At 25.9% G+C, this 57,671-nt stretch carries 46 protein-coding genes and 1 tRNA gene (1 of these 47 running past the window's edge); 34 read left to right on the forward strand and 13 right to left on the reverse strand.

Annotated elements, in window-relative coordinates; translation table 11 throughout:
* From Q1K13_RS11585 to Q1K13_RS11605, 5 genes are all read left to right on the forward strand, one after another.
* The coding region (locus Q1K13_RS11585; protein ID WP_300351031.1) for an IS30 family transposase at positions 1-515 on the forward strand (515 nt) is incomplete at its 5' end.
* Positions 516-1,114: 599 nt separating this feature from the next.
* A complete protein-coding gene (locus Q1K13_RS11590; RefSeq protein ID WP_300351033.1) occupies positions 1,115-1,384 on the forward strand; it encodes a metal-sensing transcriptional repressor in 270 nt (89 codons plus the stop codon).
* A 558-nt stretch (positions 1,385-1,942) separates the two neighbouring features.
* The gene (locus tag Q1K13_RS11595) at positions 1,943-4,603 is read left to right on the forward strand and encodes a heavy metal translocating P-type ATPase (RefSeq protein WP_300351034.1); all 2,661 of its coding nucleotides are present in this window, start codon (positions 1,943-1,945) and stop codon (positions 4,601-4,603) included.
* A 280-nt stretch (positions 4,604-4,883) separates the two neighbouring features.
* Positions 4,884-5,081 carry a heavy-metal-associated domain-containing protein gene (locus Q1K13_RS11600; protein WP_300351037.1) on the forward strand — a complete coding sequence of 66 codons (198 nt, stop codon included), beginning with the start codon at positions 4,884-4,886 and terminating at the stop codon, positions 5,079-5,081.
* Positions 5,082-5,532: 451 nt separating this feature from the next.
* Complete coding sequence (locus Q1K13_RS11605; RefSeq protein ID WP_300351040.1) at positions 5,533-6,114, forward strand: hypothetical protein; 582 nt, start codon at positions 5,533-5,535, stop codon at positions 6,112-6,114.
* Between the two features lie 813 nt (positions 6,115-6,927).
* On the opposite strand, the gene Q1K13_RS11610 is transcribed toward Q1K13_RS11605, so the two are convergent.
* Positions 6,928-9,306: a sensor histidine kinase gene (locus tag Q1K13_RS11610; RefSeq protein ID WP_300351043.1), complete on the reverse strand. Its 2,379-nt coding sequence runs from the start codon at positions 9,304-9,306 to the stop codon at positions 6,928-6,930.
* A 441-nt stretch (positions 9,307-9,747) separates the two neighbouring features.
* Between Q1K13_RS11610 and Q1K13_RS11615 the strand changes: the two genes are divergently transcribed.
* The 5 genes from Q1K13_RS11615 to Q1K13_RS11635 all read left to right on the forward strand — a co-directional run bounded on the left by Q1K13_RS11615 (position 9,748) and on the right by Q1K13_RS11635 (position 15,965).
* Positions 9,748-10,821, forward strand: coding sequence for an acyltransferase family protein (locus tag Q1K13_RS11615; RefSeq protein ID WP_300351046.1), 1,074 nt, complete (start codon positions 9,748-9,750; stop codon positions 10,819-10,821).
* Positions 10,822-11,022: 201 nt separating this feature from the next.
* The gene (locus Q1K13_RS11620) at positions 11,023-11,904 is read left to right on the forward strand and encodes a hypothetical protein (protein ID WP_300351049.1); all 882 of its coding nucleotides are present in this window, start codon (positions 11,023-11,025) and stop codon (positions 11,902-11,904) included.
* Between the two features lie 22 nt (positions 11,905-11,926).
* Positions 11,927-14,134 carry a hypothetical protein gene (locus Q1K13_RS11625; RefSeq protein WP_300351052.1) on the forward strand — a complete coding sequence of 736 codons (2,208 nt, stop codon included), beginning with the start codon at positions 11,927-11,929 and terminating at the stop codon, positions 14,132-14,134.
* A gap of 246 nt (positions 14,135-14,380) precedes the next feature.
* Positions 14,381-15,184 (forward strand): YARHG domain-containing protein, encoded by an 804-nt coding sequence (locus Q1K13_RS11630; RefSeq protein WP_300351055.1) that lies wholly within the window; start codon positions 14,381-14,383, stop codon positions 15,182-15,184.
* A 22-nt stretch (positions 15,185-15,206) separates the two neighbouring features.
* Positions 15,207-15,965: a hypothetical protein gene (locus Q1K13_RS11635; RefSeq protein ID WP_300351058.1), complete on the forward strand. Its 759-nt coding sequence runs from the start codon at positions 15,207-15,209 to the stop codon at positions 15,963-15,965.
* A gap of 245 nt (positions 15,966-16,210) precedes the next feature.
* Here the strand turns inward: Q1K13_RS11635 and Q1K13_RS11640 are convergent, their stop codons facing one another.
* From Q1K13_RS11640 to Q1K13_RS11660, 5 genes are all read right to left on the reverse strand, one after another.
* Complete coding sequence (locus tag Q1K13_RS11640) at positions 16,211-17,026, reverse strand: mechanosensitive ion channel family protein (protein WP_300351061.1); 816 nt, start codon at positions 17,024-17,026, stop codon at positions 16,211-16,213.
* A gap of 422 nt (positions 17,027-17,448) precedes the next feature.
* Positions 17,449-18,411, reverse strand: coding sequence for an AEC family transporter (locus tag Q1K13_RS11645; protein WP_300351064.1), 963 nt, complete (start codon positions 18,409-18,411; stop codon positions 17,449-17,451).
* 31 nt (positions 18,412-18,442) lie between these two features.
* Positions 18,443-19,615 (reverse strand): NAD(P)-dependent malic enzyme, encoded by a 1,173-nt coding sequence (locus tag Q1K13_RS11650; protein WP_300351066.1) that lies wholly within the window; start codon positions 19,613-19,615, stop codon positions 18,443-18,445.
* A gap of 146 nt (positions 19,616-19,761) precedes the next feature.
* Positions 19,762-20,661: a LysR family transcriptional regulator gene (locus Q1K13_RS11655; RefSeq protein WP_300351069.1), complete on the reverse strand. Its 900-nt coding sequence runs from the start codon at positions 20,659-20,661 to the stop codon at positions 19,762-19,764.
* Between the two features lie 292 nt (positions 20,662-20,953).
* The gene (locus Q1K13_RS11660) at positions 20,954-21,631 is read right to left on the reverse strand and encodes a biliverdin-producing heme oxygenase (protein WP_300351072.1); all 678 of its coding nucleotides are present in this window, start codon (positions 21,629-21,631) and stop codon (positions 20,954-20,956) included.
* A 356-nt stretch (positions 21,632-21,987) separates the two neighbouring features.
* On the opposite strand from Q1K13_RS11660, the gene Q1K13_RS11665 reads away from it, so the two are divergent.
* The 3 genes from Q1K13_RS11665 to Q1K13_RS11675 all read left to right on the forward strand — a co-directional run bounded on the left by Q1K13_RS11665 (position 21,988) and on the right by Q1K13_RS11675 (position 28,250).
* Positions 21,988-23,211, forward strand: a complete 1,224-nt coding sequence (locus Q1K13_RS11665; RefSeq protein WP_300351075.1) for an exonuclease SbcCD subunit D — start codon at positions 21,988-21,990, stop codon at positions 23,209-23,211.
* Positions 23,198-26,710 carry an SbcC/MukB-like Walker B domain-containing protein gene (locus tag Q1K13_RS11670; protein WP_300351078.1) on the forward strand — a complete coding sequence of 1,171 codons (3,513 nt, stop codon included), beginning with the start codon at positions 23,198-23,200 and terminating at the stop codon, positions 26,708-26,710. The genes Q1K13_RS11665 and Q1K13_RS11670 overlap by 14 nt, the downstream gene beginning before the upstream one ends.
* A gap of 346 nt (positions 26,711-27,056) precedes the next feature.
* Complete coding sequence (locus Q1K13_RS11675; protein WP_300351081.1) at positions 27,057-28,250, forward strand: acetate kinase; 1,194 nt, start codon at positions 27,057-27,059, stop codon at positions 28,248-28,250.
* 59 nt (positions 28,251-28,309) lie between these two features.
* Here the strand turns inward: Q1K13_RS11675 and Q1K13_RS11680 are convergent, their stop codons facing one another.
* Positions 28,310-29,062: a helix-turn-helix transcriptional regulator gene (locus Q1K13_RS11680; RefSeq protein WP_300351083.1), complete on the reverse strand. Its 753-nt coding sequence runs from the start codon at positions 29,060-29,062 to the stop codon at positions 28,310-28,312.
* Between the two features lie 150 nt (positions 29,063-29,212).
* Here Q1K13_RS11680 and Q1K13_RS11685 point away from each other — a divergent pair, with 150 nt between their 5' ends.
* The 12 genes from Q1K13_RS11685 to Q1K13_RS11740 all read left to right on the forward strand — a co-directional run bounded on the left by Q1K13_RS11685 (position 29,213) and on the right by Q1K13_RS11740 (position 41,473).
* Positions 29,213-31,471: an NEAT domain-containing protein gene (locus tag Q1K13_RS11685; protein WP_300351085.1), complete on the forward strand. Its 2,259-nt coding sequence runs from the start codon at positions 29,213-29,215 to the stop codon at positions 31,469-31,471.
* A gap of 66 nt (positions 31,472-31,537) precedes the next feature.
* Positions 31,538-32,203: an NEAT domain-containing protein gene (locus Q1K13_RS11690; RefSeq protein WP_300351088.1), complete on the forward strand. Its 666-nt coding sequence runs from the start codon at positions 31,538-31,540 to the stop codon at positions 32,201-32,203.
* 1 nt (position 32,204) lies between these two features.
* The gene (locus Q1K13_RS11695) at positions 32,205-32,771 is read left to right on the forward strand and encodes a class D sortase (protein WP_300351091.1); all 567 of its coding nucleotides are present in this window, start codon (positions 32,205-32,207) and stop codon (positions 32,769-32,771) included.
* A 12-nt stretch (positions 32,772-32,783) separates the two neighbouring features.
* Positions 32,784-33,680: a heme ABC transporter substrate-binding protein IsdE gene (gene isdE, locus Q1K13_RS11700; RefSeq protein ID WP_300351093.1), complete on the forward strand. Its 897-nt coding sequence runs from the start codon at positions 32,784-32,786 to the stop codon at positions 33,678-33,680.
* The gene (locus Q1K13_RS11705; protein WP_300351096.1) at positions 33,664-34,650 is read left to right on the forward strand and encodes a FecCD family ABC transporter permease; all 987 of its coding nucleotides are present in this window, start codon (positions 33,664-33,666) and stop codon (positions 34,648-34,650) included. Before isdE ends, Q1K13_RS11705 begins: the two co-directional genes overlap by 17 nt.
* Positions 34,651-35,430 carry an ABC transporter ATP-binding protein gene (locus Q1K13_RS11710; RefSeq protein ID WP_300351099.1) on the forward strand — a complete coding sequence of 260 codons (780 nt, stop codon included), beginning with the start codon at positions 34,651-34,653 and terminating at the stop codon, positions 35,428-35,430.
* A gap of 29 nt (positions 35,431-35,459) precedes the next feature.
* The gene (locus Q1K13_RS11715; protein WP_300351183.1) at positions 35,460-37,187 is read left to right on the forward strand and encodes an ABC transporter ATP-binding protein/permease; all 1,728 of its coding nucleotides are present in this window, start codon (positions 35,460-35,462) and stop codon (positions 37,185-37,187) included.
* On the forward strand, positions 37,188-38,861 hold the full coding sequence (locus Q1K13_RS11720; RefSeq protein ID WP_300351102.1) for an ABC transporter ATP-binding protein: 1,674 nt from the start codon (positions 37,188-37,190) through the stop codon (positions 38,859-38,861).
* A 1-nt stretch (position 38,862) separates the two neighbouring features.
* A complete protein-coding gene (locus Q1K13_RS11725) occupies positions 38,863-39,258 on the forward strand; it encodes a YbaN family protein (RefSeq protein ID WP_300351105.1) in 396 nt (131 codons plus the stop codon).
* Positions 39,242-39,538 carry a nitrous oxide-stimulated promoter family protein gene (locus Q1K13_RS11730; protein ID WP_300351107.1) on the forward strand — a complete coding sequence of 99 codons (297 nt, stop codon included), beginning with the start codon at positions 39,242-39,244 and terminating at the stop codon, positions 39,536-39,538. The genes Q1K13_RS11725 and Q1K13_RS11730 overlap by 17 nt, the downstream gene beginning before the upstream one ends.
* A 132-nt stretch (positions 39,539-39,670) precedes the next feature.
* Entirely contained in the window at positions 39,671-39,856 is a 186-nt protein-coding gene (locus Q1K13_RS11735) for a (2Fe-2S)-binding protein (RefSeq protein ID WP_366522631.1), read from the forward strand.
* Positions 39,857-40,027: 171 nt separating this feature from the next.
* Complete coding sequence (locus Q1K13_RS11740) at positions 40,028-41,473, forward strand: arylsulfatase (protein WP_300351110.1); 1,446 nt, start codon at positions 40,028-40,030, stop codon at positions 41,471-41,473.
* A 269-nt stretch (positions 41,474-41,742) separates the two neighbouring features.
* On the opposite strand, the gene Q1K13_RS11745 is transcribed toward Q1K13_RS11740, so the two are convergent.
* The 4 genes from Q1K13_RS11745 to Q1K13_RS11760 are packed head-to-tail and all read right to left on the reverse strand — an operon-like array spanning position 41,743 to position 45,615.
* Positions 41,743-42,774 carry an ABC transporter substrate-binding protein gene (locus Q1K13_RS11745; protein WP_300351114.1) on the reverse strand — a complete coding sequence of 344 codons (1,032 nt, stop codon included), beginning with the start codon at positions 42,772-42,774 and terminating at the stop codon, positions 41,743-41,745.
* Positions 42,755-43,543: a DUF3919 family protein gene (locus Q1K13_RS11750; RefSeq protein WP_300351116.1), complete on the reverse strand. Its 789-nt coding sequence runs from the start codon at positions 43,541-43,543 to the stop codon at positions 42,755-42,757. The genes Q1K13_RS11745 and Q1K13_RS11750 overlap by 20 nt, the downstream gene beginning before the upstream one ends.
* The gene (locus tag Q1K13_RS11755) at positions 43,536-44,948 is read right to left on the reverse strand and encodes a sensor histidine kinase (RefSeq protein ID WP_498038048.1); all 1,413 of its coding nucleotides are present in this window, start codon (positions 44,946-44,948) and stop codon (positions 43,536-43,538) included. Before Q1K13_RS11755 ends, Q1K13_RS11750 begins: the two co-directional genes overlap by 8 nt.
* Positions 44,941-45,615 carry a response regulator transcription factor gene (locus Q1K13_RS11760; RefSeq protein ID WP_300351122.1) on the reverse strand — a complete coding sequence of 225 codons (675 nt, stop codon included), beginning with the start codon at positions 45,613-45,615 and terminating at the stop codon, positions 44,941-44,943. Before Q1K13_RS11760 ends, Q1K13_RS11755 begins: the two co-directional genes overlap by 8 nt.
* Positions 45,616-45,886: 271 nt before the next feature.
* Here Q1K13_RS11760 and Q1K13_RS11765 point away from each other — a divergent pair, with 271 nt between their 5' ends.
* Positions 45,887-47,068, forward strand: a complete 1,182-nt coding sequence (locus Q1K13_RS11765; protein ID WP_300351124.1) for a cation:proton antiporter — start codon at positions 45,887-45,889, stop codon at positions 47,066-47,068.
* 333 nt (positions 47,069-47,401) lie between these two features.
* The gene (locus tag Q1K13_RS11770) at positions 47,402-47,902 is read left to right on the forward strand and encodes a hypothetical protein (RefSeq protein ID WP_300351127.1); all 501 of its coding nucleotides are present in this window, start codon (positions 47,402-47,404) and stop codon (positions 47,900-47,902) included.
* Positions 47,903-48,030: 128 nt separating this feature from the next.
* On the opposite strand, the gene Q1K13_RS11775 is transcribed toward Q1K13_RS11770, so the two are convergent.
* Positions 48,031-48,106: transfer RNA gene (locus Q1K13_RS11775), tRNA-Met, on the reverse strand.
* 167 nt (positions 48,107-48,273) lie between these two features.
* Between Q1K13_RS11775 and Q1K13_RS11780 the strand changes: the two genes are divergently transcribed.
* From Q1K13_RS11780 to Q1K13_RS11795, 4 genes are all read left to right on the forward strand, one after another.
* A complete protein-coding gene (locus tag Q1K13_RS11780) occupies positions 48,274-49,050 on the forward strand; it encodes a hypothetical protein (protein WP_300351130.1) in 777 nt (258 codons plus the stop codon).
* Positions 49,051-49,189: 139 nt separating this feature from the next.
* On the forward strand, positions 49,190-50,203 hold the full coding sequence (gene galE / locus Q1K13_RS11785) for a UDP-glucose 4-epimerase GalE (protein WP_300351132.1): 1,014 nt from the start codon (positions 49,190-49,192) through the stop codon (positions 50,201-50,203).
* A gap of 349 nt (positions 50,204-50,552) precedes the next feature.
* Positions 50,553-52,001, forward strand: a complete 1,449-nt coding sequence (locus Q1K13_RS11790) for a hypothetical protein (RefSeq protein ID WP_300351134.1) — start codon at positions 50,553-50,555, stop codon at positions 51,999-52,001.
* A gap of 3 nt (positions 52,002-52,004) precedes the next feature.
* On the forward strand, positions 52,005-52,700 hold the full coding sequence (locus Q1K13_RS11795) for an OmpA/MotB family protein (protein WP_300351137.1): 696 nt from the start codon (positions 52,005-52,007) through the stop codon (positions 52,698-52,700).
* A gap of 288 nt (positions 52,701-52,988) precedes the next feature.
* On the opposite strand, the gene Q1K13_RS11800 is transcribed toward Q1K13_RS11795, so the two are convergent.
* Positions 52,989-54,509 carry a putative bifunctional diguanylate cyclase/phosphodiesterase gene (locus tag Q1K13_RS11800; protein ID WP_300351140.1) on the reverse strand — a complete coding sequence of 507 codons (1,521 nt, stop codon included), beginning with the start codon at positions 54,507-54,509 and terminating at the stop codon, positions 52,989-52,991.
* A gap of 1,150 nt (positions 54,510-55,659) precedes the next feature.
* Here Q1K13_RS11800 and Q1K13_RS11805 point away from each other — a divergent pair.
* The 3 genes in view from Q1K13_RS11805 to Q1K13_RS11815 are tightly spaced (at most 15 nt apart) and all read left to right on the forward strand, a layout consistent with a single transcriptional unit that may run on beyond the window.
* Entirely contained in the window at positions 55,660-56,979 is a 1,320-nt protein-coding gene (locus Q1K13_RS11805; protein ID WP_300351143.1) for a J domain-containing protein, read from the forward strand.
* Positions 56,980-56,994: 15 nt separating this feature from the next.
* Positions 56,995-57,609 (forward strand): nucleotide exchange factor GrpE, encoded by a 615-nt coding sequence (gene grpE / locus Q1K13_RS11810; protein ID WP_300351146.1) that lies wholly within the window; start codon positions 56,995-56,997, stop codon positions 57,607-57,609.
* A protein-coding gene (locus tag Q1K13_RS11815) for an Hsp70 family protein (RefSeq protein ID WP_300351149.1) crosses the window boundary here: on the forward strand, positions 57,587-57,671 show its beginning. Its footprint extends 1,643 nt past the window's final position; only the first 85 of its 1,728 coding nucleotides appear in the window; the start codon lies at positions 57,587-57,589; its stop codon lies beyond the right edge, outside the window. Before grpE ends, Q1K13_RS11815 begins: the two co-directional genes overlap by 23 nt.

The following is a 57,671-nucleotide window of genomic DNA, read 5'->3' on the forward strand; positions in this document are numbered from 1 at the left end:
ATTCTATTGAAAGCCGTGAAGAGTTTGGTCATTGGGAAATAGATTGTGTATTAGGTGAAAAATCTAACATAGATAACGTTTTGCTAACACTTGTCGAGCGTAAAACTAGGTATGCTATAATATCTAAAACGCCTGCCCATTCAGCAATATCTGTTACAAATACCATTGAGAAGATTAAAGAGTTTTTTGGTAGTAAATTTAGCGAAGTATTTAAGAGTATAACTGCTGATAATGGCTCTGAATTTGCAGATTTATCAGAAATTGAACAAAAAACTGAAACTAAAACAAAAGTGTATTTCACTCATCCATATTCTTCATTTGAAAAAGGTACAAATGAGCGTCATAATGACTTAATTAGACGTTTTATCCCAAAGGGAAAACGAATTTCAGACTACTCACTTGAAACTATATCTTTCATAGAAAATTGGATGAATACTATTCTAAGAAAGTTTCTTGATTACAAGACTCCAGAAGAGTTATTAGAAATACACTTAGATAAAATATATTTATTATAATAATTAGTTTTTAAATCATAATTAAGGACTAGTTCAATTTGATATTGCAATTTAGGAAATATTTTTGATTAATAATTAAATTTTAATTATTAATCAGCAAGTAAGTCAGTAGTATATTTAAACTCTAAAAATATATTACTGACTTTATTTGCTTTTGGAAAGTTATTAATATTGATAATTTGACTGATTTATTTGCTTTTAGATTTATAAAATTATTTAAGGAATAATTTTTATAAACGGTTAATAAATTTTATTATATTTTTTATTAGAAATTTGTATATAACTAAGTATTTTTATGAATAAATATGCTATATATAAGTAAAATATAGGCTAGGTATTATTTAATAAAAATAAAAGCAACTTGCTATAAAATAAAAATTTGAACTAATGATGGATGAAATTTATTTGACTGTTGACATAATAAATTTTAAGGCGTATTATTAAAACAAACACACCCCCTCCGGGTGGTAGGGATATTCTTTGCGTTCAATTAATTGTAAAAAACATTTTATTGAGTGAAAGAATACTAAAGGAATAGGGTATTATTTGTATTTAATTGGTTATTTTATTTAAGGTTTAATATTTAGGGAGTGATATATATGAATGCAGAAAAAAAGAAAGCATTACAGTGTTTAAAAACTGCAAAAGGACAAATTGAGGGAATTATAAAAATGATTGAGGATGAAAGATATTGTATTGATATTTCTAATCAGTTGATGGCATCTCAAGCATTATTAAAGAAGGCTAATAAGTTAATTTTAGAGCAACATATGCATAATTGTGTTAAGAGTGCTTTTGATAATAATGAATCTAAAGAAGAAAAGATAGATGAAATATTAAGCATACTTAATAAATTAATAGATAAATAGGTTTATTTTATCTTAAAAATTATAGTATATAAATTTAAATCTATTTTAGTAAATTTATAATTAAAATAAATTTTTTTTAGTTTTTATATAAAATTATATGAGAGTTTATTTTTATAAATTAAAAGTAATATTTATATAGTATAAATATTAAAATTTAGGAAGGAGGTGACTGTTGTTACAAATCTATAAAAAGGTAATAATATGTATAAAATCTTAGTATAGTTAAATGTTTGTATTTAAGATAAAACAGTAGTAGCTATTGAGGATTTTATATATTGCGAAAGGAATATGTGCATAGAGTAGAATCTTGATGGTTTTAATGTTTAAAGAAATTCTAAGTGTGGACTTATAAGTGAAAATAAAGGAAATAGTAATACAAGACATATCACAAACAAGATAATTTGTATGTGTGTGATGTGTTGTATCTGAATTTAAGACTTCGGATAGTTAAATGAAAGGAAAGCAGATTGTTATTTATAGTTTTCAAAATCTGATTAGTTGAACAGTGAATTAAACAAGATTTATATATTTTTATAGATTTTTGGCAACGGAGAAAGTATGGAACGCTTACTTAAAGTTAAAGGAATGACTTGTGCATCCTGTGCTGCAGCTATTGAAAAAGGTGTAGGTAGGATGTATGGAGTTGAAAGTTCTAGTGTAAACTATGCTACAGAGGAATTAAAAGTAATTTACGATAAAGATAAGGTTAGCTTAGAACAAATAAGACAAAAAGTTCAGAAATTAGGATATTTTGTGGAGAATAATTCTAAAAAAGAAGTGTTTAAAGTTGAAGGAATGACATGTGCATCCTGTGCTGCAGCTATTGAAAAGGGAGTAGGTAGGATAGAGGGTGTTGAGAGTGCAAGTGTAAATTTTGCAACTGAAACTTTAAATGTAGAGTTTGATAAAGATAAGGTTTCTTTTGATGACATAAATAATAAAGTTAGTAAGCTTGGATATAAAATTAAAAAAGATGAAAAGCAATTAACTTATAAGGTTGAAGGAATGACATGTGCATCTTGTGCAGCAGCCATTGAAAGAGGATTAAATAAAATGGATGGTGTAGAGAGCGCAAATGTAAATTTTGCAGCTGAAACTTTGAGTCTTTCATATGATCCTGAAAAACTTAGAACAAGTGATATTAAGGCTAAAGTTGAAAAGTTAGGATATAAACTTATTGAAGATGATTCTAAGAATGAAGAGGTTGAAAATAATAAACCTAGTGAAGCTGAGATAATGAAGAAGAGGCTTATATGGTCTTTAGTATTCACAATACCAGTATTTATAGTAGGTATGGGAAGTATGATGGGAATGAAACTTCCAAATTGGTTAGAACCAAATACAAGCCCAATGAATTATGCAATTTTCTTATTAGTTTTAACTTCATTTGTATTTATTATAGGAAGACAATTTTTTATTATAGGATTTAGAAGTTTATTTGTTGGAAGTCCTAATATGGATACATTGATTGCTATTGGGGCCAGTGCTGCGTATATTTATGGAATATTTGCTATTTATAAAATTGTTATTGGTCAGTTTCACTATGTTCATGAACTTTATTTTGAATCAGCAGCAACAATTATTACATTAGTTATGCTTGGTAAATATTTAGAAGCAATAACTAAAGGTAAAACATCTCAAGCTATAAAAAAATTAATGGGATTAGCTCCTAAAACAGCTACTATTTTAGTAGATGGTAAGGAAGAAATTATTTCAATTGATGATGTTAAGGTTGGAGATTTGATTGTTGTTAAGCCAGGTGAAAAGCTTCCAGTTGATGGAGAGGTTACTGAAGGATATACATCAGTTGAAGAAAGTATGTTGACTGGAGAAAGTATTCCAGTTGAAAAGAAGATTGGAGATAAAGTTTACGGAGCAAGTATCAATAAGAATGGTAGAATAATTTATAAGGCTACTAAGGTTGGAAAAGATACTGTAATTTCTCAAATAGTAAAACTTGTTAAGGATGCACAGGGTTCTAAGGCACCTATTGCTAGAACTGCTGATATAATAGCTGGATATTTTGTGCCTGTTGTTATAATACTGGCTATATTAGCTGCATTAGCATGGCATTTCTTAGGTGGAGAAGGATTAGAATTTACATTAACAATATTTATCTCTGTACTTGTAATAGCTTGTCCGTGTGCATTGGGATTAGCTACACCAACGGCCATTATGGTTGGTACAGGAAAAGGAGCAGAAAATGGAGTTTTAATTAAAAGTGGTGAAGCCTTAGAAGGGGCAGCTACTATAAATACAGTTATTTTTGATAAAACAGGAACATTAACAGAAGGAAAGCCTAAGGTTACAGATATTTTATCTAATAAATATTCAGAAGATGAAATATTAGTATTGGCTGCTTCAGCAGAGAAAGCCTCAGAACATCCACTTGGAGAAGCTATAGTAAAATCAGCTGAAGAAAAAGGATTGAAACTTTTTGATGTTAAAGACTTTATAGCTATTCCTGGTAAAGGAATTGAAGTTAAAGTTGGTGAAAAAGATGTTCTTTTAGGAAATAAAGCTTTATTAGAAGAGAAAAATATATCTTTTGGGGATTTTGTTGAAAAAGCGCAAGATTTAGCAGGTCAAGGCAAAACACCAATGTATATAGTTATTGATGGAGTTTTAGAAGGAATAGTGGCAGTTGCAGATACTTTGAAACCAACAAGTAAGAAGGCTGTTGAAGAACTTCATAAAATGGGAATTGAAGTTGTTATGGTTACTGGTGATAATGAAAAAACAGCAAAAGCTATAGCAAAGGAAATTAATATAGATAGAGTTTTTGCTGATGTATTACCTCAACAAAAAGCTGAGAAGGTTAAAGAGCTTCAAGGTGAAGGCAAGAAAGTATTGATGGTTGGAGATGGTATTAACGATGCCCCTGCCTTAGCAAGTGCTGATATTGGAATGGCTATTGGATCAGGTACTGATATTGCCATGGAATCTGCAGACATAGTACTTATGAGAAGTGATATAATGGATGTTATAGGGGCAATTCAATTAAGTAAGAAAACTATGATAAACATAAAAGAAAATCTATTCTGGGCATTAATATACAATGGAATTGGTATTCCAGTAGCAATGGGGGTTTTACATTTATTTGGAGGACCACTATTAAATCCAATGCTTGGAGCTTTAGCCATGAGTTTTAGCTCAGTATCAGTATTATTAAATGCTTTAAGATTAAAAACTTTTAAACCTAAATATAGCGAAGTTTAAATTAAGTTTAAAAGTTTGACATGAGTTAAACTCATGTCAAATTAATATAAAAAACACTTAATCTAGAAATTTTATAGATTAATGGCGTAAAATATCGTGGATTTATGACTGAGGTGCTTCAAAGAAATGAGGGGGTAAAATCTAGTGGTTTTATGGCTAAATGATTTAAGACAATTACTTTAAATTTTGTTTTATATACATTTTTGATTATTTAAAATTTATGAAACAGGTTAATTATAAATTTCTAGGTAAGTAAAATAAAAAAATAGGAGTGAGGAAAATGAGTAGAATAATAACAATTGAAGGAATGTCATGTCAAAACTGTGTAAAACATGTTAAATCAGCTTTAGAAGACGTGAAAGGATTAACTAAAATTGATGTTGAGGTTGGTAAAGCAGTAGTAGATGGAGATGCTTCAGATCAAGAAATTAAAGATGCTATAGAAGATATGGGTTATGATGTAACTTCTATAAAATAGGAATAAATTAGCTGATGAATAAAGGGCTAATTATAGAAGTTATTATTTAACTTCTATAAAATAGTGAGTGATATGGATATTATATAAACCATAATATTAAAGGTTTATATAATATCCATATTTTTTTATAGAAAATAATTTATATTAAGGAGAATAAAGAAGTGTAGATTTATTTAAGCCTGTTTTCTTGTAATATATTAGTTTCTGGATAGAAATTTTATGAGGTAGAGGAAAGAATATTTTTTTAAATATATAATTTTTGCTAAATATTTACATTTGCATTCAAAATTGAAGAAAAAAGGATTTAGTTCTATCTAATTTGAATAAATGAGCTAAAATACGATTTTATTTTTTAGACTTTCTTATATATAATAAATATATGGTAAAAAATAACAAATAAGATTTAAAAGGTTAACATAAATTATTTTTATGAAATTGGAGGGAATTTAAAATGGAAAAGTTATTAGCTGAATATTCAAATGAAGAGGTTTTTAAAGCCCTTCAAATAGCTGCTGAATTAAAATTAGAAAGAGAATGTGGAAATTTACCAGAATTCATAAGGGGAAGAAGAAGTGAGAGTTCAGAGGGGGAGTTTAATTTAATTCAGGCTTATAATTATTATATGAGAGAGTTAAGAAGAGCCTCTGTGTTATTAAGTGAAGAGGAAACAGAAAAATGTGGATTTAAAAATAGATTAGCTATAGATGTTGAGTTGAAGGATTTAATAGTGTTTTTAAATACTCAACCTAATATAAAAACTTTATATTCTTGTTCAGGCCATCAATTTGTTAAGGGGCAAATAACTTTTAAGGGACTTTTAAAATTTCCTCAAGTTGATGATTTTTGTATTGAGTATGCAGAGGAAAGAGAGGAAACTAGAGTTAGTTTTGATATTCCTGAAAGAAGCTATGAATATTTAAATAAATTAAGAAAGTTATATAATTATTTTTATCTTATAAATTATAATAATTTAAAAGTATTAACTAGAGAAGAGGTTAGTGCAATAAACATAAAAAACAAATGTGCTGTTTAAATATGTTAATTAATTATTTAATAATTAAGGTTTATTCTAAACTTAATTTAAAACTCGCATTAAAATCAAGGTGGAGTTATTTAATAATTAAGGTTTATTCTAAACTGAGTTTTTAGCGGTTTTGATGGAGAGTTTTAAGAGTTATTTAATAATTAAGCTCTGTTCTAAACTAGTGTTGATTTTAGTTTTTTAATAATAGTTAATTTTTAACCTAAGGCAACTCTTTTTTTAAAACAGTATTGATTTTTAGTAAAAATTTAAGAATATCTTGATAATTAGGGTATAGTTTCATTTAATAGCTAAGAATAATAGCTTTAATAAGTGAAGTTGTTTGACCAAAGGGAGTTTTTTATTTTAGCTTTAGCTTATTATTCTTTAATATTCAAACATTTGAACTATAAGACACTCATTTTGATAAATGAGCCTTTAGCTTACTATTCTTTAGTATTAAAACTTAAATAGGAAGTGCCTTTTCATGTTTTTATATTAATTGATGGTTTAGTTATAAAATATTCATATGGGATAAGTTGATTTGTTTAAAGGTTTAAAATCAGTTATCTTGATAAATAAGACACTATTTATAGGAGTAGTTTATTATAATATAGATAAGAAAAGAGTGAGATTAATTAATCTCACTCTTTTTTACTTTTTAATAAAAATAACATTAAATAATGATTTAATTAAAAATCACATTATATATTAAATGAGTTTTTTATTAAATTTTCATTTTATGTAATATGGAGAGTTCTATTGAATATCTAAGTTTCACTATTTAAATTGATAGCAAAAGCATTTTTCTCTTGAATATATAGGTTAATTAACTTCATAAATATCAGATAATTCTAATTCTATATTTTTTTTATCTGTTATATAGTCAACTAAGTTATTACTATCTTCTATATAATCTAATTTTATATTAGGAAGCCATACAACAAATTGAGTTCCACAAACACCATCACTAATTAATTCAATTTTACCATCATGAAGTTCAGTTATTGATTTTGCAATACTAAGTCCAATACCACTTCCTTCATTACGTCGTTTAAGTGATTTATCAGCTTGGACAAATCTATCGAATATAGAAGCTTGCATTTCTAGTGGAATACCAATTCCGTTGTCTTTTATACTTAGTTTAACCCATTCTTCTTCAATTGCTAAATCTACAAAAATTTCTCCATTAATTGGTGTGAATTTTATTGCATTTGAAAGTAGATTTAAAATAAGCCTTTCTAATTTAGCTGGATCACATTTTATAATATTTTCTTCAAAGTTAGTATCAAAGATTATTGAAATATTTTTATTTTCTGCATGTGGTATTACTAAAGAAACTATATTTTCAACTAATGGAACAATATCTTTGTTAGTAAAATCGGCTTTTAAGAAACCAACTTCTATTTTGGTTACATCTATTAGGTTATTTATTAACCTAAGCATTCTATAACAATTAATTTTCAATCCTTTTTTATATTTCCCATAAAAATTACAGAAATTAGTTGGATTATTTAAATATTTTGAGTTTAATAATTGTATAGTAGAGTAAATTATATTAAGTGGAGTTCTAAGTTCATGAGATATATTAGCAAAGAACTCATTTTTTACTTGTTCAGAGGCTTTTGCTTCTTTAAATTTAACCGCTAAGTTTTCTAATTTTCTCTTGGAATTTAGGTTTTTAGCTACAATTACTTTTCCATAAGGAACACCAGTATCATCATTTAATGAACTGATTATTGCTTCAACATAAACTACTGCATGTTTACCTATAAGCTTGCATTTTATGCTATCATCATCTTTAGATTTTAATTGATTTAATATTTCATCATTTTTACCTAAAAGATTTCCTATAGGAAGTTTATAAATTTCATCATAAGAATAGTTTAAAGTTTTAAGAGCAGAATGATTTACATAAGTTATGTTTCCATTATTATCTACACTTATTATTAAATCCTGAATATTATTATTTATACAACTTAAAAGCTGTTCGTTTTTCTTTATGTTTTGAGAAAGAATAAATTCTTCTGTAATATCTTTTAAGTTTAGAGCATAATAATTTTTTTCTTCTACTTTTAATGTTTGCACATAAAGATTAATTATTTTTTTATTTTTAAGAAGAATTTTTCCTTCCCAATTGCCTTTTTCTAATATTTTCTTTAAGACATTTTCTTCACTAACCCCATCCATAAAAATAGCCTCATCAAAAAGTTTACTAACTTCTTTTAACTGATCTTTTAGATTTGTATTTTTACAATAATGTTCTCGTATTGTTTTATTAGTATAAATTACTTGTCCATTATCATCATATAAAATAATTGAACTACTAGTATTGAATTCAACTAGATGATAGAATACCTGAAGTTCTTTTTGAAGAAGTAAAAGCCCTTTATTTTTATTATTTATTTCAATAAATATACTACTTATAGCAAATATAAATGAAAAAATAGTAATTAAAAGAACTACGTTTTTATTAGATTCAACTGAAGATAAATTAGGAAATAATACTTCACAAATCCAGTATATACCTCTAAGTGAGATTAATAACATACTAGCGACTATAAAAGTATATATTAACTCAGCATTTTTAAAACTTTTTATTGATATAAATATACAAGCTATTATATAAAAAATTACTATAATAATCATTAATACTGCATAATGAGAAATATTATGAATAAATAGATTACTAAAGAATATCTTATGATTAATTAGAGGAATAATCATTGAAAAAATAAAAACAAATACAGATGTTATTATTTTATGTTCCATTATTAAGTTATTCACATTATCTTTTTTTAAGGCTATATAAAACAATATAAATATTCTAAATATGGAGTGAATAAATATAAATTTATCAAATATAATCAGGTTATCCCCTTTTGTAACTAACAATTCTACAAAAAGATTCATATAGATTAATGACATAAGGAAAAAATCATTATTTTTATTGTTATTATAATATAACAATGTAATTAAATATGCCATAAAACCTAGTATTAATGCCAAATTTAATGAAAATGATGGAATACTATTATTTGATATAATATTTTTAGTATTTAAGGAGTATATATTATGTAATAAATTAAGGACAAATAAGCAAAATACTGAAAAAATAATTAAGTTAGATATCTTAATTATTTTCTTTACTTCTGCTTTTCCTTTAAAATCATTAAAAATATGAAAGAATATTGGCTTATCCATTTTTAAACTTCTCCTTATTATAAGAGTTTTGTGTTATATTTTATCGTATATTATAAATTTTATCATAAATTAATACAAAAATTTACACTAAATTAAATAACTGTTTGATTTTGTATTTAAAAAGAATGTGAAGTATTTTTGTACTAAGATTTTTATAATTTTATTTAATAAATTAACTAAATTTTTAGAAAATTTAAAAAATAACTTTCTGTTTGATTCACTGAGAGAGAGTACCTATTTTTGTTAAATTTAATATTTATTTCACAGTGAATTCATATAAAATTCAAACTAAAAAAATAATATAAAAGTAATATAATATTGTCAAATATTATATTTTAATCTTATAAAAGTTCATATTTGTATAAATTAGGGGTAAAATATAATAAGGGTAAGATAAATTAGGATTAGAAAAATTTATTTTAATGATTAGGAGAAAATTTTATGAATACAGTTTTGTTACAAAAGAAAAGACTAGATTATCTTGATATTGCAAAAGGAATTCTTATAATTAGTGTAGTATTATGTCATTCACCATTTGATAAAGCTTGGTACCTTTATTGGTTTCATATGCCAGCATTTTTTATAATAAGTGGTATGCTTTATAGAGAAGGATTATCTATAAAAGAACAGGCATTAAAGTTCTTTATACCATACCTTATATTTTCGTTGATTGATATAGGTTTTAACTATGCTATGTATTTCCATGGAAGTTTTGGAGTGCGTGGATTCTTTCATGAGTTAGAGAAGTATTTATATGGTGGAAAAGCAACTTGGGGAGTATTTTGGTTTATTCCTGTAATGTTTGTAACAAAGATATTATTTGATAAGCTTAATAGCAAGTTGAAACCAAAAACTTTAGCCTTAGTTTGTATTTTAAGTTACATATTAGCACATGTTTATTCTATGAACTTTATTCCAGAACATGTTGAAGAAATTACAAGAAATAATTATGTGTTTTGGAATTTAGACAATGTTTTAATAACTTTACCTTACTACGCAATAGGATATTATATAACTAAAAAGAATATTCAGAAGATATTCCATTCAACAAAAACAATTATTATATCAGCTGTAGCTATAGTTATTTTATGCATAATAAACATAGATCAAGGAGTTTATTATTACTTAAATATAAAATATTCATTATATCAAAATCCAGTATTTGATTTATTAATGCCAGTTGCTATTACAGTATTTATATTGTCTTTAAGTAGTAAGATTAGTAACTTAAAATATAAAAAACTATTTACTATTATAGGTTCAAACTCTTTAGTTATTATGTATTTGCATAAGCCAATAGCAACATTGTTTATGGATGTATTTAAATATGGATATATTACATTTACATTAGTTGGAGTATTTATTCCACTTCTTATGACAATACTTATAGACAAGAGTTTAGTGAGTAAATTTTTATTTAAGGGAGATTTAACTTTATACAGAATGCTTAAGAATAAGGCTTTAAGTATGGAAATGATAAAACCAAAGGATATAATTGTTGAAAACAGACAATAAAAAATTATAAAGTTAAAGAAAAATAAAGTATAAAGTATTTAGTATTAAAATTAAATAAGTTCAAAGGGAAAAGTTATGAGGTGGTTTAAATAATTACTTCATAACTTTTTATTATTTTAATATTTTAAGAGGAATTTTAAAGGTATATAATAAAGAATGTAGTTTACAAATTATTTATAAAAATTAAGAAAGGGGAGGAATATGGAATTAGGTAGAAAGAGATTTGATACATATAAGGAACTATCAATAGTTATAATTTTAATTCCTATGTTTTTCATATTGATAGATACTTTAGGAAGAATTAATTCTAGAATTTATGATAAAAATTTATTTGAGTATGTAATGAATTTAGCTTTTATAAAAAGAGAGATAATAGTTAAAGTTGTTTTATTATTACTTGTTTTATTTATAATTTCAAAAATAAAAGTAATAAAAGAAAAATTTATTTTAGGTGATTTTAAGGTTACAATTGGATATACCACACTTGGAATATTAGCATATAAGTTTTTTGGAACTGAATATAGATTAGAGAAATCATTAGACATTTATGTTATGTGTTTAATAGGATTATTTTTAATTGTATCAGGAATAAATGACATGACATCATCAATAGAGAATATAGACGTAAGTTCAGAGGAAAAATGTATTTTTGATGGGCAAATTTATTCCAGAGTAAAATACTTAGGGATAATGTATTTCATAGTTTATATTTTACTTATATCACTGGAAAATATAAACACTATAATTTCAAGTGATCTTGTAATGAATATGATAGATAATTATACTAGTCATTATAATAATATGGCTAGAGTAATGTCTGTATTAGGAGTTTTGGTGGCTTTAATTTTAATATTTGCTATTAGAAAATCATTTAACAGTCTAAGTTTGTGTTATGAAGAATATATTTACATAATAAAACATAAAACTTTTATTGAAGATATAAAAAAAGATATTACATTTATTAATCGTAAGATTGAATCAAGCAATAAATATTTTAATAAGAAGTTTAAAACTCTTGAGGATAAAAAAGTTCAGGTTTTAATTAAGGGTATGTTTGATTTATTTAAGAATGATAAAAAATAATTTAAGGTCTAAAGGGGAAATTATGGATAGTAAGAAAAGTACGAACTTTGATTTTATATTAAAAACAAGCATTGAATGTTATTACGACCTACTTAAAAATGCTGAAAAAGCTTGGGAAACTCATGCTCTTTTAACATATATAGGATCAAGAATGGTAGTTGAAGATTTGTGTGTAAAGCTTGAAGAAAAATATGGATTAAGAAGCCATGAAAATAAAGAAGTTAATTTTAGAAAAACACTTAATAATCTTAAAGAGTATATTCCTAGCTGGGTTATTGATTATGGAGAATATTTAAGAGTAAAAGGTGATAAGAGTGCTAATCAGGAATTAGATTTAAGCCTTGAAGAAGAACATGATACCTTAGTTGCTCTTAGAAAAGTTCATGAGATTCTTATTTGGTATTTAAAAGAGATTACTAAGGAAATAAGCATTGAGGATAATTATAATTTTATAACTCCAGAGGGGTTAAAAGAGAGTGAATGTGACTTAGCTATTGACAAAAAAGTCTTAGAGAATAAAGAAAGGTTTATAATAAGTTTAGAAAAGCAAATAAAAACTACTAATAATGACGAAGATAAACAGGTTGAATTAGAAAATTTACTTGAGAATGTAAAAAAAGAAAAAGAGGAATTAGCTTCTAAATTAGAAGATAAAGAATCAGAATTAAAAGAAGTTTTAAATAGTTTTAAGAAGCTTCAAGAAAAACTTATGAGCTATGTTGAGAAAGATGATTCTACTTATGGGAGTAATATTAAATATCCTGATTTTTACAAGGGATTTCTTTCTCTTCAAGGGTATGAGCTTAGGGTAGCATATGCTTTTTTAAAAAGTTTAAGTTTAGGAAGTATATTTTTAAATAAGTCAAAGAGCTTATTTTTAAAATCTCAGAGAAAAGAATTTATTAAGTTTATTGAAAAAGAAGTTGAAGGATTAAAAAAATATTCAGATAGTATCTTAAAACTTAAATTATATTACCAATTATTAAAGCTTACTAATACGCCAACAGCCTCTATAAATGACAAGAAAACCTTTGATAAATCCTTAGATAATATAGTAGATAAGGCATATTTTATTATTGAAAGAAGAGAAGGCTTTAATGGTAAAGTGGATAAGTTAGAAGCTATAATAAATTATTATTTGATTGAAATAATGAATAGCTTTTCTGATGAAATAGGAAAAGATGATGAAATTAAGAGAGAAGTTTCTAATGTAATCTATGAAGTATTAAGGACTATTCCTTTAGATGAGAGAAAAATTATTTTAAAGAAGATGAATTTTACCGACATATCAGAGAAGGCAATAAAAGAAAATATTAATTTAAATCAAGTTAAGTTTTTAAAAGCTGCTTTAGAATGTAGTGTTTTAGAAAGTTCAGAATTTGTTATAAGATCAATATTTTCTATTTATGTTTTATTACAAAAAGATTTTGATTTCTATGAATTTAGAACTCGTCATGATATGTTAAGAGCATATATAGGCCCTTTATTACTTGTTATTTTATTAAAAGAATATAAACTTACAAGAGAAGTTTTAGTTCCTATATTTGTTATGGAAATAAGTCTTGCAAATAAAATTCTTAGAAAAGAGAGAAGAGAAAAGGTTTATTATGGTCAGTTAGTTGAAGCTTGGATTGATGAAAAAGAAAAATATGATAAAATACTTTCAGAAAAAGAAAATTTAGAGAAAAATTTAAATGATATAAAAAATGAAAAGGCTATGTTATTAGAAAATGAAAAGAAATTTATTGCAGAAAAAGATAATACTAAAAAATCTATAGAAGCTCACTTAGAAATGTTTAGAGAAAAAGTTTTAAAATCAGAAACTATTAAAAATTTTTCTTGTTATGATGAATATAGCAAAATGGTAAATCAGATAAATTTAATAGAACTATCAGAGGAACATAGTCTTAAGGATAGAGGATTTTTAAAGAATATATTTTCTTTAGATACTTGGAAATACAAGCTTAATAAGATAGAAATAAATAAAAATATTAAGAACTTAGAAGGTAAGCTAGTTGAGGAAGCTAAAGAATCACAAGATTTTGAAGAGGATATTTTAGTCATAAAGGAATTAGAGGATATTTTAACTGATAAGGAAAGCGGATTAAAAGAAATAAAATCTGATATAAAAGAAAATTCAGAAAAGATTAATAAGATAGAAAAGTTAATAAAAAACAGTATTTCTTTAATGGATGTATTTAAAGAAGATAACTTTGATTTTGCAGAGTGATGAAAAAGGGGCTGCACTAAAATATAATTATTAAGATTATAAAAACAAGTAATTAGAAAATATTAAAAATAAGGAAGGAGTATGTCAAAACTAAAAATATTATAAACCTTGAAAAATAGATGTAATGAATCCAAATATAGGGATGTAAAAGGATTTAGGGTGTTTATAGTTTTCAAAATCTGACTTGTAGAACAGGAAGCTAAACAAGATTTATAGATGTTTATAGATTTTGGCAACAGATAACGTATGAAGAAGAAAGCTTTAAGCAAAAGAAAGTTGGGATTAGGATTAATAGTACTTTTAATTTTAGGTTTTTCTTTTTATTTAGTTTTTAAGAAAAGTTTATTGTATAGTTATTATGTTCAAAGAGGAAATAAAGCTTCTCTTGAGAGTAATCAATTAGAATATTATAATGATGCTTTAGGATGTAAATACACAAAAGAAGTTGTTAATGATGTTTATGAGAGCCTAGAGGGAAATGATAATGTTGAGAAAGAAATAACTGAAGTTAGTAATCTTAAAGATGAGGATAGAAAAAACATTATAATGAATGTTTATAAAGATAAGGCTGATGAATATTATAATGAAGAAAATTATAGCCAATGTGCTTATTATTTAAGACAAGCAGAGAAGAATGGTTATAATATAAAGGAGTATAAAAATTATGATAAGCTTAAGGAAGCTTTAGAGGAAAGTGGAAGAGATACTTTATCTAGTGAATATAGAAGTGGAGATTCAAAAGACACTTACTATAAAAATGATTCCAATTATAATAATTTAGTTGGATATATTATACCAGATAGTTATAGTAGAAAGCTTACCAAAGAAGAATTAGAAAAATATGATTATGAAACTTTAGGATTGATAAAAGCTGAAATACTAGCAAGACATGGATATAATTTTGAAGATGAAAATTATAAAACTTATTTTAATAATAAGGATTGGTACGTAAAAGACCCATCATTTAGGGGGACAAGTGCTGAAATGAATGACTTCGAAAATTACAATATAAAATTAATAAATGATATAAGAAGAGAAAAAGCTAAGTAGATTAAAAGTGGGGGAGATGAAAATGAAAAAATTCCTTATTATAGGAATAGTTGGTGTTTTAGCTATTGGTATATTTTTAGTAGGAAAAGATACATTTTATAATAGAAAAATAAATGAATTAAAAACTAAGGTTTTTGAAGCTAATACATATCTTACTAATGATGATTTATTAAATGCAGATATGATGGTTAATATAATAAAAAAAGAAAATTATTCTATTGGAAATGATGAAATAAATAATAAAATTAAAGAGATAGAAAAAGAAATAAAAGATAAAAGAATTTTAGTTAAGGATAATCATAAAAAAACTTTAGATAATTTAAGTGATAATGAGAAAAACTTAGAACTTTTAAATATTTATTTAGAGCACAATGTGGTTTCGTCTGATGTAAAACCTATAAATGTAGCAGGAAAAAATTACTATATTCAGTATAGGAAAAAAAACAATTTAGAGTATGATGAAAATAAAGATTTTTCTAAGAGCAAAGGATATATACTTAAATCTCTAGGGAAAAATAAAAGATTAAATGAAGATACTTGTTTAGTTTTTGATGCTGATAAACCTTATTATATAAATGATGATATATATTATAAGTTTAAAGAGATTCCAGTTAGTACATATTTTGGAGATAAGTCAGAATATACTTGGTTTTTAGCTGATTTAAATTTCCATATAGTTAGTAAAGAAAATTTAGAGTTTTATATAAAACAGGATGAAGTTAAAAATTATAAGCATGAAACTATAAATAACTCGGAGATAGATAAATATCTTAAAAATTAGATAGTAATATTTAATAGTTAAAATTAAATTAAAAAAGCCTCAATAAAACTCTGTCAATATTTTGAATTAAAATATTGACAAGCTTTCTTGAAAACGTTACAATAAAGTTAAGATAATCTTTAAGATTTAGTGTGGTAGGATTGATAAAAGGGTCTATATCAAAATATAATAATAAAACTTACAAATATATTTTTGTTTTTAAGTTTTATAAAAGTTATTTTGATATATGCCCTTTTTATCTAATTTTATTTAGTTAAATGTACATCCATTTGTGGGTATGGGATACTTATTTTTTCATGATCAAATCTTAGTTTAACTTGTTCTAATAAATCAAAATAGATTGTCCAATAATCTTCCTTATTACACCATACTCTAACAGTGAAATTTACTGAGCTTGCCCCATGTTCACTTATTCCAACAAAAGCTTCTGGATTTTTTAATATTAAGGGATTTTTATTTATTATATCCCATAAAACATTTTTTACTTTGATTATGTCATCGTCATAACCAACTCCAAATACTAAATCAACTCTTCTAGTATCTTTTGATGAATAATTTATAAGACTTCCATTAGCAAGAGTTCCATTAGGAATTAGTATTTCTTTATTATCTGGAGTTACTAGGTGAGTATAAAATACAGTTATTTTTTCCACTGTTCCTGTATATCCTGCAGCTTCAATGAAATCACCAACTCTGAAAGGTCTAAGTAAAAGAATTATTACTCCACCTGCAAAATTAGATAAACTTCCTTGAAGAGCAAGTCCAACGGCTAAACCAGCAGAGGCAATAAGTGCAGCCAATCCAGCTATATCAAATCCAACATAACTCATTAAAGTTATAACTAAAAGTATTTTTAAAGAAATATCAACGAAAGCTTCTGAAAAAGAAGTTAATGTTGCATCAATATTTCTTTTTCTCATAACTTGTACAACTAATTTAACAACTTTATTTATTAATTTCCAGCCTACATATAATAATACAAGACCAATAACTAGCTTAACACCATTTGTAGTTATCCAAGCTAAAAATTTATTAGTTAGTTCACTAATATCAAATTTCATAATATAACCTCCTATTTAATTAAAGTTCTGTTCAAAAGCAAAGTATATTATAAACATAAGTTTATAATATATCAATAAAAAATCTATATTATTTACATATGATTACGGATTTATTGCTTTAAATAATAACATTAATTTAAATATTAATCATAAGTATATTATTAAATTTTAGAAGTTAACTTTATAAATTTATAAATAAAATTTTTAAATTTATGACTATAAATTCTGATTTTAGGGAAGTATAAAAATGAAAAGATTTCATAAAAAATATCCATATTAAACAGGCTTAATATGGATAAATGGTATTACTAGGAAAAGAGCTATGATTTTAAATCATAGCTCTAATTTAGCATATAAATAAATTTAAACTTTATTTATTATATTGAATTTTAATCCTTGTAATTTATGAAGTGAATATAAATTTATTTTATAAATTGAGTTAGTTGCATTAAAATAGGAATTACAATTACAAAAAGAACTGTACTTGATGTAACTAAGTTTGTTGCATATTCAACATCACAATTATATTCGCTTGCAAGTATTGGTAAAACTGCTAACATTGGAGTTGCAGATTGTACTATAAATGTTTGTTTCATTAAAGTAGGAAGAGTACTTCCAAACATTGAACCACCCATAATAATTAATCCAATTATAATTAATGGACAAAGGATGAAACGACCTATTAAGGCAACTACAGTATCTCTATCAAATTTAATACTACCAAGACCAGCATCACATAAAATTATACCTATATAAATTAATGATAAAGGAGTAACTAAACCACCTATATCAGATAAAGCAGAACCTATAAATGTTGGCACTGGAATACTTAATACTAAGAAAATAACACCTAGTATGAATCCGATAAGAGGAGGGGATAATACCTTTTTCCAATTGAATACTTTTTCTTTAGAATCTTTATTTGGATTGTCATTTGCTATTAAAAATATTCCAAATGCCCATGTTGAAATAGTATTACTTACGTAACAAACTAAGAAAAATGGAATACTAGGAACTCCAAATAAAGCAAGGTTAAGTGGCATACCTACAAATATTGTATTCGCATTTGCAACAGCATTAAGAAATATACCTCTACGACCAGGTTTTATTTTTAATACTTTAATAGCAATATATCCAATAATGTATGAAATAATAACAGTTCCTAATGGATATATAAGACTTTTTGATAATTCAAGTAAATTTCCTTTGGAAAGATGATGTAAAATTGACATAAATATTGCAGATGGCAAAGCAATTTTAACAACTAAAGTAGAAACACCCTTAGAAAATTCATTACCAAACCATTTGAATTTTTTTAAGAAAAATCCAAGTGCCATCATCAAAATAACTGTAAGAACGCTTTGTACCGATTTTAAAAATAACATAAGTATAATTTCCTCCTTTAGATATTTACACTTAAATTCTTGCTACACCAGTATCTTTTGCAACTTGTTTTACAGCATTTGAAATTTTATCAACTAAAGATTTATCAAGACAGCTTGGAATAATATTTTCGTCATTTAAATCTTCTTCAGGAATAGAATTTGCAATAGCCATGGCAGCTGCAATTTTCATCTCTTCATTTATCTGTGAAGCTCTTACTTCTAATGCTCCTTTGAAAAGTCCTGGGAAAACTGAAACGTTATTTATTTGGTTAGGTAAATCAGAACGACCAGTTCCTATAACTCTAGCACCAGCTTCTTTTGCAAGATCTGGCATTATTTCAGGTGTTGGGTTTGCCATTGCAAATAATATAGCATCTTTGTTCATTGATTCTACCATTTCTTTAGTAACTATGTTAGGGGCAGAAACTCCAATAAATACATCAGCATTACGCAATGCATCTTTTAAAGTACCTCTTAATTTATTTGGATTAGATATTCTAGCTAAATCTCTTTTAGCATAATCAATTTCTTCCATATCTTCGCTTAATATTCCAACTCTATCACAAGGAATTAAGTTTTTAACCCCTGCATTCATTAATAATTTAGATATGGCAGTTCCTGCAGCACCAATACCATTAACAACTACTTGAATTTCATCAATTTTTTTATTAACTAATTTTAAAGAATTTAATAAAGCTGCTAATACTACTATGGCAGTTCCGTGTTGGTCATCATGAAAAACAGGAATATCTAATCTTTCTTTAAGTTTTTCTTCTATTTCAAAACATCTAGGAGCAGAAATATCTTCTAGGTTAATTCCACCAAAACTTGGAGCTATTAATTCTACAGTATTAACAATAGTATCAACATCATTTGATTTTATACAAATAGGAAATGCATCAACTCCTCCAAATTCTTTGAATAAAATAGCTTTTCCTTCCATTACAGGTAAACCAGCTTCTGGGCCTATGTTTCCAAGTCCAAGTACAGCAGATCCATCTGTAACAACGGCAATAGTGTTTCCTTTAGAAGTATATTTATAAATATCATCTCTATTTTCATGGATTTTTCTACAAGGTTCTGCAACTCCAGGAGAATAAGCTAAGCTTAAGTCTTCTCTTGTTTCAACTTTTATTTTTGATTTTATTTCTAATTTTCCTTTATTTTTTTCATGTAATTCTAAACTTTTTTCGTAAACGTTCATTAGATAAACCTTCTTTCAAAAATTAATTTCTTTGATGATTTAATTATATTATTTTTGAAAGAATATATTAAATATTGTTTTTTTATATCATATTATTAAAATTTATATATGATTTGTGGATGGCACAATTTTCATAATTTTTTCTTTTATTTAGATATTCTTGTTGATTTTAATTCTGATTGTGTGGTCACAATTTCTATAAGTTTTTCTTCTATCTCAGACAGGAAGTGTCCTTTTTTTGTAGCAATTGAAATATAAAATGGAATAGAATTTGAAAGTTCTTTAACAACTACACCTTTTAAATCTTGAACTGCCATGCTTGCTAATACTCCAACTCCAAAATTAGCAGCAATAAGTGATTTTACTGTTTGAATTTCATCAACACAACAAATTTTTGAATCTTCTATATGAAATTCATCAAAAAGTTGTTTTAATAAATTTAAATGTAAAGAATCTTTACCTAATACAATAAATTGCGAGTCCTTAAGTTTAGAAAAATTTAATTCAGGATCTTTTGAAATTAAATTGTTTTTACTTACACACATAACAAATTTATCTTTATAAAGAGGAGTACTATTTAGGTTTTCATTAAAAATAGGGCTTAGTGAAGCTAATAAAGCTATATCTACTGAGCCATCAATAATCATTTCTTCCATTTTTTTAGAACCACATTGGACAAATTCAATATTTTGAATGAAGTCATTATTTGATAATGAGTCAAAAAATTTAGGTAAAAAATAAGTTCCTATTATAGGAGGAACTCCTAACTTGATCTTTTTAAATTTACATTTTAATAATTCTGCCTTTGCTTCATTCAATTCAGATAGAATGTTTTTAACTCTTTTTCTAAAAATTAAACCTTCATTAGTGATTTTAACTTCTTTACTATATTTATTTCTTATAATAAGTTTTGAGTTTAGCTCTCCTTCTAGACGTTTAATTGACATACTTATAGAAGGTTGCGATATAAAAAGTTTTTCAGCAGCTTTTGTGAAACTTTTCTCTTCACAAAGACAATCAAAGTATTCTAAATCTTTAATATTCATTCTATTAGTTTTTCCTTTCTTAAAAAGTTGTAATATATTTTATTAATTATAGAGATATTCTTTCATCAAAATAATTATTGTTAAAAATATTATTAAGGTATAAAGGTATTACCAATTTTGATAGTATTAATAAGTTGCATTATAAATTAAGATGATTTCTGATTTTACATTAAAACTTTTATAATTTTAGTAATTAAACTTTATCTATATTATAATATATTTATATAAAAAATAGGCGTAGTAAGAGAATTAAATTAATAATCTTACTACGCCTATTTAAATATGTAAATAACTAGTGTCTATGGTTAGCAGTTTCCTCTGTTGCTTTAATAAATTTAACAAAATCTATTTCATTAGAAAGAGAAATATTGTAGATATAAGAATTTGCGACTTCATCTATGAATTTTTCTTTCATTTCATCACTTAATTCAATGTTATTAAGTTTGTTATGATATTCCATAATGAAGGCTTTCATATCTTCTCCTTCTTCTTTAAGAGCTTCATATTGATAGTAGTTCAAACCTTCATCTTCTATTTTATAAAACTCTTTTATTAATTTATATATCATTCTTCCACCAAATAAATCAGCTAAGTATCTAGTATAAGCATGAGCAACTAAAAGCTCTGGATTAGTTGATCCTATTTCATTTATTCTTGCTACATAAGCTCTTGTTGATGGTAGAGCTTTCATTGAGTGAAGCTTATCACCTAATAAGAATTTTAAATCTTTGTATATTGCTTCAGAACGATAAACATCTTGAGTAGTAAAGTGTTTAACCACATCATTTTTATCATTTTTTTCTAAGTTAATTTCAATTGCTTTGTAAATCTCATAAAGATTGAAAAGATACTCTGAATAAGATTCTCTTGATGCTTTACCTTCTAATAATCTTTTTAAAAATCCTGTTTTTTCAGCTACAGAATGTAAATCATTGCTATTATTTTTTATACTCATCATAAATGAATTCATAAAAATCACACCCTCTTAAATTTTTTTGTTTTTATAATGTCAAATTTTCTTTTTTAAAACTTTTATCTATGGTTTTAGCATACTATTAAAATTAAATAGTATCAAATCAAAGATTTGATAAATTAATTTAAGTAAAACGTTAAAATATTTAATTTAGTAAAAAGTATACTTGAAACTAAATAAATAATCAACAATTATTTAAAAATAATAATTATTAATTAAAAAAGTCGTTTTAATCAATAATTATTATAAAGGATTTTAAATTAAAAAAACTAATATATAAAATTAGTATGACAAATAAAAAGTTAAGCTTTACAATAGATTTTATAGAATCGTAAATTAAGGAGATGAGTATATTGAGAATACTTCACACAGCTGATTGGCACTTAGGTAAAAATCTAGAAGGATTAAGCCGTATGGATGAACAGGAAAAGTTTTTAGATGACTTTGTTGAAATAGTTAGAAAAAATAATATTGATTTAGTTATTATTGCTGGTGATATTTATGATTCTAGTAATCCACCAGCAAAAGCTGAAAAAATGTTTTATGATACATTAAAAAAATTATCAGCTAATGGAGAAAGAATGATTTTAGTTATATCAGGTAACCATGATAATCCAGATAGATTAGTTGCAGCAGGACCTTTAGCAAAGTCTCATGGAATAATGATGGTTGGAACTCCTAAAAGTATAATTGAGATTGGGGAATATGGATATAATAAGGTTTTAAATTCTGGAGAAGGATTTGTTGAGATTGAAATAAATAATGAAAAAGCTGTAATTTTAACAGTTCCTTATCCAAGTGAAAAGAGATTAAATGAAGTTTTATATGGAGTTATGGATGAAACTTGTGAAAAGTTAAAAAGTTATGGGGATAGAATAAAATCTTTATTTGATTCTTTAAAAGAAAATTATAGAGAAGATACAATAAATTTAGCTGTAGCACATATTTTTGCTACAGGGGCTGAAAACGCTGGCTCAGAAAGAAATATTGAACTTGGAGGAAGTTTTATAGTTGATAAAGAATGTTTCCCATTAGAAGAAGCTCAGTATATAGCTTTGGGACATATTCATAAACCTATGATTTTACCAGGAACTAATAAAAAGGTAAGGTATGCAGGTTCTCCACTTCAATACAATAAAAAGGAAATTAGCTTTAAGAAGAAATGTTTTATTATAGATGCAAAAGCAGGGGAAGAGGCTAATATAGAAGAAGTTGAATTTAAAATTTATAAGCCTATAGAAATTTGGAAGTGTAATAGTATAGAAGAGGCTATTACAATGTGTGAAGAGAATAAGGAGAAAGAATGCTGGGTTTATTTAGAGGTAAAAACAGATAGATATATTAGAGAAGATGAAATAAAAACTATGAAAAAATTTAAGGATGATATCATAGAAATTATCCCTAAAATAACCTTAGAAGAAGAAATTTATGTGGAAAATAATTTATCAGAAAAATCTTTTCAAGAATTATTTGTTGATTTTTATGAAAAGGAAAGAGGGGTTAAACCAGAATCTGATTTATTAGATTTATTGCTTAATATTGTTAAGGAAGAGGGGGATTGTGATGAAGCCAATTAGACTTGAGGTTAAGGGGTTAAATAGTTTTATAGATAAACAGGTTGTTGATTTTGAAAAACTTACTGAATGTGGATTGTTTGGTATTTTTGGACCTACTGGAAGTGGTAAATCTACAGTTTTAGATGGAATAACACTAGCTTTGTACGGAGGAGTAGCTAGGGATAGTTCAAATTTTATTAATACAAATTGTAATAGTGTTTATGTAAGTTTTGAATTTCAAATTACAGAAAAAACTCCTAAAAAATATAAGGTTGAGAGAGAAATTAGAAGAAAAAAAGATGGAGGAACAACAACTAAGTTAGCAAGAATATTAGAAATTAAAGAGGCGGATGAGGTTGTTTTAGAAGATAAGGCTACAAAGGTTAAGTCTAAGTGTGAAGAAATTATAGGACTAAAATTAGATGATTTTATGAGAACTGTGGTACTTCCACAAGGAAAATTTAGTGAATTTCTTAAGTTAGAAGGTAAAGAAAGAAGAAATATGCTTGAAAGACTATTCAATCTTAGAAAGTATGGGGATGATCTTTCTTCAAAGTTAAATTCTGAAATAAGAAAAGAAAAAGATAAGATGAATGTTTTGGAAGGACAGTTAAAAGGCTATGAAGGAATTAGTGAAGAAGCCTTAAAAGATAAGTGGGATAAAATAGAGGAGTTAAATTTAAAGATAAAAGAGGAAGAAGAATCCTTAGATAAAATTAAAAAAGACTTTGAAGAAGCTAAAAATATTTGGAATACTCAGTTAGAACTTAATAAAGAAAAAAAATCAGAAGAAATTTTATTAGAAAAGGCTGAGGAAATAAAAAATAAAGATGCTATAAGAGAAGCTGGAGAAAGGGCTTTTAGAGTAGCTTTATTTATAGATAATTTTGAAGAAATTCTAAAGGATTTAGAAATTGAAGAGAAGATATTACTTGAGCTTAAAAATAAATTAGCTGAGTTAGAAATTTCTAAAAAGGAATATAATAAAAAATTTGAAGACATTAAAAATAAAAAAGAAGAAGTTTTGCCAACTTTAAATATAAATAAAGAAAAACTTAGTGAAGCTAACAAAGAGAAAAATCTTTTGAAAGATATATTAGATGAGGGGAAAGTTTTAAAAAGAAAATGCCTTACAATGGAAAAAGAAATAATCCTTAAAAGTGAAACTCTAAAGGAATATGAGAGTAAAGAGAGGGGGTTAAAATCAGATTTACAAAAAGAAGAAGGTAGGATTGAAGAATTTTTTGTTGAAGAAATATTTAAAGAGAAGGTAAATGATGCGGTGTTTCTACTAAGAGATTTTGAAGGTTTTGAAAATCAAAAAAATAAATTAGTAGAGGAACAGAAAATTTTAGTTTCAGAAATAGAAGAAAATACAATTACAAAAGAAAAGTTAAAAAGTAATTTAGATTCTAATAATAAGAAATTAAAAGAAAAAATAGAAGCCTTAGAAAAATTAGTTGAGGAGTGTCCTGGAGATAGAAATAAAATTTTAGAAATGCAAATTGAAGTTTCTAAATATGAAGAGAGACTAAATAAATATAAAGAATTTAAAAATAATCTTAAAAATTCAATTGATAAAAAGAATGATTTTGCAGAGAAATTAAAAGTATTTTCTAGTGAAAAGCTTTCTTTAGAAAATGATTTTAATGAGCTTAAAGATTATGTTAAGAAAGTAGAAGTTGAAGAGTTAGCTTATAGATTAAGAGAAGATTTAATTCAAGGAGAACCTTGTCCTGTTTGTGGAGGAACTCATCATCAGTTAGAAAATGTTGAAAAGGTAAACTTAGAGCTTTCAAAGGAGAAAAGAGATTTATTAGAAAGTAAAGAGAAGAATTTAAGGAATCTTACAATTGAATTTTCTAAGGTGGAAAATTCATTGGAGAATGAAAATAAAAATATTGAAACCTTTAATTTTGAACTTGAAAAATTAGGTGAGTTTAGTGAAGAAAATTTAAGTTTTTTAAAAGAGAATTTTAATAAATTAAAAGAGAATCTTAAAAACTATGAGGAAAATAAAATAGATTTAGAGAAAGAAATAGAAGAGTTAAAGGAAGCTAAACATAAATTAGAACAAGAATTAAATGGGTGTGAAGTTGTTTTAGGCCAGAAAATAGTTAGAAAGGCTGAACTTGAAAAGAAATTAGAAGAATTAAATGAAGAGTTAGATAACAATAAAAATTCTTTAGATAAAATAAAAAGAGAACTTAACATTTCAGATATAAAAGTTGAAAGTGAAAAAATTACTAAAAAAGAAAAAGAAAGAGAAATTTTAAGGAAATCCATTGATAAATCTAGAAGTGAATTAGATAAAATATCATCAATAAAAGAGGCTTTAAGAAAAGAAATAGACAAGTTAAATGATGATTATAGAAAAGAACAAACAGCTTTAGAGACTAAGAGAGAAGTTTATAAGGAAAAATCTAGAATGATTAGGGATTACTTAAAGGGTATAGTAGATTATGAGCATATTGAAAATTTAAACTTTAAAGAACTATTAGATGAAACTTTAAAAAATATTTCTGAAATAGAAAGAGTTTATAAAGAGTGTGAAATAAATAAAGAGGATATAGAAAAAGCCTATTTAGAAGTTGAACAACAAGTAAGAGTTAGTTCTGAAAAGATTAAAGGATTAGAAGAGAGAAAAGTTAAGGCTACAAATAATTTAAACACTTCTTTAGAAAATGAGAAGTTTAATTCTGTAGAAGAGGCTAAAAATAGTCTTTTATCTAAAGAGGAAATAGATGAGATAAAAGTATTGGTTGATGAGTATAACAATAGTTTAATAAAGGTAAGAGGAAATTTAGAACTTTTAATTAATAAATTAGATGGAAATAGTTTAAGTGAAGAAGAGTGGAATGATATTAAAGTAAAAAAAGAAAATAAAGAGTCTTTATTAAAAGAAATTCAAGAGGAAAAAATAAAATTTTCTACTGAATTAGAAAATATAAAGAAGAAGCTTGAGGAACAAAGAGAGGTTCTTTATATAAAAGCTAAACAAGAACACAAATTAGCACTTTTAAGTGATTTAGACAAATTATTTAAGGGCAAGAGATTTGTGGAATTCATAGCAGCTAATCAATTAAAATATATTTCTATTGAAGCTTCTAAGAAGCTTAAAGATATAACTAATGGAGTATATGGATTAGAAGTTGATGAAAATGGCAAGTTTTTTATAAGAGATTATAAAAATGGAGGGGCTTCTAGAGATGCATCCACACTTTCAGGTGGAGAAACATTTTTAGCATCATTAGCATTAGCCTTAGCCCTTTCATCTCAAATACAGCTTAAAGGAAGTGCCCCACTTGAATTATTTTTCTTAGATGAGGGATTTGGAACTTTAGATGATAATCTTTTAGATGTTGTTATGGGTTCATTAGAAAGATTGCATCATGATAGATTATCAGTAGGTATAATAAGCCATGTTGAATCTATAAAAAATAGAGTTCCATTAAAACTTGTTTTAACACCAGCAGAATCAGGAAAAGGTGGAAGTAAAGTTAAGATTGAAAGAAGTTAAAAATATATTTTTGGTGATGATATTTAGTATTGTTGGGAATTATGGTTTCCAACAATATTTTTTTATAAAATATATATTATTTATTTTAAGGTTATATAGCTTTTATTTGTTGATGATACATTTTAGTATTATGATTTATTTTATTAGTATTATGATTTATTTTAAGTTAATTAAATTTATTAGTTAAAAAAATAAAAAATAATGTTTCCAACAAAAATATATAAAAGTTTACAAAAAATAAAAAGATTTTTTGTTGAAAATAACTAATTTTACATATAAAATGAAAAATAAGATTTGTATAATTTAAACGTTTAAATTAATTTATTAGATTTAGGAGAAGGTTAAAATGAATATACTTGTAATAAATTGTGGTAGTTCATCACTAAAATATAAATTAATTAATATGGTTGATGAAAAGGATATCATAAGTGGTTTAGTTGAGAGAATTGGTCTTGATGAATCTAGATTAGTTCAAAAAAATCATATGGGAGAAAAATATATAACTGAAAAAAGAATAAATAATCATAAAGAGGCTATAGATTTAGTATTAAATACACTAACAGACTCAAAGGTTGGAGTTATTGAATCAACTGATGAAATAATGGCAGTGGGACATAGAGTAGTTCATGGAGGAGAAAAATATTCTTCATCAGTAGTAATAAATGAAGAGGTTTTGAATTATTTAAATGAATGTAGTAAATTAGCACCATTACATAATCCAGCTAATATAATTGGAATAAAGGCGTGTGAGAGTATTATGCCAAATAAGAAAATGGTAGCAGTATTTGATACAGCCTTTCATGGAACATTACCAGAAAAAGCTTACATATATGCTATAGATTATAATCTATATAAAGATCATAAAATTAGAAAATATGGTTTCCATGGAACTTCACATAAATATGTATCACAAAAAGTTTCAGAAGAAATGGGACAAGATATAAAAGATTTAAAAATAATAACATGCCATTTAGGTAATGGAGCTAGTATATCTGCCATTAAAGGGGGAGAGTGTATAGACACAACTATGGGATTTACTCCTTTAGCAGGTGTGCCAATGGGAACTAGGTCAGGAAATATAGATCCTTCTATAATACCATTTTTAGTTAAAGAATGTGGCTATACAATAGATGAAGTTTCAGAAAATTTAAATAAAAAATCAGGAGTTTTAGGAATTTCAGGAGTTAGTTCTGATTTTAGAGATATAGAATGTGCAGCTTTAGAGGGAAATAAGAGAGCACAATTAGCTTTAGATATATTCCATTATAGAATAAGAGCAGAAATAGGATCATTCATAATTAATATGGGAGGAGTAGATGCAATAGTATTTACCGCTGGTGTAGGAGAAAATTCTCCAGAAACTAGAGAGGAATGCTTAAAAGATTTAGAGTTTTTAGGCTTAACTTTAGATAAAGAGAAAAATAAAGTAAGAGGAAAACTTGCAGAAATATCAACAAGTGATTCAAAAATTAAAGCATATGTTGTACCAACAAATGAAGAACTTATGATTGCTAAAGAAACTTTAGAGTTAACAAAATAAATAAGTTTATATAAAAAGGGTATGTATAAAAATGATACATGCCCTTTTTCTTTTGTATATTAATTTTTAAACAAAGATTCTCTATATTTCAAAGGAGTTTGATTAGTAATTTTTTTGAATACAGTACAATAATAACTTTGATTTGCAAAACCAACTTGGTGAGCTATATCTAATAGTGACAAATCTAAATCTTTTAATAATTCTTTACTTTTTTCGATTTTATAGTTATTTAAAAAATTAATAAATGTTTGTCCAGTTTCATTTTTGAAAATATTACAAAAGTAAGTTTTATTAATTTTAAACTCTAAGCATAAAGAACTTATAGATATATCTTTATAGTAATTTTTTTCTATATATTCTATAGCACGAGCTACATAAGGAGAATATGAAGCATTAGAGTAATCCTTAAGTTTATCATCTATGATAATATTTAAAAGTTTATTGTAGTATTTTAAAGAAGGTTTATTCTTTAAAGCTATATTAGGGTATAACTCTGAATTATTTGAAGTATTTAAATTCTCTTTAAGGTATAAAGGCCCTATTATAAATATTAGATTTTTATCAAGTGAATTATAGTTTAGTAATGAGTAAAAAGAAATATTATTTTCAAAGGTAATTAATAAGCTGTCATTTTCTTCATGTTTTTTATAAGAACGAATAAATTTACTATTTAGATTAAGTTCATTAAATATGTAGTCGTAAAATGAAGAATAACCAACTTCACATAAAATATTCAAATTATTATCAACTACTCTTATAGGAATTTCAAAACAATTATAAAAATCTATAAGTGCTGATTTTAAAAATATCACAAAAAATCCTCCTTTATAAAACTAATATATTAAAAAAAATCAGAATATATAGAAAAACATTTTAAAAAATATATGATAATATAACTATATTAACATTGATGATAATTGTTTTCAATAGAAAATGAAAATCGTAAATAGGGGGGAGTAGCTTTGGCTAGAAAGAAAATTAATAAGATTTTAGGATATGCACTTGTTACATCTATGTTGTTAGGTGTTGGAACAGATACAGTATATGCTGCAAGTAATATAAATGATGTGAATAATGCTATTGTTAAAAATGAAGGTTTAAGGGAGGGAATATATGAGGTTAATAATATAACATCATATGCAGAACCAGGTAATAAAATTGGGGAAAATATGGCTAGAAATGCTATAAAAGAAAAAACAAGACTTAAAGTTGAAAATGGAAAAACAACTATGACTATTTATCTTAGTGATAATCTTTATGGATTCATGAAGGATTTCGAAGTTAGTATAGGAGATAAGCCTTTAAAAATAACAGAAAATAAGAATGATAAGTCAATTACTTTTGAAGTTCCATCACCTGATACTAAGGTCAAGGTTGGACTATTTATAACTGTAATGGGTAGAAAAGTAGAACTTTTCTTAGTTAATAACATGAATACATTGAAATTAATAGATGAGGCACCTGTTATTAATAATGCAAAGGATATTGTTATTACAGAAGGAGAAAATATAAATTTATTATCTGGTATTACTGGAACTGATAAAGAAGACTCCAATTTAAATGTAGAAGTTATAGGAGATACTTCATTTATTAAAAATGGTAAAGTTGTTAAAACTGGGGTTTATCAAATAAAATATAGAGTTAAAGACTCAATGGGACAGTTTGATGAAAAAACAGCAACAGTTACAGTGAAGAAGAAAGTAACTTTAGCTAATGGAAGCTATGATTTGAAAAACTCAGTTAAATATGTTGGAGAAGGTAATGCTGACACAGGAAATTCAATGGCTAGAAGAGTTTTAGCTGAAAACTCAAGAATAGATATAAATAATGGTAAGAACACAGTTACATTAACATTCAATAAAGAAATGTATAAATTTTTAAAAAATTTTGAAGTTAAAGTTGATGGTTCAAAGATTAATTCTGAGTTAAACGAAAAAAATAGAACATTAAAGTTTGATATTCCTGATTTAAATTCAAATATTAATATATCTATGTTAGTTAGTATGATGGGTAAGGTAGTTAGTTTTAATACTATTTTAGATTATGATACAGCTAAATTAATTGATAAAGAAAATAATGAAAATAATAATACAGATGGAACTAATGAAGAGAATAAATCTGATGGAAATAATGTAACAGATGGAAATAATGGTTCTGGTACAAATAATGAAACAGATGGAAATCATGAAACAAACGGAAATAGTGAAAGTGATAAAAACTCAGGTTCTAACGTAAATCATAGCGTAATAGTTAATGGAGATTCTTTAAAAAATGGTATTTATAATATAGAAAATGATGTTTTATATATTGGTGGTGGTAACCAAGAAATAGGAAACGATATGGCAAGAAAAGCTTTAGCTAAAGAAAGTAAAATCGAGGTTAAAGGTGGAAAGAAAATAGTTACATTGAAATTTAATGAGGAGCAATTTAACTTCTTTAAAGATTTTAGAATAACTGTAAATGGAAAATATGCGGTTGTAACACCAAATGAAGCTAAGAGAACAATGACATTTGAAATACCTAGTTTAGATTCTGAAATAATAGTTACTTCTTTTGTAACTGTTATGGGAAGAGACGTAAGTTTTAAAACTATGCTTAAAAAAGATACTTTAGAGCTTGTTAGTGAGGGTGCAAAATCAGATATAGATAAGATTGACACGGTTACTTCAATTAATAATAGTGGTAATAAGGAAGAAGTATCAACTTCTGAGAATAATAATGTTGGAAGTTCTACAAACAAAGAAGAACAAGTTAAAAAGGGAAAACTTTATACTATTGAAAATAAGGTGAAGCATCAAAGTAAAACTGGAACTGACATGGCTAGAAAATATTTAAATAAAGTTTCTGACCTTGAAGTTGTTGATGGAAAGAATTATTTAACACTTACATTTACAGGAGAAAAATTTATGAAAAATCATAAAGTAACTGTGAATGGAAAGAATGCTAATTATAGAGTTGTTTCTAAGAGTGGAGATTCAATTAAAGTAAGATTTGAAATACCTAATTTAGATGCCGATATAAAAGTAAGTTTACATGTAGTTCCTATGGGAAAAGATGTTGAATTTGGCGTAGAGCTTCTTAAAAATACAAAGAAATTTGTTAAGGATTTTACAGTTTCAAGTTTACCACAAACAGGTGGATTAGTAGGTGGTAATTCAGTTGCACTTCTTGGTATGGCACTTATTGGAGCATCTGCAGTAATAAGAAAAAAAGAAGATTAATAAGGGATTTTAGTTTGAGAGGACTTTTCCTCTCAAACTATTTTTAAGTAAATGGAGGGAAATTAAATGAAAAAATTAAAATCTATTTTTATAGTATTTTTAGGAGTAATACTTTCAACTATAGGGATTTTTGGAAGTACACAAGCTTTAGCAAGTGAGAAAATAGAAAGTGGAATATATGAAATAAAAAATGACGTTTATCATGATTCAGAAATAGGTATGTCTATGGCTAGAAGTTATCTAGATAAAACTATGCAGCTTAAAGTACTAGGAGATGAATATGAATATTTAATCGGATTTTCAGGGACTGAATACATGAGTAATTACAGAATATTAGTAGATGGCGAAGAAAGTAATGCAGAGGTTATAGAAGAAAATAAGGAAAATGGAACAATAAAACTTAAAGTTAAAGTTCCAAATAAAGATTCTAAAATGGATGCAAAAATTTATGTTGGACCAATGGAAAGAGATGTTCAATTTAAAGTTATTCCAAAGTTTGATACATTAACTCTTGTTGAAAAATTAGAGGACAAAAAGGAAGAAGTAAAAGAGGAAAAAAAAGAAAATGATAAAGTTGTAGATGTAGAAAAAGAGGATACAACTAATAAAGTAAGTGAGGAAAATTCAACAAGCTCTAGTAAAGAAAAAAGCAATATAGGAATCTATATTGGTGGAGGAATTGTAGTAGTTGCTTTAGTAGCTTGGTTATTAATAGTTAAAAGGAAGAAATAATATGAGAAATAAGATATCTAAATTAGTTTTCTTCATTGGATTAAGTTTAGTTTCTATAGTTCTTATAAGTAAGATTTACACAAATAGTATTGAAAATAAAGCGATTAATTCTTTAAAGGAAAAAATAGCTTCTTCAGATAAAGAAAAAGAATTATTTTTAAAAGAAGGTATTAAAGTAGGAGATGAAATTGCGTTAATTGATATAGATAAAATTGGTATACATTCCGTTGTTCTTGAGGGGAGTAGCCTTGATGTATTAGAACACAATATAGGTCATTTTGAAAATACTGCAATGCCAGGAGAATCAGGTAATTTTGGTATTGCAGGACATAGAAACAATATAAATAATGAAGTTTTTAGAGATATAAATAAATTGGAAATTGGAGATAAAATCAAAATTACTACTATTAAAGACTCGTTTGAATATGAGGTTAATAATATTTCAGTAATTTCACCACAAGAGGTTGAAGTTTTATCTCAAAATATTGAAAAAAAAGAGATGACTATAGTTACATGTACTAATAGAGGCAAAAAAAGACATATAGTTAGGGCTAAATTACTAAGTTAGTGGAGGGAAAAAATGTTTTTAAAAAAAGGTATTATAACTGGATTGCTTTGTATATTTGGATTAGGCATAGTTGGATGTTCAAATAATAATATAGAGTCAAAGGAAGTTAGTAATAGCAAAGCAAATGGAGAAGAAATAGTTGTTGCTACATCAGTTTCGGTAACAGAAATACTAGATAAATTAGGGGTAAAAATAAGTGGAGTACCAACAACTTCTTATGACCTGCCAGAAAGTACAAATGGAGCTGTGAAGGTTGGAAATCCAATGAATCCAGATTTAGAAATAATAAAATCTTTAAATCCAGATGTTGTCGTGTCTGTTGATACTTTAGGAGAAGATTTCAAAAAGTTATTTACAGATAATAATATACCGAGTGAATTTATTAATTTAACTACAGTAGAAGGATTAAAAACAAGTGTAAAAGATTTAGGTGATAGATTCAATAAAAGTGAAAAGGCTAATGAAATACTAAATGAGTTTAATAGTAAAGAAGAAAAATTTAAAAATTTATCTAAAGAAAATGAAACAAAGAATATTTTAGTAATATTCGCAGCACCAGGTAGTATGATGATTGCTACACCTTCATCATATATAGGGAATTTAGTTGAGATAGTTGGTGGAAATAACATTATTAAGGATGATAAATTACCTTTTGTTTCTTATAGTAATGAGGAAATTGTTAAATTAAATCCAGATATGGTGTTAGTTATGACTCATGGAATGCCAGAAGAAGCTAAAAAAATGGCTAAAGAAAAGTTTAAATCAGATCCAGCTTGGAGCAGAATTTCTGCAATAAAAGAAGGAAATGTACATTATTTAGAAAATGGATATTTTGGAATGAGTGCAAATTTAAAAGTTATAGAGGCTTTAGATAAGTTAGGTGAAATAATATATGGTCAAGAGCAATAGTTTAAAAAAAGTATATATAGGAATATCAATTATAGTTGTTTTAGCTTTAATGATAATTTCTTTAAAGTTAGGAAGTATAGAGATAACATTTAAAGATTTAATTTTAGGATTGTTTAGTGGAGAAACTAAAGGCAGTATTGGAATAATAAAAGATTTAAGAATGCCTAGAGTACTTATTGCTGCCTTGGTAGGAGGCAACCTTGCTCTTGCAGGGGTATTACTTCAATCAGTAATAAGAAATCCACTGGCAGATCCTCAAGTTACTGGTATATCTTCAGGAGCTTGTTTAGTATCTTTAATATTTATAATTTTTATACCGTCATCAGGAATAATGAGACCAATATTAGGTTTTGTTGGAGGACTTATATCTTGCGCTGCTGTTTATTTAATTTCTTATAAAAAAGGATTAGATACTATGAGAATTGTATTATCAGGTGCAGCAATAAATGCGTTGTTAGGAGGAATATCTCAAATTTTAACAATTGGAAGTGGTCCAAGTGCTGGAAATATACAATCTTGGATAAGTGGAAGTTTAGCGGCAACGTCATGGGAGGAAGTTAAAATATTAGCTTTATATTCTTTGGTTGGAATAGGGAGTGCATTAGTACTTGCTAAAGCTTGCAATGTAATTGTATTAGGTAATAAAAATGCAAAAAGTCTAGGATTTAATGCTGATTTATATATGATTTTAATTACTATTGTAGCTGTTTTTTTAGGGAGTGTATCAACTTCCATAGTTGGAATAATAGCTTTTGTTGGTTTAGTAGTTCCTCATATTTGTAGAATATTAATTGGTTCAGATCATAAGTATCTTATTCCTTTTTCAATATTTGTTGGAGGAGCCTTAGTTTTACTTGCAGATACTTTAGGAAGAATGTTAGTTAAACCATACGAAATACCAGCAGGTATAGTTATGGCAGTTATTGGAGCACCATTCTTTTTATACTTATTAAGAAGGAGTGATATGTAGATGATTAAAGGAAAAGAACTGTCATTCAATTATAGTGGAGAAAAAAATATCATTAATGATTTAAATATAGAAATAAAAGAGGGAGAAATAACAACAATAATAGGACCAAATGGATGTGGAAAATCTACATTACTAAGCCTTTTATGTGCCTTAAATAAATGTAAAAGTGGCCAAGTTTATTTGGAAAATGTAAAGATGAATAGTCTTAAATATAAAGATATAGCTAAGACTTTAGCAACTGTACATCAACAAAATAGTGTGCCTAAGGATATAAAGGTTGAAGAGCTAGTTAGTTACGGTAGATATCCTCATAAAAGTTATTTCAAGGGAAGTGATAATGAGGATAAGTCTATTGTAGAATGGGCATTAAATTCTACAGGTCTTATTAAATTAAAAGATAAGAGTGTTATGAATCTTTCAGGGGGGGAAAGACAAAGGGCATTTATATCAATGGCATTAGCTCAAAAACCAAGAATATTGTTTTTAGATGAGCCGACTACATACTTAGATATATTTCATCAAATAGAAATTTTAGAGATTGTAAAAAAATTAAACAAGGAAAGTGGATTAACAGTAGTTATGGTTTTACATGATATAAACCAAGCTATTAAATATAGTCATAATATTGTTGTTATGAAGGGTGGAAAAATAGTTAGAGAAGGTAAGTCAGACTTAATAATAGATAAGGACTTACTTAAAGAGGTTTATAGAGTTGATGGAATAATAAATAAATGTGAGGAAACTGGAGAGGTTTATTTTATTCCAAAGACTATTTGTTAGTTAGAATAAGAGAGGAGTGACTTATTATGATGATAGATAAAAGACTTTTGAATTTATGTAAAAAGTCTAAAAAATATATAGGATTAACAGTAGTTATGAATTGGATCTCTATAATATGTAATTTGATTACTATAGTGATTGTAGGATTCAGTATTGAAGAATTATTTATTAAAGGTAATATTCAAACTTTAGGAAATAAGATATTAATAGTTGGATTATTATTAGCATTAAGATTTGGAGTTAACTTACTTGGGGGATATTTTTCTTATAAATCTTCTGAGGAAGTAAAGATAAAACTTAGAGATATGATATATAAGAAGCTTTTAAGACTTGGACTTAGATATGATGAAGTTGATTCTACTTCTTCTATAGTGCAAATGTCTGTTGAAGGGGTTGAGGCTTTAGAAATTTATTTTAGTAAATATTTACCACAACTTATTTATTCAATTTTAGCTCCATTAACATTATTTTGTGCATTAGCATTTATATCTTTAAAGTCAGCTTTAATTTTTATTATATGCTTACCTTTAATACCAATATCAATAATTTTGATAATGAAAATAGCAAAGAAAATTTTAAAGGACTATTGGGGAAAATATTCAAATCTTGGGAATACATTTTTAGAAAATCTTCAAGGTCTTACTACATTAAAAGTATTTGATGTTGACAAAGAGAGACATGAAATGATGAATGAAGAGGCTGAAGGATTTAGAAAAATAACTATGAAGGTTTTAAGTATGCAGTTGAATTCAATAAATATTATGGATTTAATCGCTTTTGGAGGGGCTGCAGTTGGTAGTATTGTAGCATTACTTCAATTTAATGATGGAACTGTTTCTCTTGGAGGAATGATAGTTATACTTTTAATATCAGCAGAGTTCTTTATTCCGCTTAGATTATTAGGTTCATATTTCCATATAGCTATGAATGGAATGGCAGCTGCAGATAGAATATTTAATGTTTTAGAAGCAAAAGAAGAAGATTGTTTATCACAAAATAAAATTAAAGAAGTAAATGGAGTATCTCTTGAAAATGTGAGTTTTTCATATGATGGAAAAAGAGAAGTATTAAGTGATATTTCAATAAGTATAGATAAGGGAGAATATGTAGCAATTGTTGGTGAAAGTGGAAGTGGAAAGAGTACTATAGCCTCATTGATACTGAATAACTATAGGGCATCAAAGGGGTGTGTTAAGGTAAGTGGAATTGATGTTAACACAGTACCATTTGAAGATTTTTATAATAAGATATCAATAATATCAACAAATAGCTATATATTTAATGGAACTATAAAAGATAACTTGCTTATAGCTAAGAAAGATGCAACGTTAAATGAAATAAATTATGCATTAGAAAAAGCTAATCTTTTAGAGTTTGTAAACTCTAAAAAAGAAAAATTAGATTTAGAAGTTGGAGAAGGTGGATCAAAGCTTTCAGGAGGACAGAAACAAAGACTTGCTTTAGCAAGAACTATATTAGGAAATAGAGAAGTAATAATTTTTGATGAAGCTACTTCTAATATAGATGTTGAAAGTGAAAATATGATTTGGAAATCAATAGAGGAAATTTCAAAGGAAAAAACTGTAATAGTAATATCCCATAGATTAGCAAATGTTAAAAATGCAGATAAAATTTATTTGCTTGAGAGAGGAAAGCTAGTTGAAGAGGGCACACATGAAGAACTTATGGGTAAAAAGAATAAGTACTACGATATGGTTAACTATCAGAACGAACTAGAATTAGGGGGTGTAATTTAAATGAGAAAGTCAGGACTTTCAATAATGAAAAGACTAATAGTAGAATTAAAACCATTAGCTCCAGTTATGTTTATTACTGTGTTTATGGGAGTTTTAGGGTTTTTAGCAGCTATAGGAATAACTTTCTTTGGAAGTGTTGCTATAGCAACTTTAATAGACAATAGTATAAATTTTTCATTTAAATTAGCTCTTATTTTAATGATTGTACTTGGATTATTAAGAGGACCTTTAAGATATGGAGAACAATTAAGTGGACATTATATAGCATTTAAAATACTAGTTATCCTTAGAGATAAAATATTTACTGTGCTTAGAAAGCTTGCACCAGCAAAGTTAGAAGGTATGGAAAAAGGAAATTTAATATCCATGATAACTTCAGATATTGAACTTTTAGAAGTGTTTTATGCTCATACTATAGCACCTATAAGTATAGCTATAATAACCAACACAATAATGGCTTTAATATTATTGAGTATAAATATTAAAGTAGGATTAGTTGGAATTGTTGGATACTTACTTATTGGATTTGGAGTACCTTATATAAGTAGTAGCTTTGGTAAAGAAGCTGGTGTTAAATATAGAGCTGCTTTTGGAAAAACTAATTCTTATATATTGGACTCTCTTAGAGGAATAAAAGAAGTATTAATATTTAACAATGGAGAAGAAAGAAGTAAAAATATAAAGAATCTATCAGAAGACTTAAATGAGAAGCAAAAAAGAATTAAAATTCATGAAGGAATTATAAGAGCTTTTGCAGATTTGATAATAATGTTAACTATCCTTGTTGCTTTGTATGTATCATACATAGAAGTTTTAAATGGTAATATGACTATAGGTCAACTGGTTATAGCTGTTACATTAGTTTCATCTTCATTTGGTCCAGTGGTAGCATTAAGTAATCTTTCAAACAATCTTTTATTAACTTTTGCATCTGCTCAAAGGATATTTGATATTTTAGATGAGAAACCTTGTGTAGAGGAAGTGTTAGGAGAAGGAATGAAGGTTGAGAGTGATATAGACTATAAAAAAGTTTCATTTGGATATAAAAATGGAGAAAATATTTTAGAGAATATAGATATAAAGATAAACAAAGGAGATAAGATAGCTGTTGTAGGGGAAAGTGGAACTGGAAAAAGTACTTTTGTTAAGCTTCTTATGAGATTCTGGGATGTTACAAATGGAGAAATTAACTTAGGAAAAAATGATTTGAAAGATATTCAAACTAAGGAACTAAGAAAAAAGATGGCTCTTATGGGACAAGAAACAAGTTTGTTTAATATGAGTATTGAAGAAAACATTAAGATAGGAAAGCTAGATGCTACTTCAGAGGAAGTTAAGGAAGCTGCCCAAAAAGCAGGAATTCATGAGTTTATAGAAAGTCTAGATGAGGGATATAAAACTAATGTTGGAGAGCTTGGGGGAAATCTTTCATCAGGTGAAAAACAGAGAATTGGATTAGCTAGAGTATTCTTAAGAGAAAGTGATATTGTAATTTTAGATGAACCAACAAGTAATTTAGATACTTTAAATGAAGGGATAATATTAAAATCTATAAGAAAATATTTGAAAAACAAAACTGTAATATTAATAACTCATAGAAAATCTACAACTAAAGTATGTGAAAAAATATTTAGAATTGAAAAAGGTAATTTAATTGAGTTTGGAGATGTATAATATGAATTTAGTAAAAGGTATTTATGTAGTCTTAGGATTTCTTTCCTTAGGGTTAGGAATAATAGGTATAGTACTACCAATACTTCCTACAACACCATTTTTACTTTTAACAGGATTTTGTTTCGTAAAGGGGTCTGATAGGTTTGATAAGTGGTTCAAGGGTACAAAGATTTATAAAAATCATTTAGAAAGCTTTGAAAAGAATAGATCTATGACATTAAAAACAAAAATAAGCATATTAGCTACTGCTGATTTAATGTTATTATTTCCACTTATTTTATCAGATAGTTTACATTTAAAGATAGTTATAGTGGTACTTATGATATTTAAGTTTTATTACTTTATTTTTAGAATAAAGACAGTAAAAGTAGGTGATAGTTTTGAAGCGAATAGATAAAGAAAAAGAAATAATAACATTAATGATAAAGCTTTATTGCAAGAAAAAACATAATAATTCATCAAATGAAGTGTGTGATGAATGTAAAGAGCTTGAAGAATATGCTCATAAAAGATTAAGTTACTGTAAGTTTGGAAACGAGAAATCATCTTGTCAAAAGTGTCCTATACATTGTTATAAGAAGGATATGAGAGAAAAGGTAAAAGAGGTAATGAAATTTTCAGGACCTAGAATACTTATATATAATCCAAAAGAATATATAAGACATATATTTAAATAAGTTATAAAAGCTATGCAAATAAATTTATTTGCATAGCTTTTTAAATATGTTAAGGTATTAGTAAATAAGTTTAATAATAACATATTTTATCAAAATATATTATTAGAGTAATTAAATAAGGAGATAAAAGTTTTGAGTAACGTGAATGAAGATAGAATTATATGCAGATGTAAAAAGGTAACAGAAAAAACAATAATAGAGGCTATAAAAAATGGCGCAGATACATATGATAAAGTAAAAAAAGAAACAGGTGCTAATTCTTATGGGTGTCTTGCTTGTAGACTAGAGATTAAGAAGCTAATAGAAGAAAATAAATAATAAGATAAATCCCCTAATTTATCTTATTATTTATTTTAGTGTTTATTAAATGAATAGTTAAAATAATAAATAAACCTTTAAATAGACAACCTATATTAGATTATGTAAAGGTTGTAATGAAGTTGTAGTTTGTATATTAAAATTATGATTTGAAGAATGGGGGAATTAGAGATGAAACCAAATGTTGTTTTAATTATGGTTGATCAAATGAGAGGGGATTGTTTAGGGGTTAATGGTAATGAATTTATAGAAACTCCTAATCTTGATATGATGGCTACTTGTGGATATAATTTTGAAAATGCATATAGTGCTGTTCCAAGTTGTATCGCAGCTAGGGCCTCTGTATTAACAGGAATGAAGCCTAGAAGCCATGGAAGAGTTGGATATGAAGATGGAGTCACTTGGAACTATGAACATACTATTGCTAGTGAATTTTCAAAGGCAGGGTATCATACTCAATGTGTAGGTAAAATGCATGTTCATCCAGCTAGAAATTTATGTGGATTTAATAATATTTTATTACATGATGGTTATTTGCATTATCATAGACAAAGAAAGTATAATTCAAGAACTCAATTAGAACAGTGTGATGATTATATAAAATGGTTTAGAGATAAAAAGGGGCATAGTGTTGATTTAATTGATATTGGATTAGATTGTAATTCTTGGCTTTCTAGACCTTGGGGCTATGAGGAAGAGTTTCATCCAACAAACTGGGTTGTTAATGAATCCATAGATTTTTTAAGAAGAAAGGATCCAACAAAACCATTTTTCTTAAAAATGTCCTTTGTTAGACCACATTCACCATTAGATCCACCTAAGTATTATTTTGATATGTATAAAGATGAAAAATTACCGGAACCTTTAATGGGAGGGTGGGCTATTAAAACAGATGAATATAAAAGTGGTAAGGATGTAAATTGTTTTAAAGGAATAATAGGACACAAGGAATTAAAGCGAGCTAAGGCAGCATATTATGGATCAATTACTCATATAGATCATCAAATAGGTAGATTTTTAATAGCTTTAGACGAATATGAAGAGAGAAATAATACAATATTTTTATTTGTATCAGATCATGGAGATATGTTGGGAGATCATAATTGGTTTAGAAAATCTCTTCCTTATGAGGGTAGCACAAGAGTACCATTTTTTATATATGATCCAGAGAATATTTTAGAAGGGAAAAGAGGGCAAACTTTTAAAGAAATAGTAGAATTAAGAGATATTATGCCAACTCTTTTAGATATAGCTAATATTGATATTCCAAATACTGTTGAAGGATTAAATCTTAGAGAGTTAATTAATGGTGATAAGGATGAATGGAGAGAATATATTCATGGAGAACATTCCTTTGGATTAGATTCAAATCATTATATAGTAACAGAAAAAGATAAGTTTTTATGGTTTTCTCAAAGAGGGGAAGAACAATATTTTGATTTGGAAGAGGATCCAAATGAATTAGTAAATCTTATAAATGATGAAAAACATAAAGAAAGAATAGATTATTTAAGAAATATTTTAATTAAAGAATTAGATGGAAGAGAAGAGGGATACTCTGATTGGGAAAGGCTTTTAAAGGGAAATCCTGTTGCTTCCTTAAGCCATATAAAATAAAGCTTAATAAAAAAGGAGGAAAATAACTGGGGGAGCAGTTATTTTTCCCCTTTTTTTATGTCTTCTCAAGAAAGACATTGGAGTGTATTAAATTTATATTAATCATTATTAAGCAAATTTATTTAGTTTTTTTATTTAAAAACTAAATACAATTCACTATATATTTATTAATGTTTTCAAAGAAACATTATATAAATTTATGATAAAGTACTAATTAAACAATAAAATCTCCTAAGTGTTTCGTAAATGTAACATTTAGGAGATTTATATTATAACTTTGAATTTTTTATATCAGATAGTATTTTCATTATGTTTTTTCTGTCTTTAGCAGCTAAAAAGAAATTATATTTTTTATAAATTTTAAATTGGTTATTATTAAAATTTTTTGTTGAAATTGCCTTTGAAAACTTTGAAATATTATCTGCAACATAGTCTGATAATACAAAATCTATAAATTTTTTAGCAGCTTTTTCATGCTTTGAACCTTTTATTAAAGCTATGGAATCAACATTCCAACCTGCATTTTCAGGAACTATACTAACTATATTTGATAAAGATTTATCTTCAATATATTGGTCACTTAAAAAGTTTACTGTAAGTAAATATTCACCAGAAGAAACTCTTTGAATAGAGTTAAATCCGCTTACAGTAGTAGAAGCTACGTTATTATTTAATGCTTTCATAAATTTTATAAACTTTTCTTCTCCAAGCTCTTGATAAAGAGAAGCCATTAAGGTGTAACCGGTACCTGAGGTTTGAGGGTTTGGAATTATTATTTTGCCTTTAAATTTAGGATTTAATAACTCTTCTAAGGAGGTAGGATAGGAATTTGATTTACCAAATTCTTTATTCCACAAAGTTTTGTTTATTCCTATGGAAAGTGGAGTAATTTGAAAACCAGTCCAGTATCCTTTTAAATCTTTATATTCGTTTGGTATATTATTAGATGCAGGAGAAACATATTCTTCTAATGCACCATTCTTCTTTAAAATTTCATATCCATCGCATGTTCCACCTATAAAAACATCACCTTGAGGATTGTTTTTTGAGGCTAAAATTTTTTTTACTGCTTCTTCTGTGGGAAGTTTTATATATTCATAAGTGCATCCATATTTATTTTTAAAGTTTTCAAGAAGATATTTTCCTTCTTCTTCCCTTAAAGAGCCATAAACAACAATATGTTTCATATTTGCAGTGCTATTTATGGATTTTTCTTTTTTTAATGATGAAAAATAAAGAAGAGAAAAACTAATTAGAATTATTAAGGTAATAATTATTTTGTTACTTAAAAATTTTCTCATCTAAATTCCCCTTTAAATAAATATTTTTTCCGTTTTCATCACCAAGATATTGTATTACAACATAGTCTTTATAAACATCTATATAGAATGTGTTATTTGCAATAGCCTTTTGATTTTTAAATCTATAAACTGTTAAATGATGCTTTGGAAGCTCTCCTAAATCTGTTTTAAGAAAATCCTTATTATCAGTCATAATTCTTAAGGTTTTAAAACTCTTAAGAAGAAGTTCTTTTGATTCTTTTGAGAGAGGAGTTTGTACTCCAGAATTATTATTAATAATCAAGTTATCTGATTTTGATAATAGTGATTCAATGTTATTTACTGTATAAAAAGCATCTTTTAAATTATTTCTTAAAATATTTATAAGATAAGAATCATTAGAAAATATTTTATTATCTATTTTTAGTTCATTTGAAATTTCAAATGAATTTTTATCACTATTTAGATAATATATTTCACCAGAGATTGAGAATGTATTATCTAGTGATAAGGTTTTTTCCTCTATTATTTTAGCTGATTCTATTTTGTTGAAATATTTAAGAAGTTTATTTAACTCAGATTTATTTGAAATTGTAGCTATTCCTAAATACTTATTTTTAATAATTATTTTATCAGGGATTTTTATGTTTAAATAACCTTTGTTTTCCTTATAAGTTTTAACTATTGTAAGTGTATTGTAAATATTCTTAGAATAGTGTGTGTAAGCTATTCCTATGATTATTACAAAAAACAAATAAATTATTATAGTCTTTTTAAAGTCCTTACTCATAGATTTTGTCCTCCTTTTTTGAATCTTTTTGAATTAAAAAGGAGAGTGTGGCTTTAGTCCCAATATCTAAAGTACTTTCTATATTAAATTTATAATTTTGACTTTCCATTATATCTTTACAAATTTTAAGCCCAAGACCATTTCCTTTTTTACTTTTATATTCTTTTTGAATAAGAAAGCCTGTCCCATCATCTTTTATAATAACATCAATACTATTATTATGTTTTTCAGAATAAATAATTAAGGTTTCACAGCCACTGTATTTTATGGCATTATCTATTATGTTTATAAATACTTGTTTGGTTTTATTGTAATCACCGTAAATAAAGAAGGATTCATACTTTCTAATAACTTTAATATCATAATTATCAAGTTTTATTTTTAATATGGTTAAACATTCATCTATTAAAACTTTTATATCTATATAAGTATGCTCAATTTCAAAATTATCCTTATTATTTTTTGCAAGAAGAAGAATTTCTTCAACTAAAGTAAGAAGTCTTCGTCCCTCTTTTTCTATTAGTTTAGAGCTTTTATCAATACGTTCCTTATCTTTAAGTTTTGGTATTATTTCAGAAAAGCCTATTATTGCAGTTAAAGGAGTTTTAAACTCATGAGATACATTATCAAAAAAGTTTTTCTGACGAATTTTTGCTGATTTTATTTCATTTATATATTTATCTAAGTTAGTACTCATTAGGTTAAATGTATTTGCAAGGTCCTCAACTTCATCACCACTTTTTATGTGTAATTCTTCTTTAAAATTCCCTTCAGAAATATTTTTTGATTTTTGTTTAAGGATAATTAGAGGGCTAACTAATTCTTTAGCAAAAGTATTAATTAATAATATTGCTATTAATAAAGCTAAAACTCCACTTATTACAAAGATTGTAATAGTATTTTTTAATATTTTATAAGCTTCAGTATTTGTAAGTATAAGCCTTATAGCACCATATTGTTTTCCTTCATAGAATATTGGAGTAGATAAAAATACTGTTGGAATTCCATCAATTTTTTCAACTATGTAAGCTGTTTTCCCACTTAAAGCTTCATTTATATCTGATTCAAAGAGAGAAATTTCATTAGAAGAAGAGTCATAAATAATTTGAGAAGAATTACTTATGATTTGTATTCTAACATTGAATTTTTCACTAAGACCTGAAGCTATAAAGGGTGCGTTATCTTTAATAATATCCTCTTTATTAGGATTATTATTTGAAGAAAGTAAATTTAAAATATATGATTCTGTTGTCTTGCTTTTATCAAGTAAATATTCAATAGAATTATTTAATAAGTTCTTACTTAAGGCATTATATGTAATAATAAAAATAAAAAATATTATTGGCATTATAATAGCTAAGTTGGTTAAAATAATTTTTTGCTTTAAATTAAGATTTTTATTCATTGTCATCTAATTTATAACCAGCCCTATACAATGTTTTTATGTAATTTTGACAAGGTCCTAATTTTTTTCTAAGTCTTTGAATTAGTATATCAACAGCCCTTGTTGTACCTTCAAAATCATACCCCCAAACTTTATTTAAAAGCTCTTCCCTAGAAAAAACTTTATTTTTATTTTGGCAAAGACATTTTAAAACCTCAAATTCTTTAAATGTTAAGTTTACATACTCAGAATTAACCATTGCCTTTCTTTCATCTAGTAAAAGTGTTAAATCTCCAACTATTAAATCCTTTACTTTTTTCTTTGAAGAAGATGAAATATGTTTACTAACAATATTTATTCTTAAAAGTAATTCTGTGCTATTAAAAGGTTTAGTTATATAATCTTCAGCACCTAGTTGAAGTCCTAAAAGTTTATCATTAATATCACTTTTAGCAGTTAACATTATTATTGGTATATCATCTATATTTTTAATTTTAGGTATTAAATTAAAGCCACTTATATCAGGAAGCATTGCATCAAGAATTATTATATCTGGTTTTTCTTTAATAACTAATTCTAAAGCATCTAGTGCGTTTTCAGCAGTAATAGGAGTGTGCCCTTCTATTTCTAAATTCATCTTTATAAGTTGCAATATACTTACTTCATCATCTACAACTAGAATTTTCATTTGTAATCCTCCTTTTTTAATTGTTTTTTAAAGAGAGTTTTTTAGTGAGAATTTAATTAATCACATAATTTTAATTTTAACATAAAACCTAAGATCTTAATTACTTTATTAGAATAATCTGAAATAAAAAAATATTAATAAATATTTTTAGAAAATAAAAATGTTTTATTGATTAAAAATATAAAAATTTTTTATTAAGATTATAAAATTTGAAAAAAAATGAAAAAAAGAATATAATTGGAATTGATATAAAAATAAGGGGGCTGGGGGAATGTTATCTTATAAATTTTTATTTGATCTTGCAGTTATTTTGATGAGTACTAAGTTATTTGGACTTATAACGAAGAAGATTCAAATGCCACAGGTTGTTGGAGCATTACTTGCAGGAATTATATTAGGACCTGCTGTACTTAATGTTTTATCAGAAACTGAATTTATAAAACAGCTTGCAGAATTAGGTGTTATAGTTTTAATGTTTACAGCAGGATTAGAAACTGATGTTAATCAATTAAAGAAAACAGGAAAATCATCTTTTATTATTGCTATGTTTGGTGTTTTGATTCCTTTAATAGGAGGATTTTTAATTGCAAATATTTTTAATAAGGGGAATGATATAAATGCCATTTTACAAAATGTATTTTTAGGAATAATATTGACGGCAACATCTGTAAGTATTACTGTTGAGACTTTAAAAGAAATGGGTAAATTAAGCACAAAAGCAGGAAATGCAATATTAGGTGCAGCCATAATAGATGATATTTTAGGCATAATTGCTTTAACAATTACAACTAGCTTGGCAGATCCATCAATAAATGTTTTACTTGTTTTAACTAAAATTATAATATTTTTTATTTTTTCAGCTATATGTGGATATTTATTTAAATGGACTTTTGTTAAGATGGATGAAAGATATAAGAGAAATCTAAGAAGATTTGTTATTGTAGCTTTTGTATTTTGTTTATTATTATCATTTATAGCAGAAGAATTTTTTGGAGTTGCAGATATAACAGGGGCATTTATTTCAGGTCTTGTAATTTCTGACTCAAATAGAGTGAAATATTTAAAATCTAGATTTGAAACACTTTCTTATATTCTTTTATCTCCTATATTTTTTGCTAGTATAGGGATAAGAGTAAAATTAACAGCTATGACAAGTGAAATTTTAATTTTTACAGTTTTATTATTAGTAATAGCTATTTTAAGTAAGATTTTAGGCTGTGGACTAGGTGCAAAGTTATGTAAATATAGTAATGCAGAAGCATATCAAATAGGTGTTGGCATGGTATCTAGAGGTGAAGTTGCCTTAATTGTTGCAAATAAGGGAATAGCAATGGGGCTTATGGTGCCAGAATTTTTAGGACCTATTGTAATAGTTGTAGTAATTACAACTATAATTACTCCAATATTATTAAAAATAGCATTTAAAGAAAAGAGAAAGCTAGTAAGTGTATAGAGAGCATATTTTATAGAGAAATTTAAAGTATAATTTTAAATTTATATTTTTATATGATAAATATAAATAGTATTAAAAAGAAGAAATTAATATTATTTATAAAAAGCACCTATTTTATTGATAAATTGCTTTAAAAATAGGTGCTTTTTATATGGTAATTTATTTTTTTAAAACAAATTGGAAAAAATTATTAAGATGTGATTATTATCATTTTGTTTAATCTATAAAAATATTAATATAAATATATAAGAAATTTTTAAATACTAATGCTTGAGTGCAGATTTATTCTCTACATTGAAACAATAGTATTTGTCTTACTAGGAGGTAATACAAATGAGTAAAGAAATTATTGATATTGAAGTAGAAGAAATAATTCCATTTAATGATGCAGCAGACATGGAAGAATTTAAAAAATTCCTTAGACAATATGGAATAGAAAATGCATTAGAAGATACTACACTAGATTATACTAAGAAAAAATTAGAAATGTTATTAGCATTAGCAGAAGATGGAGAAAATCCTAAATTAGCTAAGAACAAAAATATATTAAAAAGAATTCTAGATAATTTAAAAGAAAGAAAAGAAGAAAGAGAAGCAATGAAAGCTTTAAAAGAAGTTTTCAAAGAGTATGAAGAAACTTTAGCTGAAGATTGCGGAGATCTTATTAATACTAAAGAATTAGATATGAAGATAAAAGAAGCTTTAAAAGAGTATAAAAAATATGAACATTTTAAAGCACACGAAGAGCAAATAGCTCAAAAATGGATTAGAGAAATTGATAAAGAAGCTAGGGAAGCTAAGAAAGCTTTAAAAAAAGAGTGTAAAAAGAAATAATTTTATATATTAAAATAAAGGCATATGAAGAATATTCTCCATATGCCTTTTAAGTTGTTTATTTCAAATTATTATGCACTAAGAAAATTGGGAATAAAAAAAAGATTCTGATAAATAGAATCTTTATATGGTTGCGGGAGCAGGACTTGAACCTACGACCTTCGGGTTATGAGCCCGACGAGCTACCAACTGCTCCATCCCGCGTCATTTAATTGTTTTTTTATACTCTTAACTATACGCTTATTAATATATAAAGTCAACTAAAATAAAAAAATATTTTTTATTTTAGCTTTAAATAACTAGAAGTTTTAATATTGTGATATATAATAATGTTTAGGGAATATATTAGTAGTTGTAGTTCAGGAGGAAAAATGTTTGGCAGAGGTTTCAATGAAGCGTATGAAAGAGCTTTAGAACTTAAAGATATGTTTTTTTCGGAGAGAGAAAAATATTGTGAAGAAATAAAACATGAAAATAGAGAGATAAAGCATTTAGTAAACAAAATAAATGAAGAAAAAATATATATCTTAGAAACTCTAGTTCCAAAGTATGCAAAAAATATGAGCATTCTAAAAAGAAAAGCCATAAAAGCCACCTTAGGAGAGGATGCAAGTACAGAGTATATAATTAAGGATTATGAAATGAGATCTATAAAGGAACTTTTATTAATTGATTATAATGAAAAATCAATTTTAGAGAATATAAAGAAACCATTTATTAAGGTTTTTAAGATAAATAGGATAAATAAAAATTTAGATGAAGAAATGATGGAAATACAGGTAGCTAAGGATGAGATGAAAAAAATATCAGAATTAGCTAAGACAGATAAATATAAACTAATAAGTATATACAAACTTTTATGTTCTGCAACAAACTTAGGTGAGGCAATAGAACAACGATTTAGAGATTTTATTCCTATGATAGAGAGTAGTAAACTTATATATGGTGATTGTAATATAGAAAAACGTAGCTATAGAATAGATAAACTTTTAAAGTGTTATGAAGGAGTAACCTTATTTTTAGTTAAGGTCTGTGAAACTAGATATAGAATAAATTCTGGAGAGAGAATAAATTATGTTAGTGATTCCTTAATAGAAGAACAGTTTAATGAATTATATTCTTTGAAAGAAGATTTCATGGATATATAAAATTTAAATATTCTAATGGTAAGTAGTATAGTAAATTAGGATTTAATTTGCAATAAAATGTAATAAAGTGTAAAATAAGTTTCAAAGTGTAATTAAAATTTATTATTACATAGAATTTAAAAAAGAGGATGTGTAAAATATGAATGTATTAGTAACTGGAGGACTTGGTTACATAGGGAGTCATACTTGTGTTGAGTTATTAGAAGAAGGACATAATGTAATAGTTATTGATAATTTGGTTAATAGTAAAGAATTAGTTAAAGATAGAATAAAAGAGATTTCAGGAAAAGAAGTTAAGTTTTATAAAATGGATTTATTAGATAAAGAGGGGGTGGATAAAGTATTCTCAGAAAATAAAATTGATGCCGTTATTCATTTTGCTGCATTAAAAGCTGTAGGAGAATCAACTATAATTCCTTTAGAATATTATAACAATAATTTAGTTAGTACTTTAGTCTTATTAGAAACTATGAAGAAGTACAATGTTAAGAAATTTGTATTTAGTTCATCAGCAACTGTTTATGGAGATTGTGAGATAGTACCTTGTCATGAGGAATGTCCATTATCAGTAACAAATCCATATGGAAGAACTAAACTTATGATAGAAGATATATTAAGAGACTTATATAAATCAGATAATTCATGGGATATATGTATTTTAAGATATTTTAACCCAGTAGGAGCTCATAAGAGTGGATTAATTGGAGAAGATCCAAGTGGAATACCAAATAACTTAATGCCATACATAACTAAAGTTGCTGTTGGTGAGTTAAAGGAATTAAGCGTATTTGGAGATGACTATAATACTCATGATGGAAGTGGAGTTAGAGATTATATACATGTTGTTGATTTAGCTAAAGGTCATACAAAGGCTATAGATAAATTAGAAGAAAATCCAGGGCTTGTAACATATAATTTAGGTACTGGAAATGGATATAGCGTTTTAGACTTGGTTAAAGCTTTTTCAAAAGCTAGTGGAAGAGAAATCCCTTATAAAATTACTTCAAGAAGACCAGGGGATGTTGCAGAGTGTTATGCAGATCCATCAAAAGCTAATAAAGAGTTAGGATGGAAAGCTCAGCATGATATAAATGAAATGTGTGAAGATTCATGGAGATGGCAAAGCAAAAATCCTAAGGGATATAATATATAAATTTTTAAAATTTAGACAAATTTATGATTAAAGTTACATTAAAGTAAAATTATACTATCAATACATTGAAAAATTTTTTGAATAATAAAGAAATTATGCATATTTTATTGAATTTTTAACCAAAATATGATACTGTCTACATATAGTGAATACTTTAGCGTGTTAGTATTTATTTTGGATTTGGTTGGAGAAATTTTTCTTCAGCCTTTTTTTTATACAGAGTTTTTTTACATATGATTTTAATTTAAAATAAAGTCTTATTTTATTATGAAAACCCATTATAAAAAAATACTTCTAATCATATATTTTCATAAGAAGATTAATAATTTTTAGGAGGAAGATTTTTAATATGGAGACTATAAAAAACATTATACAATCCTTTTTTACTCAAAATATTTTGGGGTATATAGGGATTTTATTAATAATAAGTGTTATAGTATTAGGAATCATCTATAACATAAGAGTTAAAAGTAAATATGAAATATTTATAAAGGATTTTAAAGATAGCAATTGGATTGATAATGGAATTAAAGGTAATAAAGAATTAAAATTTTTAAATAGCGAGCTTAAAGCTATAGCTGATGAATTTAAATTAAGTGCTAACAAAGGAACTGAAAATATAAATACTGAGGTAATAATTCAAAAGAACATAGATAATAAGGTTTTAAGAGAAGAAAGCATTGCTAATATACTTCCTTCAATATCCATAGCACTTGGACTTATAGGAACATTTTTAGGTTTAACCATAGCTATTATGACAACCACAGGTATTCTATCACAAGGAACTCAAAGTATGGCTGATTTTTCAAGAGGAATGAATGCACCTTTAGCTAGTATGTCTAGTGCTTTTTGGACAAGTATTGTGGGGGTTATAGGCTCTGTAATATTAAATAGTTTTAATATTAATATGAAGAGGGCTAAAGAAGATTTTTATGATGTCTTTGAAGATTATTTAGATAACGTATTATTTGCTAATTACATGAAATCAGATAGGGATTTATTTAATGATTTTATGAAAAAATCAATGAATGAAATGACAAGTAGGTTAGAAGGAATATTTATTCAAGGAATAAACAATTTAGTTCATGGAATTAATAGAAATACCTTAGATATGACAGCCACAGTAAAAGGAATAGAAACTAATATTGATAAGATGAATAAACATATGAAAGATTTAGAAAATTTAGTATCTGACTTTAGGGTTTCAGTTGCTGCCATAAGAAATCCAATAAAGAATTTTGGGGAAGATTTAAATAACTTTAGTAAGATAAGTACGGAGTTTTGTAGGTCTATAGGGGTAAGCAATAATAAGTTTAATGTTACGTCTAATAATCTAGAAAAGAGTTTAAATGAATTATCTAAGTCTATGATGGATAATAGACGGGAGATTAATAAACTTTGTATGAGGTTAGAGGCTCAAAGTAATGATGTTAAGAGAGGATATAATGCATTTAATGATGTATTTAAAATAATAAAAGAGGATAGAGATAAAAATACAGAGATTGTTTCAAGACAAATTGATAAGCTTAATGAGGGATATAGAGAATTTGAAAAGGGTGTAAATAAATTCTCAGCTAATGTTTCTAATATGAAAAATGAAGTTTCTGATGGAATTTACTATGCACTTCAACGAGAAACTCAAACCCTTTCTAATAGTATAGTAGATAGATTAAATGTACCATTAAGAGATATAAATATTGCTACAGAGGAATTAAATAAGAGTACAAACAGAATAAGAAGAATGGGAAAGGTAAGTGAAGAGGAAAGAAATAATGGGAAAGAGATAGGAAGGTGTTAATAGATGAAAGTAAGGAGAAGAAAATATAAAATGGAACAAGAAGTTCCATCATATTGGCCTTCCTTTGTTGATGTTATGACTACAGTTACCTTAGTATTTTTCTTTATTATGTTAACTTCTATAGGAGTTTCTAGTATTTTTGTTGATAATATTGCATCTGAGAGAGAAACTATTTATGATAGGATTCAAAGTGAACTTAATGAATATGCTGTTGATGAGAATGTTATGAAATTTGATAGGAAAGAAGGAAAGATAGATATAAAAACTGAAACTTTTTTTGATAGTGACAGTTCAGTTTTAAAGGGAGATGGGGTAGAATTAGCCTCTGAATTAGGGGGAATATTTTTTAAATTATTAAATAATAAAGAGATAAAAAATGAAATTGAATATATAGAAATTGTTGGTCATACAGATTTTGCAGGAGGAACTATTCATGGAAGAAAGCTTTCTACAGAGAGAGCTATAAGTTTTTTAAACACAATGATGCCTGAAAATAGTGAGCTTGAAAATCTTCATGGAGAAAAATTTAAAGCCTCTGGTATGTCTGAATTTGAAAATTATGAAACTAAAGAAGAGAGAGATAGAGGATATGATGAATATGATCTTGAGGAAACTAAAGAAGATAGAAGAATAGAAGTTAGAATGGTATTTAGCAATAAAGATTTAGAAGAAGCAATAAAAGAAAGAAATTCTAATTAAAAATAAAAGAGTATGTATTAAAATATAATAATAAAACTTACAAATATATTTCTAAATTTACCATATTTTGCTAAGAATTTATAATCATTACTTCGAAAATATCACTAAAGCTTAGAAACTTGCTACGCTTTAAGCAATCTAAGCTTTTTGAAGTGATATTTTCTACGTAATAATTTAAATTCTAAAAATCATCTAGATATTTTTTTCATATTATTTGTAAGTTTTATAAAAAGTTATTTTGATACACGCCCTTTTTATATTATTAAGTAAATATTTATTTGAAGATTTTTATTTTGAGTCTATTAATTTACTATCTTTTTCTAACTTATGTTTAATTTCTAAAGTTGATGAAGCTATATATTTTAAAAAGTCTTTTTTATTAAGTGGTTTAGAGAAGTAGTAACCTTGAACAATATCAAATCCTAAGTTAGTAAACAACTGAAGGTCAGCATATGTTTCAACACCTTCAACAACAGAAGTTACATTAAGTTTTTTTGCTAGTATAGATATTGTTTCAATAACTGCAATTTTATTAGGTGTTCTAGCATCTATAACAAATTCTCTAGGTATTTTTAATTCATCAAAATAAATATTTGATATTTGGCTTAATGAAGAATAGCCAGTACCAAAATCATCTATTGATATTGAAATACCATTTTCTCTAAGAAGTTCTATATTAGAAATAGTTTTCTTATTACTTTCTAAAGAAACATTTTCTAATATTTCACCAGTTATTAAATGCTTTGGAATTTTGTAAGATTTATAAATCTCAATTATTTTACAAATAGCATCATAGGATTTTAAAGTGTTTAGAGAAAGGTTTATACTACATTTAAACTTCAAACCTTTATCTAACAAATCACTTTGGAATTTACAGGCTTTTTCAAATACATACAAATCAAGAGAAGATATTTCTCCTAAGTTTTCAATTATAGGAACAAATTTTGAAGGTGATATTGTTCCCAAGGTATTATGCTTCCAACGTAAAAGAGTTTCAAATCCTACAAGTTTTAATTCTTTAACAGAAATTTTGGGTTGGAATACCAAAGAAAATCTATTATTTTCAAGGTCAGATTTAAAATCTTTTTTCAATATATTTATGTGTTCCAAATCAGTTTTTAAATTATCATCATACATAATAATTGAGTTATCATTAATATTTATTGTTTTAGCTCTCATTAAAGCATAATCAGCTTCTTGAATAATTAAATCAAGAGCAGTATTTGATTTATTTAATGAATACCCTATATTAAAATTAACATGTATAACATCTGAATTATATTTTATATTAATATTTTCGAAATTATCAAAGAACTTAAGTATAATATCAATTTGATTAAGTTTTGATACTAAGGCGAATCTATTACCGCTATATCTACAATAAAGAATATCTGAATCTAAGAAAGATTTAAGTTCTTTAAATTTATCAGATACTTCAATAAGAACCTTATCTCCTGCAATATGACCAAAAATATTATTTATATCCTTAAAGTTTCGTATATCTATAAAGAATAATGCGTAGTTATCTTTTCTAACTTCAAGTTTTTTCATAAAATAATTTCTACTATAGATATTTGTTAAATGGTCAATTTCATTTGCTTTTTTTACACTTCTTATAAGTTTTAAGTTATCTTTTCTTAAAATAATATCTCTAGACACTAAAAGTAACATAATAATTAATATTATAATTAAACTTTCAAGTCCATTTAAATCATTATTTATTATTGAAGATAAAACTATGTATATGGTAGCAAATGTTACTGGGAATATACATATAGTTAAGCTTATCCAAGAATTATTTATATTCATATAAGAATCATCAATTAGATTATCATTTATTTTATTTTCTTTTTCTAAAGTAGAGTAATATATGCTAAAGAGTATTAAAAGTGAGCATATAAAGTCTAGATTTATTCCTTGATATAAATAGTGATTGTAGAAAATATTGTTATTAAAATAAGAAATAATATAGTAATTTAAATTAGAAAAATAAAAATATATTAAAAGCAATAAACTACTTTTTTTATCGTTTCTTAGGTAAATAGTCTTAACAAATAAAAGGATTATAAGAAACCCTTTTAAAAATATGAAAATACTATTCATCTTTAATAAAAATAAACCGCAAATTGAATTACCTAAAAAATAATATGATGCAGCAAAATACTTTGAATTTTCATAGATAATAAATGCAAATGGTATAAATATAAAAAAGGAATCTTTAAGTATATAGTCACGTAATAGCTTATATTTAAACATATCTTTTATTAATAGGTAAATCATTACACATATAGCTAATGATAAGACAATTAGCTTAATAATTTCTAAAGTTATTGTTTGATATACAGGAATTTTTAATATACCTGTTAATTTTACTATTAATATCAGTAATAGTTGAGAAGCTTGAAGCAATACAAAGGTTAGTCTAACTGTATTTAACAAACTTTTAGAAACTCTATGTCTAAATGAATATATAATGCAGACAATACTCTGAGATACCCAAAATGTGAAAGCAAAGGACCAACAAAGGTAGTCTGGCAGTAAAATCTGCTTAGTAAATATAGATATTAGAGTAATTCCTAGTACCAATAAGCTTAATATAAATTGAAGAGTAAAAAATCGTCTTACTCTATAATAGTGGCATTCATTCATAGAAACCTCCAAGATCTATTTCATATTTTTCGCAATAAAAGTTAACAATTCATTAATAGTTTATTAAATTTAGGAAGTTTGTGTCAAATAGATAAAAGATAAATAAAGCTGAAATACCGATTTTATAAAGAGTATACTAAGTTTTAAAATAAATTATGTATACAAATGAATATTATGGATATTTATGAAATAAAGTTAAGATATAGAGATAAATTATGTTATTTAAATGTTATGAACATGAAAAATAAGAACACCTTTTTAAAAATTTTAGATATATTTTGTTAGTTAAACATAAAATGGAGAGGATAGGATGTTAGATTATTTTAAAGAGTTAGGGGTTAGTAGAGAAGCATCTCAATATGAATTAAAAAATGCATATTTTAATATGACTAAGAAATATCCACCAGAGAAATATCCAAAGGAGTATAGGATTATCAGAGATGCATATGAAACATTGAAAGATAAATCAAAAAGAGAAGAATACATTTTGGAAGTTTTTGATATAAATTCTAAGATGATTTTAGAAAAAGGAATAAGTCTAGCTAAGAATGAAAGATATGACTTAGCAATAGAAAATTTTGAGAAGGTATTAGAAAAATATCCAGATAATATAAAGGTTAAAAAAGATTTAGCAGTATGTTTAATAAAAGAGAACAATCATAATAAAGGTGCAAAGATATTAAAGGAACTAATCATAAGAGAACCTAATAATATTGAAAATTATAAGCTTTTAATTAATTCTTATGTTGAAAACAATGATATTAAAAGTTTAGAGGGAGTTTTAAAAAAAGGCATAAACTTAAAGAATACAGAAGTAGAGTTTTATATAAAACTTTATGAGATATATAGTGAAAGTGAGCTTAGAGATTATGAAAAAGCGATTAACATTTTAAAGGAAGGTATAGAAAATAAAAATATAGACTCTCAAAATTATAAGCTTTATTTAAGATTAATAGATATTTTAGATAAGTTAGATTGCAAGAATGACTTTAATGAGAGCTGTTCCTATCTAGGGAAATTTAAGCTAAAGGATAATTATGAAGAGGTTAGAGAATATATATTTAATCTGGCTTACAGAGTATTAAAAGAGTTTCATTTTAAGAATGGAATAAAACTTACTTCAACTTTATTAACCTTAATTGATGAAACAAAAGATGAGGAGTATTTAAATGAAATAATAAGTCTTAAAAAACTTTTTATAGAATTATATGAACTTAAGAATGATGAATCCATAGATAGAGCTTTAAAAACACCAATTTATTATATGGTTATAAATAAATTCTTACCTAAGGATAATGAGATTGAGGATGGATTTAAGAAAGCTTACAGCAGTTTTTTTAATAAAAATAATTGTGAGAATTTAGATTTACTTGGTTCTGTAGCAAATATTAAAACTAATCACAAGGATATATATAGGGTTACTAAGGGATTTTGTAATGATGTTGTGAACATATGTAGTAAACCTCAAAAGTCTAGTATAAAAAATAATAAGACTTTTAATATAAATTTAACTAATAAGGATAAAGGAAAGAAATCAGAAACTTCAAAGAACTTTTATCTTAGGCAGAAGGAAGATGGAGTAGTTAGAAGTATCTTTAAAAAGGTATTAAGAGGAATAATGGATAAATAGTGAGGGGGGACTGGTTTGAACTATGAAGAAGAATTATTGAATATTTGCAAAAGAAAAAAGAATACTGAAATTTTTTTTGAGGAAAAAGGAGTTAAGGACCTTAAAAATTATATAAAAAGAATTGCTATCCAAAATGAAAATTTAACTCAAGATTACATGGAAGAGATTTATAAAATATCAAACAAGATAGAAAAAATAAGTTTGTATATGCAAAGTAAAATCGAGGATGAAGAAATAAGAGAGAGAAGAATAATTAAGGATCTTGAGGTTAGGGAAAAAAGATTTGTAAAAAGCTTAGTTAGTATTTTAGATAATATTAAATATATTTATGACTTTAGTTTAAAAACTAATAATGAAATTCTAAGTGAAGACATGGGTAGTTTGTTTAACATAGTAAAAAAATCAATGGTAAATGTAGATATACTCCTTATTGATGGAATGGAAAACTTTTTTGATGAAAGCTTACATGAATGTGTAGGTACTATTTGGGACAACGAAAGAAAAGATTATGAAATAGCAGAAGTTTTAAAGGTGGGATACATATATAAAGGAAAGATTGAGAGGAGTGCTCAAGTAGTAGTAGTTAAAAATAAGGAGGATATAGTAGATGGGAAAAATAATAGGTATTGATTTAGGAACAACTACTTCAGAAATTGCTTATGTTAAAGATGGTAAGCCTTGTATTATAAGGA

The sequence above is a fragment of the Clostridium sp. genome, from assembly GCF_029267215.1.
In the GTDB taxonomy this organism is placed as follows: domain Bacteria; phylum Bacillota; class Clostridia; order Clostridiales; family Clostridiaceae; genus Sarcina.

What these genes read in the sequence shown, in the direction of transcription:
- Q1K13_RS11590 (WP_300351033.1), top strand. Translation starts at nt 1,115, where the DNA reads ATGAATGCAGAAAAAAAGAAAGCATTACAGTGTTTAAAAACTGCAAAA.
- Q1K13_RS11595 (WP_300351034.1), top strand. Translation starts at nt 1,943, where the DNA reads ATGGAACGCTTACTTAAAGTTAAAGGAATGACTTGTGCATCCTGTGCT.
- Q1K13_RS11600 (WP_300351037.1), top strand. Translation starts at nt 4,884, where the DNA reads ATGAGTAGAATAATAACAATTGAAGGAATGTCATGTCAAAACTGTGTA.
- Q1K13_RS11605 (WP_300351040.1), top strand. Translation starts at nt 5,533, where the DNA reads ATGGAAAAGTTATTAGCTGAATATTCAAATGAAGAGGTTTTTAAAGCC.
- Q1K13_RS11610 (WP_300351043.1), bottom strand. Translation starts at nt 9,306, where the DNA reads ATGGATAAGCCAATATTCTTTCATATTTTTAATGATTTTAAAGGAAAA.
- Q1K13_RS11615 (WP_300351046.1), top strand. Translation starts at nt 9,748, where the DNA reads ATGAATACAGTTTTGTTACAAAAGAAAAGACTAGATTATCTTGATATT.
- Q1K13_RS11620 (WP_300351049.1), top strand. Translation starts at nt 11,023, where the DNA reads ATGGAATTAGGTAGAAAGAGATTTGATACATATAAGGAACTATCAATA.
- Q1K13_RS11625 (WP_300351052.1), top strand. Translation starts at nt 11,927, where the DNA reads ATGGATAGTAAGAAAAGTACGAACTTTGATTTTATATTAAAAACAAGC.
- Q1K13_RS11630 (WP_300351055.1), top strand. Translation starts at nt 14,381, where the DNA reads ATGAAGAAGAAAGCTTTAAGCAAAAGAAAGTTGGGATTAGGATTAATA.
- Q1K13_RS11635 (WP_300351058.1), top strand. Translation starts at nt 15,207, where the DNA reads ATGAAAAAATTCCTTATTATAGGAATAGTTGGTGTTTTAGCTATTGGT.
- Q1K13_RS11640 (WP_300351061.1), bottom strand. Translation starts at nt 17,026, where the DNA reads ATGAAATTTGATATTAGTGAACTAACTAATAAATTTTTAGCTTGGATA.
- Q1K13_RS11645 (WP_300351064.1), bottom strand. Translation starts at nt 18,411, where the DNA reads ATGTTATTTTTAAAATCGGTACAAAGCGTTCTTACAGTTATTTTGATG.
- Q1K13_RS11650 (WP_300351066.1), bottom strand. Translation starts at nt 19,615, where the DNA reads ATGAACGTTTACGAAAAAAGTTTAGAATTACATGAAAAAAATAAAGGA.
- Q1K13_RS11655 (WP_300351069.1), bottom strand. Translation starts at nt 20,661, where the DNA reads ATGAATATTAAAGATTTAGAATACTTTGATTGTCTTTGTGAAGAGAAA.
- Q1K13_RS11660 (WP_300351072.1), bottom strand. Translation starts at nt 21,631, where the DNA reads ATGAATTCATTTATGATGAGTATAAAAAATAATAGCAATGATTTACAT.
- Q1K13_RS11670 (WP_300351078.1), top strand. Translation starts at nt 23,198, where the DNA reads ATGAAGCCAATTAGACTTGAGGTTAAGGGGTTAAATAGTTTTATAGAT.
- Q1K13_RS11675 (WP_300351081.1), top strand. Translation starts at nt 27,057, where the DNA reads ATGAATATACTTGTAATAAATTGTGGTAGTTCATCACTAAAATATAAA.
- Q1K13_RS11690 (WP_300351088.1), top strand. Translation starts at nt 31,538, where the DNA reads ATGAAAAAATTAAAATCTATTTTTATAGTATTTTTAGGAGTAATACTT.
- Q1K13_RS11695 (WP_300351091.1), top strand. Translation starts at nt 32,205, where the DNA reads ATGAGAAATAAGATATCTAAATTAGTTTTCTTCATTGGATTAAGTTTA.
- isdE (WP_300351093.1), top strand. Translation starts at nt 32,784, where the DNA reads ATGTTTTTAAAAAAAGGTATTATAACTGGATTGCTTTGTATATTTGGA.
- Q1K13_RS11705 (WP_300351096.1), top strand. Translation starts at nt 33,664, where the DNA reads ATGGTCAAGAGCAATAGTTTAAAAAAAGTATATATAGGAATATCAATT.
- Q1K13_RS11710 (WP_300351099.1), top strand. Translation starts at nt 34,651, where the DNA reads ATGATTAAAGGAAAAGAACTGTCATTCAATTATAGTGGAGAAAAAAAT.
- Q1K13_RS11715 (WP_300351183.1), top strand. Translation starts at nt 35,460, where the DNA reads ATGATAGATAAAAGACTTTTGAATTTATGTAAAAAGTCTAAAAAATAT.
- Q1K13_RS11720 (WP_300351102.1), top strand. Translation starts at nt 37,188, where the DNA reads ATGAGAAAGTCAGGACTTTCAATAATGAAAAGACTAATAGTAGAATTA.
- Q1K13_RS11725 (WP_300351105.1), top strand. Translation starts at nt 38,863, where the DNA reads ATGAATTTAGTAAAAGGTATTTATGTAGTCTTAGGATTTCTTTCCTTA.
- Q1K13_RS11740 (WP_300351110.1), top strand. Translation starts at nt 40,028, where the DNA reads ATGAAACCAAATGTTGTTTTAATTATGGTTGATCAAATGAGAGGGGAT.
- Q1K13_RS11745 (WP_300351114.1), bottom strand. Translation starts at nt 42,774, where the DNA reads ATGAGAAAATTTTTAAGTAACAAAATAATTATTACCTTAATAATTCTA.
- Q1K13_RS11750 (WP_300351116.1), bottom strand. Translation starts at nt 43,543, where the DNA reads ATGAGTAAGGACTTTAAAAAGACTATAATAATTTATTTGTTTTTTGTA.
- Q1K13_RS11755 (WP_498038048.1), bottom strand. Translation starts at nt 44,948, where the DNA reads ATGAATAAAAATCTTAATTTAAAGCAAAAAATTATTTTAACCAACTTA.
- Q1K13_RS11760 (WP_300351122.1), bottom strand. Translation starts at nt 45,615, where the DNA reads ATGAAAATTCTAGTTGTAGATGATGAAGTAAGTATATTGCAACTTATA.
- Q1K13_RS11765 (WP_300351124.1), top strand. Translation starts at nt 45,887, where the DNA reads ATGTTATCTTATAAATTTTTATTTGATCTTGCAGTTATTTTGATGAGT.
- Q1K13_RS11770 (WP_300351127.1), top strand. Translation starts at nt 47,402, where the DNA reads ATGAGTAAAGAAATTATTGATATTGAAGTAGAAGAAATAATTCCATTT.
- Q1K13_RS11780 (WP_300351130.1), top strand. Translation starts at nt 48,274, where the DNA reads ATGTTTGGCAGAGGTTTCAATGAAGCGTATGAAAGAGCTTTAGAACTT.
- galE (WP_300351132.1), top strand. Translation starts at nt 49,190, where the DNA reads ATGAATGTATTAGTAACTGGAGGACTTGGTTACATAGGGAGTCATACT.
- Q1K13_RS11790 (WP_300351134.1), top strand. Translation starts at nt 50,553, where the DNA reads ATGGAGACTATAAAAAACATTATACAATCCTTTTTTACTCAAAATATT.
- Q1K13_RS11795 (WP_300351137.1), top strand. Translation starts at nt 52,005, where the DNA reads ATGAAAGTAAGGAGAAGAAAATATAAAATGGAACAAGAAGTTCCATCA.
- Q1K13_RS11800 (WP_300351140.1), bottom strand. Translation starts at nt 54,509, where the DNA reads ATGAATATAAATAATTCTTGGATAAGCTTAACTATATGTATATTCCCA.
- Q1K13_RS11805 (WP_300351143.1), top strand. Translation starts at nt 55,660, where the DNA reads ATGTTAGATTATTTTAAAGAGTTAGGGGTTAGTAGAGAAGCATCTCAA.